The organism is Nocardiopsis sp. NPDC055879 (assembly GCF_053615935.1).
On the sequence record NZ_JBSHCT010000003.1, the window covers coordinates 188,349 to 244,213 of the forward strand.

Annotated in this window: 52 protein-coding genes, 2 tRNA genes and 3 pseudogenes (1 of these 57 only partly in view); 32 read left to right on the forward strand and 25 right to left on the reverse strand. The window is 68.3% G+C overall.

Going from position 1 to position 55,865, the window contains the following annotated elements:
• The 16 genes from uvrB to der all read left to right on the forward strand — a co-directional run.
• Positions 1-1,838, forward strand: partial view of an excinuclease ABC subunit UvrB gene (gene uvrB, locus ACWGKS_RS04850; protein WP_452456860.1) — the 3' portion only. Its footprint begins 256 nt before the window's first position; 1,838 of the gene's 2,094 nt are visible here — the last part of the coding sequence; its start codon lies beyond the left edge, outside the window; its stop codon occupies positions 1,836-1,838.
• 152 nt (positions 1,839-1,990) lie between these two features.
• A complete protein-coding gene (locus ACWGKS_RS04855; protein ID WP_452456926.1) occupies positions 1,991-2,431 on the forward strand; it encodes a DUF3060 domain-containing protein in 441 nt (146 codons plus the stop codon).
• Positions 2,432-2,731: 300 nt separating this feature from the next.
• Entirely contained in the window at positions 2,732-3,727 is a 996-nt protein-coding gene (locus ACWGKS_RS04860; RefSeq protein WP_452456861.1) for a GNAT family N-acetyltransferase, read from the forward strand.
• Between the two features lie 102 nt (positions 3,728-3,829).
• The gene (locus tag ACWGKS_RS04865) at positions 3,830-4,753 is read left to right on the forward strand and encodes a hydroxymethylglutaryl-CoA lyase (RefSeq protein ID WP_452456862.1); all 924 of its coding nucleotides are present in this window, start codon (positions 3,830-3,832) and stop codon (positions 4,751-4,753) included.
• Between the two features lie 271 nt (positions 4,754-5,024).
• On the forward strand, positions 5,025-6,665 hold the full coding sequence (locus tag ACWGKS_RS04870; RefSeq protein WP_358513647.1) for a CTP synthase: 1,641 nt from the start codon (positions 5,025-5,027) through the stop codon (positions 6,663-6,665).
• 35 nt (positions 6,666-6,700) lie between these two features.
• Positions 6,701-7,360 (forward strand): NUDIX hydrolase, encoded by a 660-nt coding sequence (locus ACWGKS_RS04875; RefSeq protein WP_358513649.1) that lies wholly within the window; start codon positions 6,701-6,703, stop codon positions 7,358-7,360.
• A 3-nt stretch (positions 7,361-7,363) separates the two neighbouring features.
• Entirely contained in the window at positions 7,364-8,344 is a 981-nt protein-coding gene (locus ACWGKS_RS04880) for a site-specific tyrosine recombinase XerD (RefSeq protein ID WP_358513651.1), read from the forward strand.
• A gap of 304 nt (positions 8,345-8,648) precedes the next feature.
• Positions 8,649-9,608, forward strand: coding sequence for a ParA family protein (locus ACWGKS_RS04885; RefSeq protein WP_067603062.1), 960 nt, complete (start codon positions 8,649-8,651; stop codon positions 9,606-9,608).
• Positions 9,605-10,039, forward strand: coding sequence for a hypothetical protein (locus ACWGKS_RS04890; protein ID WP_358513653.1), 435 nt, complete (start codon positions 9,605-9,607; stop codon positions 10,037-10,039). The genes ACWGKS_RS04885 and ACWGKS_RS04890 overlap by 4 nt, the downstream gene beginning before the upstream one ends.
• Positions 10,040-10,154: 115 nt before the next feature.
• On the forward strand, positions 10,155-10,961 hold the full coding sequence (locus ACWGKS_RS04895) for a segregation and condensation protein A (RefSeq protein WP_358513655.1): 807 nt from the start codon (positions 10,155-10,157) through the stop codon (positions 10,959-10,961).
• Between the two features lie 2 nt (positions 10,962-10,963).
• The gene (gene scpB / locus ACWGKS_RS04900; RefSeq protein ID WP_452456864.1) at positions 10,964-11,548 is read left to right on the forward strand and encodes an SMC-Scp complex subunit ScpB; all 585 of its coding nucleotides are present in this window, start codon (positions 10,964-10,966) and stop codon (positions 11,546-11,548) included.
• Positions 11,535-12,800, forward strand: a complete 1,266-nt coding sequence (locus ACWGKS_RS04905; RefSeq protein ID WP_452521751.1) for a pseudouridine synthase — start codon at positions 11,535-11,537, stop codon at positions 12,798-12,800. Before scpB ends, ACWGKS_RS04905 begins: the two co-directional genes overlap by 14 nt.
• 100 nt (positions 12,801-12,900) lie before the next feature.
• Complete coding sequence (aroH, locus tag ACWGKS_RS04910; RefSeq protein WP_067603118.1) at positions 12,901-13,263, forward strand: chorismate mutase; 363 nt, start codon at positions 12,901-12,903, stop codon at positions 13,261-13,263.
• Positions 13,264-13,319: 56 nt separating this feature from the next.
• Positions 13,320-14,429: a prephenate dehydrogenase gene (locus ACWGKS_RS04915; protein WP_358513661.1), complete on the forward strand. Its 1,110-nt coding sequence runs from the start codon at positions 13,320-13,322 to the stop codon at positions 14,427-14,429.
• Between the two features lie 86 nt (positions 14,430-14,515).
• Positions 14,516-15,205 carry a (d)CMP kinase gene (gene cmk / locus ACWGKS_RS04920; RefSeq protein ID WP_358513663.1) on the forward strand — a complete coding sequence of 230 codons (690 nt, stop codon included), beginning with the start codon at positions 14,516-14,518 and terminating at the stop codon, positions 15,203-15,205.
• 109 nt (positions 15,206-15,314) lie between these two features.
• The gene (der, locus tag ACWGKS_RS04925) at positions 15,315-16,748 is read left to right on the forward strand and encodes a ribosome biogenesis GTPase Der (RefSeq protein WP_358513665.1); all 1,434 of its coding nucleotides are present in this window, start codon (positions 15,315-15,317) and stop codon (positions 16,746-16,748) included.
• Positions 16,749-16,818: 70 nt separating this feature from the next.
• Here the strand turns inward: der and ACWGKS_RS04930 are convergent, their stop codons facing one another.
• A complete protein-coding gene (locus ACWGKS_RS04930; protein ID WP_358513667.1) occupies positions 16,819-18,249 on the reverse strand; it encodes an MFS transporter in 1,431 nt (476 codons plus the stop codon).
• Positions 18,250-18,348: 99 nt separating this feature from the next.
• Here ACWGKS_RS04930 and ACWGKS_RS04935 point away from each other — a divergent pair, with 99 nt between their 5' ends.
• Positions 18,349-18,837, forward strand: coding sequence for a DUF523 domain-containing protein (locus ACWGKS_RS04935; RefSeq protein ID WP_452521755.1), 489 nt, complete (start codon positions 18,349-18,351; stop codon positions 18,835-18,837).
• 4 nt (positions 18,838-18,841) lie between these two features.
• On the opposite strand, the gene ACWGKS_RS04940 is transcribed toward ACWGKS_RS04935, so the two are convergent.
• Positions 18,842-19,390, reverse strand: coding sequence for a dihydrofolate reductase family protein (locus tag ACWGKS_RS04940; RefSeq protein WP_452456867.1), 549 nt, complete (start codon positions 19,388-19,390; stop codon positions 18,842-18,844).
• Complete coding sequence (locus tag ACWGKS_RS04945) at positions 19,387-20,313, reverse strand: helix-turn-helix domain-containing protein (protein ID WP_452521757.1); 927 nt, start codon at positions 20,311-20,313, stop codon at positions 19,387-19,389. The genes ACWGKS_RS04940 and ACWGKS_RS04945 overlap by 4 nt, the downstream gene beginning before the upstream one ends.
• A 144-nt stretch (positions 20,314-20,457) precedes the next feature.
• Between ACWGKS_RS04945 and ACWGKS_RS04950 the strand changes: the two genes are divergently transcribed.
• Positions 20,458-20,531 (forward strand) — tRNA-Pro (locus ACWGKS_RS04950).
• Between the two features lie 100 nt (positions 20,532-20,631).
• Here ACWGKS_RS04950 and ACWGKS_RS04955 read toward each other — a convergent pair.
• From ACWGKS_RS04955 to ACWGKS_RS05000, 10 genes and pseudogenes are all read right to left on the reverse strand, one after another.
• Positions 20,632-20,922 carry a tyrosine-type recombinase/integrase gene (locus ACWGKS_RS04955; RefSeq protein WP_358513706.1) on the reverse strand — a complete coding sequence of 97 codons (291 nt, stop codon included), beginning with the start codon at positions 20,920-20,922 and terminating at the stop codon, positions 20,632-20,634.
• Positions 20,923-20,962: 40 nt separating this feature from the next.
• Entirely contained in the window at positions 20,963-21,199 is a 237-nt protein-coding gene (locus ACWGKS_RS04960; protein WP_358513708.1) for a LuxR C-terminal-related transcriptional regulator, read from the reverse strand.
• A gap of 936 nt (positions 21,200-22,135) precedes the next feature.
• On the reverse strand, positions 22,136-22,396 hold the full coding sequence (locus ACWGKS_RS04965; protein WP_452521759.1) for a hypothetical protein: 261 nt from the start codon (positions 22,394-22,396) through the stop codon (positions 22,136-22,138).
• Positions 22,393-22,742: pseudogene (locus ACWGKS_RS04970) on the reverse strand (transposase). Before ACWGKS_RS04970 ends, ACWGKS_RS04965 begins: the two are co-directional and overlap by 4 nt.
• Before the next feature lie 132 nt (positions 22,743-22,874).
• Positions 22,875-23,918 (reverse strand): LLM class flavin-dependent oxidoreductase, encoded by a 1,044-nt coding sequence (locus ACWGKS_RS04975; protein WP_358513675.1) that lies wholly within the window; start codon positions 23,916-23,918, stop codon positions 22,875-22,877.
• The gene (locus ACWGKS_RS04980; RefSeq protein WP_358513677.1) at positions 23,915-24,145 is read right to left on the reverse strand and encodes a tautomerase family protein; all 231 of its coding nucleotides are present in this window, start codon (positions 24,143-24,145) and stop codon (positions 23,915-23,917) included. Before ACWGKS_RS04980 ends, ACWGKS_RS04975 begins: the two co-directional genes overlap by 4 nt.
• Position 24,146: 1 nt before the next feature.
• Positions 24,147-25,634: an aldehyde dehydrogenase gene (locus tag ACWGKS_RS04985; protein ID WP_358513679.1), complete on the reverse strand. Its 1,488-nt coding sequence runs from the start codon at positions 25,632-25,634 to the stop codon at positions 24,147-24,149.
• Positions 25,627-26,358, reverse strand: coding sequence for an alpha/beta fold hydrolase (locus tag ACWGKS_RS04990; protein ID WP_358513681.1), 732 nt, complete (start codon positions 26,356-26,358; stop codon positions 25,627-25,629). The genes ACWGKS_RS04985 and ACWGKS_RS04990 overlap by 8 nt, the downstream gene beginning before the upstream one ends.
• Positions 26,359-26,364: 6 nt before the next feature.
• Positions 26,365-26,916 carry an amino acid synthesis family protein gene (locus ACWGKS_RS04995; RefSeq protein ID WP_358513683.1) on the reverse strand — a complete coding sequence of 184 codons (552 nt, stop codon included), beginning with the start codon at positions 26,914-26,916 and terminating at the stop codon, positions 26,365-26,367.
• On the reverse strand, positions 26,913-27,536 hold the full coding sequence (locus ACWGKS_RS05000) for an amino acid synthesis family protein (protein ID WP_358513685.1): 624 nt from the start codon (positions 27,534-27,536) through the stop codon (positions 26,913-26,915). The genes ACWGKS_RS04995 and ACWGKS_RS05000 overlap by 4 nt, the downstream gene beginning before the upstream one ends.
• A 299-nt stretch (positions 27,537-27,835) precedes the next feature.
• On the opposite strand from ACWGKS_RS05000, the gene ACWGKS_RS05005 reads away from it, so the two are divergent.
• Genes ACWGKS_RS05005 through ACWGKS_RS05025 form a run of 5 tightly spaced genes read left to right on the forward strand, consistent with a single transcriptional unit; the run spans position 27,836 to position 32,284 of the window.
• Positions 27,836-29,419, forward strand: coding sequence for a BCCT family transporter (locus tag ACWGKS_RS05005; protein ID WP_358513687.1), 1,584 nt, complete (start codon positions 27,836-27,838; stop codon positions 29,417-29,419).
• Complete coding sequence (locus ACWGKS_RS05010; RefSeq protein WP_358513689.1) at positions 29,406-29,831, forward strand: ester cyclase; 426 nt, start codon at positions 29,406-29,408, stop codon at positions 29,829-29,831. Before ACWGKS_RS05005 ends, ACWGKS_RS05010 begins: the two co-directional genes overlap by 14 nt.
• Before the next feature lie 27 nt (positions 29,832-29,858).
• On the forward strand, positions 29,859-30,362 hold the full coding sequence (locus ACWGKS_RS05015) for a flavin reductase family protein (protein WP_358513690.1): 504 nt from the start codon (positions 29,859-29,861) through the stop codon (positions 30,360-30,362).
• A gap of 39 nt (positions 30,363-30,401) precedes the next feature.
• Positions 30,402-31,133, forward strand: coding sequence for a GntR family transcriptional regulator (locus tag ACWGKS_RS05020; RefSeq protein ID WP_358513692.1), 732 nt, complete (start codon positions 30,402-30,404; stop codon positions 31,131-31,133).
• Between the two features lie 59 nt (positions 31,134-31,192).
• A complete protein-coding gene (locus ACWGKS_RS05025) occupies positions 31,193-32,284 on the forward strand; it encodes an NAD(P)-binding domain-containing protein (protein WP_358513694.1) in 1,092 nt (363 codons plus the stop codon).
• On the opposite strand, the gene ACWGKS_RS05030 is transcribed toward ACWGKS_RS05025, so the two are convergent.
• Positions 32,262-33,644, reverse strand: coding sequence for an NAD-dependent succinate-semialdehyde dehydrogenase (locus ACWGKS_RS05030; protein ID WP_358513696.1), 1,383 nt, complete (start codon positions 33,642-33,644; stop codon positions 32,262-32,264). The two genes, ACWGKS_RS05025 and ACWGKS_RS05030, sit on opposite strands and share 23 nt — an antisense overlap.
• Positions 33,645-33,790: 146 nt before the next feature.
• Between ACWGKS_RS05030 and ACWGKS_RS05035 the strand changes: the two genes are divergently transcribed.
• Both ACWGKS_RS05035 and ACWGKS_RS05040 read left to right on the forward strand, forming a co-directional pair.
• Entirely contained in the window at positions 33,791-34,198 is a 408-nt protein-coding gene (locus ACWGKS_RS05035; RefSeq protein WP_358513698.1) for a RidA family protein, read from the forward strand.
• 98 nt (positions 34,199-34,296) lie between these two features.
• The gene (locus ACWGKS_RS05040) at positions 34,297-35,325 is read left to right on the forward strand and encodes a glutathione S-transferase family protein (RefSeq protein WP_358513700.1); all 1,029 of its coding nucleotides are present in this window, start codon (positions 34,297-34,299) and stop codon (positions 35,323-35,325) included.
• Between the two features lie 233 nt (positions 35,326-35,558).
• Here the strand turns inward: ACWGKS_RS05040 and ACWGKS_RS05045 are convergent.
• Positions 35,559-35,828: pseudogene (locus ACWGKS_RS05045) on the reverse strand (TIGR03767 family metallophosphoesterase); the annotation flags it as partial.
• 93 nt (positions 35,829-35,921) lie between these two features.
• Between ACWGKS_RS05045 and tnpA the strand changes: the two are divergent.
• Positions 35,922-36,281: pseudogene (tnpA, locus tag ACWGKS_RS05050) on the forward strand (IS200/IS605 family transposase).
• Positions 36,282-36,297: 16 nt separating this feature from the next.
• Complete coding sequence (locus ACWGKS_RS05055; protein WP_452521765.1) at positions 36,298-37,587, forward strand: RNA-guided endonuclease InsQ/TnpB family protein; 1,290 nt, start codon at positions 36,298-36,300, stop codon at positions 37,585-37,587.
• Here the strand turns inward: ACWGKS_RS05055 and ACWGKS_RS05060 are convergent.
• Positions 37,526-37,885: a hypothetical protein gene (locus ACWGKS_RS05060; protein WP_358514263.1), complete on the reverse strand. Its 360-nt coding sequence runs from the start codon at positions 37,883-37,885 to the stop codon at positions 37,526-37,528. The genes ACWGKS_RS05055 and ACWGKS_RS05060 overlap by 62 nt on opposite strands.
• A 496-nt stretch (positions 37,886-38,381) precedes the next feature.
• Between ACWGKS_RS05060 and ACWGKS_RS05065 the strand changes: the two genes are divergently transcribed.
• Together ACWGKS_RS05065 and ACWGKS_RS05070 are read left to right on the forward strand one after the other, a co-directional pair.
• Positions 38,382-40,019: an outer membrane protein assembly factor BamB family protein gene (locus ACWGKS_RS05065; RefSeq protein ID WP_358514261.1), complete on the forward strand. Its 1,638-nt coding sequence runs from the start codon at positions 38,382-38,384 to the stop codon at positions 40,017-40,019.
• Between the two features lie 97 nt (positions 40,020-40,116).
• A tRNA-Pro gene (locus ACWGKS_RS05070) sits at positions 40,117-40,190 on the forward strand.
• An 86-nt stretch (positions 40,191-40,276) separates the two neighbouring features.
• Here the strand turns inward: ACWGKS_RS05070 and ACWGKS_RS05075 are convergent.
• From ACWGKS_RS05075 to ACWGKS_RS05085, 3 genes are all read right to left on the reverse strand, one after another.
• Positions 40,277-40,486: a ferredoxin gene (locus ACWGKS_RS05075; RefSeq protein ID WP_358514259.1), complete on the reverse strand. Its 210-nt coding sequence runs from the start codon at positions 40,484-40,486 to the stop codon at positions 40,277-40,279.
• A 36-nt stretch (positions 40,487-40,522) separates the two neighbouring features.
• Positions 40,523-41,728, reverse strand: a complete 1,206-nt coding sequence (locus ACWGKS_RS05080) for a cytochrome P450 (RefSeq protein ID WP_452456876.1) — start codon at positions 41,726-41,728, stop codon at positions 40,523-40,525.
• 160 nt (positions 41,729-41,888) lie between these two features.
• Complete coding sequence (locus ACWGKS_RS05085) at positions 41,889-42,854, reverse strand: ketopantoate reductase family protein (protein WP_452521769.1); 966 nt, start codon at positions 42,852-42,854, stop codon at positions 41,889-41,891.
• A gap of 89 nt (positions 42,855-42,943) precedes the next feature.
• On the opposite strand from ACWGKS_RS05085, the gene ACWGKS_RS05090 reads away from it, so the two are divergent.
• Positions 42,944-43,513 carry a TetR/AcrR family transcriptional regulator gene (locus ACWGKS_RS05090; RefSeq protein ID WP_358514256.1) on the forward strand — a complete coding sequence of 190 codons (570 nt, stop codon included), beginning with the start codon at positions 42,944-42,946 and terminating at the stop codon, positions 43,511-43,513.
• Between the two features lie 386 nt (positions 43,514-43,899).
• Here the strand turns inward: ACWGKS_RS05090 and ACWGKS_RS05095 are convergent, their stop codons facing one another.
• The 4 genes from ACWGKS_RS05095 to ACWGKS_RS05110 form a co-directional block, all read right to left on the reverse strand.
• Complete coding sequence (locus ACWGKS_RS05095; RefSeq protein WP_358514255.1) at positions 43,900-44,376, reverse strand: (2Fe-2S)-binding protein; 477 nt, start codon at positions 44,374-44,376, stop codon at positions 43,900-43,902.
• A gap of 17 nt (positions 44,377-44,393) precedes the next feature.
• Positions 44,394-46,703, reverse strand: coding sequence for a molybdopterin cofactor-binding domain-containing protein (locus ACWGKS_RS05100; protein ID WP_452521772.1), 2,310 nt, complete (start codon positions 46,701-46,703; stop codon positions 44,394-44,396).
• Positions 46,704-46,788: 85 nt separating this feature from the next.
• Positions 46,789-48,021, reverse strand: coding sequence for an oxygenase MpaB family protein (locus ACWGKS_RS05105; protein ID WP_358514253.1), 1,233 nt, complete (start codon positions 48,019-48,021; stop codon positions 46,789-46,791).
• 83 nt (positions 48,022-48,104) lie between these two features.
• Complete coding sequence (locus ACWGKS_RS05110; RefSeq protein WP_358514252.1) at positions 48,105-49,325, reverse strand: oxygenase MpaB family protein; 1,221 nt, start codon at positions 49,323-49,325, stop codon at positions 48,105-48,107.
• Between the two features lie 267 nt (positions 49,326-49,592).
• Between ACWGKS_RS05110 and ACWGKS_RS05115 the strand changes: the two genes are divergently transcribed.
• Positions 49,593-50,291: a TetR/AcrR family transcriptional regulator gene (locus tag ACWGKS_RS05115; RefSeq protein ID WP_452521775.1), complete on the forward strand. Its 699-nt coding sequence runs from the start codon at positions 49,593-49,595 to the stop codon at positions 50,289-50,291.
• On the opposite strand, the gene ACWGKS_RS05120 is transcribed toward ACWGKS_RS05115, so the two are convergent.
• Entirely contained in the window at positions 50,282-52,444 is a 2,163-nt protein-coding gene (locus tag ACWGKS_RS05120) for a 3-hydroxyacyl-CoA dehydrogenase NAD-binding domain-containing protein (RefSeq protein ID WP_452521777.1), read from the reverse strand. The genes ACWGKS_RS05115 and ACWGKS_RS05120 overlap by 10 nt on opposite strands.
• A 42-nt stretch (positions 52,445-52,486) precedes the next feature.
• A complete protein-coding gene (locus ACWGKS_RS05125) occupies positions 52,487-53,698 on the reverse strand; it encodes an acetyl-CoA C-acetyltransferase (protein WP_358514247.1) in 1,212 nt (403 codons plus the stop codon).
• A 245-nt stretch (positions 53,699-53,943) separates the two neighbouring features.
• On the opposite strand from ACWGKS_RS05125, the gene ACWGKS_RS05130 reads away from it, so the two are divergent.
• On the forward strand, positions 53,944-55,773 hold the full coding sequence (locus ACWGKS_RS05130) for an AMP-dependent synthetase/ligase (RefSeq protein WP_452521779.1): 1,830 nt from the start codon (positions 53,944-53,946) through the stop codon (positions 55,771-55,773).
• Positions 55,774-55,865: the final 92 nt, after the last annotated feature.

The following is a 55,865-nucleotide window of genomic DNA, read 5'->3' on the forward strand; positions in this document are numbered from 1 at the left end:
TGCGGCAGATGATGCCCAATAACGCGATCGAGTACTTCGTCTCGTACTACGACTACTACCAACCCGAGGCCTACGTCCCCCAGAGCGACACCTACATCGAGAAGGACTCGTCGATCAACGACGAGGTGGAGCGTCTGCGGCATTCGGCGACCAACTCGCTGCTCACCCGGCGCGACACCATCGTGGTGGCGTCGGTGTCGTGCATCTACGGTCTGGGCACGCCACAGGAGTACGTGGACCGGATGGCCCGGTTGGCCGTGGGCATGGAGGTCGACCGGGACGACCTGTTGCGCCGGTTGGTGGAGATGCAGTACTCGCGCAACGACACCGCCTTCACCCGTGGCACGTTCCGGGTGCGCGGGGACACCATCGAGATCATCCCGGTCTACGAGGAGCTGGCGATCCGCATCGAGATGTTCGGTGACGAGGTCGAACGGCTGATGACGCTGCACCCGCTCACCGGGGAGGTGCTGGGGGAGAGCGAGGAGATGTTCATCTTCCCCGCGTCGCACTACGTGGCCGGTGAGGAGCGCACCGAGCGCGCCATCGCCACGATCGAGGCGGAGCTGGGGGAACGGCTCACCGAACTGGAGGGGCAGGGCAAGCTGCTGGAGGCGCAGCGGCTGCGGATGCGCACCACCCACGACCTGGAGATGATGCGTCAGCTGGGCACCTGCTCGGGGATCGAGAACTACTCGCGGCACTTCGACGACCGTGCTCCGGGCAGCGCCCCCAACACGTTGCTGGACTACTTCCCCGAGGACTTCCTGCTGGTCCTGGACGAGTCGCACGTGACGGTTCCGCAGATCGGCGCGATGTACGAGGGGGACGCGGCGCGCAAGCGCACCCTGGTGGACCACGGGTTCCGGTTGCCCTCGGCGATGGACAACCGGCCGTTGAAGTGGGAGGAGTTCACCGAGCGGATCGACCAGTCGGTGTACCTGTCGGCGACGCCGGGCAAGTACGAGCTCCGCCAGGGCGGCGGCGAGGTGGTAGAGCAGGTGATCCGCCCGACCGGTCTGGTGGACCCCGAGGTGTTGGTCAAGGAGACCGAGGGTCAGATCGACGACCTGGTGCACGAGATCCGGGAGAGGGCCGAGCGCTCCGAGCGGGTGTTGGTGACCACCTTGACCAAGAAGATGGCCGAGGACCTCACCGACTACTTCGCGGAGATGGGTATTCGGGTCCGGTACCTGCACAGCGAGGTGGATACGCTGCGGCGCGTGGAGCTGCTGCGCGAGCTGCGGGTGGGTGAGTTCGACGTGCTGGTCGGCATCAACCTGCTGCGTGAGGGCCTGGACCTGCCCGAGGTGTCGCTGGTGGCGATCCTGGACGCGGACAAGGAGGGTTTCCTGCGTTCGGAGACCTCGCTGATCCAGACCATCGGTCGTGCGGCCCGTAACGTGGCCGGTCAGGTGCACATGTACGCCGACCACGTGACCGACTCCATGCGCGCCGCCATCGAGGAGACCAATCGGCGCCGGGACAAGCAGTTGGCCTACAACGCCGAGCACGGCATCGACCCGACCCCGTTGCGCAAGCAGATCGCCGACATCCTCGACACCCTCAACCGCGAGGACGTGGACACCGAGGAGCTCATGGCGACCGGCTATCGGCAGGGGGGCAAGTCCGTGAAGGCCCCGGTGCCGGCGTTGGGTGAGAAGGCGGACGTGGCCAACATGCCGCGGGCCGAGCTGGCCGGTCTCATCGAGCAGCTCGGTGAGCAGATGCACCAGGCCGCCACGGATCTTCACTTCGAGTTGGCGGCGAGGTTGCGCGACGAGATCGGTGAGTTGAAGCGTGAGCTTCGTGGCATGGACGCCGCCGGGGTGAAGTGACAACCTCGGGTGCCCCGATGATCCCGATCGGAATGTATCGAATCGGAAACGATCACAGAACGCTTAGGTCGCGTAGTTACCTTCGCGTGACATAGTCTTGGGTTTTATCCAAGAGGTATGTCGTGATTGCCGTTTTCTGGTGGGAGAGTTCCATGCTCGGTCGGGTGCTCAAAGGTATGGGGGGCGCGGTCCTGCTCGGCTCCTTGCTGGCCGGGTGCGACATGGGCAGGGCGGCCCCCGAGGAGAGCGCCCCCTCACCCGAGGCCGGGCAGGGGCAGGAGACCACGAGCGAGCCCGAGGGCAACGTCATCGACGACGAGGTGATCCTCGTGGTCGACGACGGGACCGACGTGCGCGAGGACTGCGAGGAACGGGAGGTCGTGGTCTCCGCGGACCGCGCCACCGTCGTCCTCGCCGGCGACTGCGGGGTGGTGCGCGCCACCGGCCGGGGGTCGGTCGTCGATGTCGGCAGCGCCGAGAAGATCGTCCTGGTGGGCGTGGACAACGAGATCACCTTCGCCGAGGGTGATCCCGAGGTGATCAACCAGGGGCGCAACACCACCGTCAACGCGGCGGGCGACGACGAGGGCTGACCTTCGGCGGGATCGCCCGTCACGCGGGCGACTTCGTGTCTATCGATACACCGACCCGCCACCCGAGAGTGATCCGAGATCCGTTACCGTAGAGCCCGTCCTTCCGCGCGGTACGGGAGATGATGCCGGACCACCGCCCGATTCTCCGATTCCGTGTGCCGGTACCGCGATGAGGCGGTACGGTCGTTCTGGTCCCTCAGACACCGTTATGTCCGCGCCGTGGTGTGAGGGCGACCGCGGCTCGGTCCGCGCCAGAACCGAGGGTGTTCACTTGGGAAGAACCCGCTATGGGAGGGGTGGATGAGCGGTTATGTCGCACGGGTGCGACATGATGAGTCGCCCGGGGGCGACGTCGGACTCGACCCGTTGGTGCGTTCGGCCGCCCAACGCTGGGCGGAGGCCGACCCCCTGCTACCCGAACCCGTGGGTTTCGCCCCCGATTCCTACCCGCTCCTGACCGTCAGCGACGAGGACGGCCTCCCCGTCGCCGCGGGCAGCATGCACTACACCTGGTACCAACCCGGCGAGGTCGGCCGGATCTGGGGCGTGCCCGACCAGCACTGGCTCACCCCCATCGTCGGTGGCCCCGAACCGGCCCGTGCCCTGGACTCACTGCTCACCAGCTGGCGCGACCAACTGGAGGACCTGCCCTCCGGCACCGGTTCGGAGTCGGCGGCCCTGGTCAGCTGGCCCGCCCGTGACGTCACCGGGATCATCCCGCTGCAACGCCACGGCCTACAGCCCTACACCGTGCTCGCGGCGCGCCAACGCCGACGCGGGGTGCCGCCATCGCTGCCCCCACGCGACGTGGCCATCCGGCTCGCCGACATCAGTGACCTGACCCAGGTGGTCGGCCTGCTGATGGAGGAGCACCGCTACGAACAGCACTTCGGCGGGGTCTTCCTGCAGCCCGACACCGCCGAGCAGACCCGCAAGGTGGCCGCCCGGGCGCTGAACCGATCCCGTTCGTGGATCTGGTTGGCCGAACGCCGCGGCCGTGCCGTGGGCCTGTTGTGGGTCTCCCCGCCCGAACGCTCCCGATGGGCCAAGTCCCTGGTGCGGGCCCGCCCGATCGCCCACATCGGCTACGGGGTGGTGACCGCCGCCGAGCGCGGTCACGGGATCGGCACCGCCCTGGTCAGCCAGGCCCACCAGGCGCTGGACAGCCACGGAGTGGGTGTGTCGGTGCTCAACTACGCCGCGATGAACCCGCTGTCGGGGCCGTTCTGGCACCGCATGGGCTACCGGCCGGTGTGGACCACGTGGGAGGTCCGTCCCGCCCTCGCCCTGCGCTGACCAGAGGCGAGGGTCGCACTCCGACCCCCGGTGATGGGGGTCACCCTCGCCCTCCCCTAACCTGGGGGCGCGAGACGCGACGGAGCGTGAGAGGTGGACCTGATGACCACGAACGACCGTGGGGCCGAGGGCGGCGAGCACGTGGAGATCGTCGAGGTGGGACCGCGTGACGGCCTGCAGAACGAGTCCACCGTGCTGTCGGTCGAGGATCGGATCGAACTGATCGACCGGGCGGTCGCCGCCGGGGTGCGGCGGATCGAGGCCGTCAGCTTCGTCAACCCCAAGCGGGTACCGCAGATGGCCGGGGCCGAGGAGATCATGGCCGGGGTCCGGCGGGATCCGGGGGTCTCCTTCATCGGACTGGCGCTCAACCGCCGCGGCCTGGACCGGGCCCTGGCCGCCGGGGTGTCGGAGGTCAACGTCGCGGTGCCGGCCACCGACGGGTTCAGCGTCCGCAACCAGGGGAGCACGGTCGAGGAGATGCTCGACGCCTTGGTCGACATGGACAAGGCCCTCCAGGGCACCGGTGTGCCGTTGAGCGTCACCGTCTCCACCGCCTTCGGCTGTCCCTTCGACGGCGAGGTCGCCCCCGAACGGGTCGCCCGGGTGGTGCGCCGGATCGCCGAGACGAGCGCGGTGGAGATCGCATTGGCCGACACCATCGGCGTGGGTGTGCCCTCCCAGGTCCGTGAACTGCTGCGGCTGACCGCCGAGGCCGCGCCCGGGCGGACCCTGCGCTGTCACTTCCACAACACCCGTAACACCGGCTACGCCAACGCGTTGGCCGCCGTGGAGGAGGGCGTGCGGGTACTCGACTCCAGCCTCGGCGGGTTCGGCGGGTGCCCCTTCGCCCCCGCCGCCACCGGGAACATCGGCACCGAGGACCTGCTCTACCTGCTGCACCGCAGCGGCCTGCGCACCGGTGTGAGTTTGTCGGAGGCCGCGGCCCTGGGCGACTGGATGGGGGAGCGGCTCGCCAAGTCCCCGCCCGCCTACCTGGGTCGCGCCGGGAACTTCCCCGCCTGAGCGGTGTTGCCTTCGCCACCACACCAACGGTGATGACACGCGAAAACGCCGACGTGGTGGTCATTGTGAGTGGGCTTTCGGGTGGTGGCGGGGAACAGAACGAGGGTGGGAACAGTTGGCCCGGTGTGGGCGAACGGGGGGCCTGTTATCCTGGTGCCCCGTGGAGTCCGACGTGCTGAAACGGCATGGCCGCCGCTCGGACCCGGACCGCCGCACGGTCGCTCGGCTCTTGCGAGCCCGCCGTAGCCACTCACACCACGGGAGCAACACTTTGGCATCCGCCGCGAGTACCAAGCACCTTTTCGTTACTGGCGGCGTCGCCTCCAGTCTTGGCAAGGGCCTCACCGCCTCCAGCCTGGGTCGACTCCTGAAGTCGCGAGGTCTGCGGGTCACCATGCAGAAGCTGGACCCCTACCTCAACGTCGACCCCGGCACGATGAACCCCTTCCAGCACGGCGAGGTCTTCGTCACCGACGACGGTGCCGAGACCGACCTGGACGTGGGCCACTACGAGCGTTTCCTGGACGTGGAGCTGTCCGCGTCCGCCAACGTCACCACCGGTCAGATCTACTCCAGCGTCATCGCCAAGGAGCGACAGGGCGCCTACCTCGGTGACACCGTGCAGGTCATCCCGCACATCACCAACGAGATCAAGTCGCGCATCTACGCGATGGACCACCCCGACGTCGACATCGTCATCACCGAGATCGGCGGCACGGTCGGCGACATCGAGTCGCAGCCCTTCCTGGAGTCGGTCCGCCAGATCCGCCACGAGATCGGCCGGGAGAACTGCTTCTTCCTGCACGTGTCCCTCATCCCGTTCCTCGGCCCCGCCGGCGAGATGAAGACCAAGCCGACCCAGCACTCGGTCGCGGCCCTGCGCAGCATCGGAATCCAGCCCGACGCCATCGTGTGCCGCTCGGACCGGCCCATCACCCAGAGCCTCAAGTCCAAGATCAGCCTCATGTGCGACGTGGACGAGGCCGGCGTGGTCTCCACCCCCGACGCGCCCTCCATCTACGACATCCCCAAGGTGCTGCACCGCGAGGGCCTGGACGCCTACGTCGTCCGCCGCCTGGGCATGCCCTTCCGGGACGTGGACTGGACCGAGTGGGACGAGCTGCTGCGTCGCGTGCACCAGCCCGACCACGAGGTCACCATCGCCATGGTCGGCAAGTACATCGACCTGCCCGACGCCTACCTGTCGGTCAGCGAGGCGCTGCGCGCCGGTGGTTTCGCCACGGACACCCGGGTGAACCTTCGCTGGGTCGCCAGCGACAACTGCGCCAGCCCCTCGGGTGCGGCCGCCGAGCTCGACGGCGCCGACGGCATCCTCATCCCCGGTGGGTTCGGCGTTCGCGGCATCGAGGGCAAGCTCGGCGCCATCCGCTACGCCCGTGAGAACGGGATCCCGCTGCTGGGCATCTGCCTGGGTCTGCAGGGCATGGTCATCGAGTACGCCCGCAACGTGCTCGGCCTGGAGGGCGCCAACAGCCTGGAGTTCGACGACAAGGCCGTCGACCCGGTCATCGCCACCATGGCGGACCAGGAGGACGTGGTCGCCGGCGACCGCGACATGGGCGGCACGATGCGGCTCGGCCTGTACCCGGCCGACCTGGGTGAGGGCACCCTGGTCCGTGACCTGTACGACGGTCGGGCGCAGGTCTCCGAGCGTCACCGCCACCGGTTCGAGGTCAACAACGCCTACCGCGAGAAGCTGGAGGAGGCGGGCCTGGTGTTCTCCGGACTCTCCCCTGATGGCAAGCTGGTGGAGTACGTGGAGCTGCCCCGGGACGTCCACCCGTTCTTCATCGCGACGCAGGCGCACCCGGAGCTGCGGTCCCGCCCGACCAACGCCAACCCGCTCTTCAGCGGGCTGATCTCCGCCGCGCTGGAGCACAAGGAGTCCTAGGCGACGGTCGGCGGGGCCCGAGTGAGAGGGGCCGAATGACCGACCGGGTCGCAGAAGAGACGACGGGGGCGTACGCGAGGGTCGCGGACGCCCCCGAGTCGTGGCCGGTGGAACGCTCCGAGGAGCGGTTCCGCGGGGCCAAGTGCGCGATGCGCACGGACTGGGTGGAGATGCCCGGCGCCAACGGCGAGGGACGTACCGTGGCGGCCCGTGACTACATGGACCACCCGGGCGCGGCGGCGATCCTGGCCCTGGACGAGCGTGGTCGGGTGCTGTTGCAGCGCCAGTACCGGCACGCCGTCGGACACACCCTGTGGGAGCTGCCCGCCGGTGTGCTGGACGTCGAGGGGGAGGGCCCGTTGGCCACCGCCCGCCGGGAGTTGGTGGAGGAGGCGGGGCTGCGCGCCGCCACCTGGCACAAGCTGCCCGACTTCTTCCCCAGCACCGGGTTCTCCAACGAACGCATCCACCTCTTCCTCGCCCGGGACCTGTCCGAGGTGCCCGAGGAGGAGATCGACTTCGTACGCGAACACGAGGAGACCGATCTGGCCGCCGAATGGTTGCCGCTGGAGGAGGCGGTGCGCGCCGTGCTCCGCGGCCGACTGCACAACGGCGCGACGGTCATCGGGATCCTGGCGGCGCACGCCGCGGCGGCCGACGGATTCGCGTCGCTGCCCGTGGCCGGCGACCACTGAGCCGTGGAGGGGGAACCGGAGCGTGGGCCGCTGGAACGGGCCCGCGCCGCCTTCCTGGACCATCTGAGCGCCGAGCGGGCGCTGTCCGTCAACACCCTGTCCGCGTACCGGCGTGACCTGGGCCGGTACGTGGAGTACCTGAACGCCCTCGGTGTGACGGAACCGGGCGGGGTGACCACGGGACGGGTGGGCTCCTTCCTCACGGCACTGCGCGAGGGCGACGAGGATCACGCCCCTCTGGGGCCGGCCTCGGTCGGTCGCACGTTGGCCGCGGTGCGCGGGCTGCACCGGTTCGCGGTGCGCGAGGGGTGGGCGACCACCGACCCGGCCGCGGAGGTGGCACCGCCCGCCTCGCCCATGCGTCTGCCCAAGGCGATCCCCTTGGACGCGGTCGAGCGGTTGTTGGCCGCGGCCGGCCCCGAGGACGCCCCCGCCTCCGACGCGCGAGCCGACCTGTTGGCCCTGCGCGATCGGGCCCTGTTGGAGTTGCTCTACGGCACCGGTGCGCGGATCTCGGAGGCGGTGGGGCTCGACGTGGACGACGTGGCCGAGGCGGTGAGGGAGAGCTCACAGGTCGGTCTGGTGCGGTTCCGCGGCAAGGGCGGACGCGAACGTCTGGTGCCGCTCGGCTCGCACGCCCGCCGTGCCCTGGGCGGGTACCTGACCAGGGCACGGCCGACACTGGCCGCTTCCGGCCGCGGTGGGCCGGCGCTGTTCGTCAACGCGCGCGGGGGCCGGTTGACCCGGCAGGGCGGGTGGGCGTTGTTGTCGGCGGTGGCCGAGAGGGCCGGGGTCGAGGGGATCTCCCCGCATACCCTGCGCCATTCCTTCGCCACGCACCTGCTCGACGGGGGTGCCGACATCCGGGTGGTGCAGGAGTTGCTGGGGCACAGTTCGGTCACCACCACCCAGGTGTACACGCTCGTGACCGTGGAACGGTTGCGGGAGGTGTACGCCACCAGTCACCCCAGGGCACGAAGGTGATCGCCGGCGGCGATGGGGGGTCCTGGCAGGTGGGGCCGGAAGGCTTGTCGTTCGGGGCCGGAACAGGGTGTCTGGTGTGTACCCTTCTCCTACGAGAAGGAAGGATACGTGCGGCCAGGCCCCCTCGGTACGCACGGCGACGAATACTCATCTGATCATGTTGAAGTGCGCCGTGTCGCCGTTCTAGAGTCGCCGCACGAAGGTACGTTGCTGTCGACATATTGAGTTTCCGACGGCGGCCAGTCGTGGGAGACGTCAAGAGTCCCATCGGGCCGTGGCCGGTCCGTAGGGGAGGTCAAGGGTTGTGAACTGGTCGGAGTACGACGAGGCGGCGAACACCGCACCCGTCGGCGGGGGGGACCTCGCCGACCCGGTGAACAACCCGTGGGGGACGACACGCAACACGGGGGCGGATCTGCACACCAAGAGACCGGTGCGCACATATCCAGAGCCAGAGCCGTTGGACGAACACGGCCCGGCACGGATTGTAGCACTGTGTAATCAGAAGGGTGGGGTCGGTAAGACCACCACCACCATCAACCTCGGTGCCGCCATCGCCGAGTACGGCAGGCGGGTGCTGCTGGTCGACTTCGACCCGCAGGGCGCCCTGTCGGTGGGGTTGGGCCGCCTGGACCCGCGTGAGCTGGACCTGACCGTCTACAACCTGCTCATGCAGCGGGATGTGTCGGTAGAGGACGTCCTGCTCAAGACGGACATCGACGGCCTGGACCTCATTCCGAGCAACATCGACCTCTCGGCCGCCGAGGTGCAGCTGGTCGGCGAGGTGGCCCGCGAGCAGATGTTGGGGCGCGCGCTGCGTCCGGTCATCAACGACTACGACGTCATCCTGATCGACTGTCAGCCGTCGCTGGGCCTGCTCACCGTCAACGCGCTGACCGCCGCCGACGGTGTCATCGTGCCGTTGGAGTGCGAGTTCTTCGCGCTGCGCGGTGTGGCGCTGCTGATGGACACCATCCAGAAGGTCCAGGAACGACTCAACGAGGAACTGGTCATCGACGGTTTCCTCGGGACCATGTACGACCCGCGCACCCTGCACGCACGCGAGGTGCTGTCCACGATCGTGGACGGGTTCGGCGACAAGGTCTACGGCACGGTGATCAACCGCACCGTGCGCTTCCCGGACGCCACCGTGGCGGGCGAACCCATCACCAGGTTCGACTCGTCCTCGGCCGGGGCCAACGCCTACCGGGCTCTGGCCAAGGAGGTGCTGGCGAGGTGGCCTCTCAGCGGTCACGGCGCGTGACGCTACCCGGGGCGGACGAGTTGTTCTTCCGCCCCTCCGGTCCCGAACCGGAAGAGCCGGAGACCGACCACCGACACCAGGTACCGGAACAGACACGACAGGACTCGGCCGAGGGCTCGTCGAAGCGGACCACGCACAAGGCCAACGGATCCGATGACGCCGGCAGGTCCAAGAGGACCGGGCGCGGCTCCAAGAGCGCCCGCCGGGCGCCCAAACCCAGCGGGCGCCAGCGTCACGACGAGAAGATCACCGTCTACGTCTCCGGAGCCGAACTGCTGGCCCTGGAACAGACCAGGCTGTCACTGCGGGCCGAACACGGACTGTCGGCCGACCGCGGCCGCCTCGTCCGTGAGGCGGTGGCGGTGCTGCTCGCCGACTTCGAGGAGCACGGATCGAGCAGCATGTTGGTCCGTCGGCTGAGCGAGGACTGACACGAGGGGCCCGGGGCGATCGCTGGGGGAGCGGTCGACCCGGGCCCGTTCTCGTCACCGGAGGGTCCCGGGTGGTGCCACCCTTGTTCCATGTGCGAAAGGACGTGGACCCGCCATGGTGACTGAGGACGTCGACGAGGTCGACGAGAACACCTTCCAGGTCCACCTGGACAACTTCGAGGGGCCCTTCGACCTGCTCCTCGGGCTTATCTCGAAACACAAGCTCGACATCACCGAGGTGGCGCTGTCCCAGGTCACCGACGAGTTCATCGCGCACATCCGTGCCCACGGGGACGAATGGGACCTGGACCAGGCCAGCAACTTCCTGCTGGTCGCGGCCACCCTGCTGGACCTGAAGGCGGCCCGGCTGCTGCCGCGCGGCGACGTGGAGGACGAGGCCGACCTGGCGCTGCTGGAGGCCCGCGACCTGCTGTTCGCCCGGCTGCTGCAGTACCGCGCCTACAAGGAGGTCGCCTCCTACATGCGCGAGCGGCTGGCCTCCCAGGGACGCCGTTACGCCCGCGCGGTGCCGTTGGAGGAACGGTTCGCCGGCATGCGACCGGACGTGCTGTTCAAACTCGGTCCCGAGGAGTTCGCCGCCCTTGCCGGGTTGGTCTTCACCCCCAAGGAACCGCCGAGCGTCCCCGTCACCCACATCCACCAGACCAAGACCTCGGTCAAGGAACAGGGCGAGTTGATGGTCGCGGAACTGCGCGAGCACGGACGACTCACGTTCGCGGAGCTGACGGTCGCCTGCACCGGTACGTTCGAGATCGTCGCGCGTTTCCTGGCGTTGCTGGAGCTGTACCGGGCCTCCAACGTGGGCTTCGACCAGCCCGAACCCTTGGGCGAGCTTCTTGTCACCTGGACCGGTGGCGAAGGCGAGGTCGAGGTGGCCGGCGACTATGACGAGGGGGAGTGACCATGACCATGGAACACGCGGTCGATCGGGCGGAAGCGCCGCCCACGCTGCGCCGTGACCTGGAAGCCGTCCTGATGGTCATCGACCAGCCCGTGTCCGAGTTCGACCTGGCGCGAGCCCTGGACGTCCCCCTCGACGTGGTCACCCGCACCCTGGAGGACCTGTCCCGGGAATACACCGAGCAGGGCCGTGGTTTCGACCTACGGGCGGTGGCCGAGGGGTGGCGTGTGTACACGCGACCCGAGTGCGCCGACATCGTCGAGCACTTCCTCAGGGAAGGGCAGGAAGTGCGGCTGACCCAGGCCGCACTAGAGACGATGGCGGTGGTCGCCTACCGCCAACCGGTCTCCCGTGGCAGGGTCTCCGCTGTACGCGGGGTCAACTGCGACGGAGTCATGCGTACCCTCGTACTGAGGGGGCTGATCGAAGAGGCCGGTCACGACCCCGAGTCCGGTGCGATGCTGTATCGGACCACTTCCTATTTCCTGGAACGGTTGGGCCTGCGCGGCCTCGACGAGCTGCCTGATCTGGCGCCGTTCCTCCCCGACGACATCGAAGGTCTTGACGACACCGGTGAGCACAACTGACAACGAACGTCCCCGCGGTGAGCGGCGCGACGGATACGCCCCGCGCGGTGAGCGCGGCGACAATGACGACCGCGGTGGCCGAGGCCACCGCCCCCAGCGACAAGACGACCGCCGAGGTGGCGGACGTTTCCAGCGCGATGACCGGCGTGATGATCGTCGTGGTGGCGGGCGCTTCGAGCGCGATGACCGTCCGCGGCGTGACGACCGTGACCGTGACCGCGGTGGTTTCCGCGGTCGCGACGACCGACGTGACGATCGACGGGATGACCGTCGCGACAATCGACGTGACGACCGTGGTGGTCGTTCCTTCGAGCGTCGGGACGACCGACGTGGTGGCGGTGGCCGTGACAACCGACGCGACGAGCGTCCGCGCCGCGACAACCGCGGCCCGGCCCCGGTCGCCGGTGGCAAGAGCGAGAACGAGCTGTCCAAGGCGGCACGCGAGCGCCTCAACGCGCTGCGCGCCGACTACGACCCGCGCGACGACGACCATCACGGCGACGACCGTGACGGCTACACCGACGTGCCCGGTGGCATCCGCCTGCAGAAGGCACTCGCCGCGGCCGGTGTCGCCAGCCGTCGCGCCAGCGAGGAGATGATCGCCGCCGGTCGCGTCAGCGTCGACGGGGAGATCGTCCGCAGGTTCGGCGCGCGCGTGGACCCGGAGGTCTCCGAGATCCGCGTCGACGGCATGCGTGTGGTCACCGCTCCGGACAAGCTCTACTTCGCGCTGAACAAGCCCCGCGGCGTGGTCAGCACCATGTGGGACCCGCAGGGGCGCCCGACCCTGGCCGACTACGCCGGTCAGACCTCCGAGCGCATCTTCCACGTCGGTCGCCTGGACACCGAGACCGAGGGTCTGATCCTGCTGACCAACGACGGTGAGCTCGCCAACCGGCTCACGCACCCGCGCTACAAGGTCATCAAGACCTATGTGGCCAAGGTGTCCGGCCCGGTGCCGCACCGGGTGGTGCGCGAGTTGGAGAAGGGCGTGGAGTTGGAGGACGGGCCCGTGAAGGTCCACTCCTTCCGCGTGGTCGACAACGACGACCAGCAGGCCATGGTGGAGATCCGGCTGCACGAGGGACGCAAGCACATCGTGCGTCGTCTCATGGAGGCCGTGGGCCACCCGGTCGCGGACCTGGCCCGCACCCAGGTCGGTCCGATCGACCTGAACAACCTCAAGCTGGGCACGATGCGCTCGCTCAGCCAGCGTGAGGTCGGCGAACTGTACAAGCAGGCGGCGCTGTAACCGAGCGCTGTCGATACAGTTGACGGCGGCCACCCCGAACCGGGGTGGCCGCCGTCGCGTTTTTCGGGCGGCGCGGAAACGAGGACGAGGCGGGAAGAACGTGGCGGTACGGGCCATCCGTGGAGCGGTACAGGTCGACGCGGACGAACGTGAGCAGGTGCTGGAGGCCACGGCCGAGTTGGTCTCGGAGGTGATGCGGCGCAACGGGCTCACCACCGACGACGTGATCAGCGTGGTGTTCACCGCCACCCCCGATCTGACCAGTGAGTTCCCGGCGTTGGCGGCGCGCAAGGTCGGGTTCTCCGACGTTCCGCTCATGTGCGCCACGGAGATCTCCGTGCCGCACGCCCTGCCCCGGGTGGTGCGGCTCATGGCGCACGTGGAGACCGACCGTCCCCGCTCGGAGGTCCAGCACGTGTACCTGCGCGGCGCCCAGGCGTTGCGTCTGGACATCGCCCAGTAGGTACGAGGCCCTACCCTGGGGGTTCGGGGAAGAAGTCGAGGTCGGGGGACAGGCGAGTGAGCAGCGGCACGGCCGGGGATCGGCGAATCGACCTGCGTCGGGTGACGGTGATCGGCACCGGTCTGATCGGCACGTCGATCGCGTTGGCCCTGCGCGGGCGTGGTGTCGACGTCACGTTGTCCGACCCCGACGCGGCGTCGCTCCGGTTGGCCCGTGACCTGGGCGCAGGACGACCCCTGGACGAGGCGACCGAGACCGCCCCGGCGGATCTGGCGGTGATCGCCGCACCTCCGGCCGTCATTCCGTCGGTGCTGCGCGAGGCCCAGAACCGCGGCCTGGCCCAGGTGTACACCGACGTGGCCAGCGTGAAGGCGAGCGTGCTGCGCGAGGCCGAACGCGCGGGCTGTGACATGGCCACGTTCGTGCCCGGGCATCCCATGGGAGGTCGGGAGAAGCAGGGCCCAGGCGCGGCCCGCGCCGACCTGTTCCTGGGCCGATCCTGGGCGCTGTGCCCCACCGGGAAGGCCGACCCGGGGTCGGTGGCGGCCGTGACCGAACTGGCCCGGCTCTGCGGCGCGGACCCGCTGGTGCTGGACGGTGACGCGCACGACCGGGCGGTGGCACTGGTCTCGCACGTTCCGCACGTGGCCTCCTCCTCGGTGGCCGCGCGGTTGCTGGACGGGGACGCGACCGCGTTGGCGCTCGCCGGTCAGGGGGTGCGAGACGTCACCCGTATCGCCGGCGGCGACCCGCGCATGTGGGAGGAGATCCTCACCCACAACGCCGCCCCGGTGGCGCGGGTGCTGAGCGAGGTGGCCGCGGACCTGGCCGCCGCCGCGGAGGCGTTGGCGGACCATACGGCGGAACCGGTCCGGGACCTGCTGGAGCGCGGCCGTGCCGGGCACGGCCGCATCCCCGGCAAGCACGGTTCGGTCCGTCGTCCGGAGTACACCGTGATCCCCGTGGTGATCCCCGACGAACCCGGCTCGTTGGGCCGCCTGTTCGCGGCCGCCGCCACCGCCGGGGTCAACATCGAGGACGTGCGCATCGAGCACAGTCCGGGACTACCGCTGGGCGTGGCCGAGTTGTACGTGCTGCCGGAAGCGGTGGACGTCCTCGCCGAGGCGCTTTCGGCCGACGGATGGTCGGTCCACCCGGGGGTGTGAGACCGCTCCGTTCCATGGTCCGAGGGCGGGTCGCGCGAAGGTAGTCTTGGGCGTCGGCGAAGAGTGGACCGAGGGAGTCAGCAGTAGTGAGCGCGCAGCACACCGGAATCGTCATCGCCATCGACGGTCCCTCCGGGTCGGGCAAGTCGAGCACGGCCAGGGGCGTGGCCCGGGTGCGTGAGCTGCGCTACCTCGACACCGGGGCCATGTACCGGGCCCTGACCTGGTGGATGTTGCACCACGGGGTGGACGTGAACGACGCCGCCGCGGTGGCCGCCAACGTCGAGCGTCCCATGATCTCCATGGGCACCGACCCGGACGCGCCCACCGTTACGGTCGACGGCCGTGACGTGGCCACCGACATCCGTGGCAAGGACGTCACCACCAACGTCAGCGCGGTCTCGGCGGTGCCCGAGGCGCGTGCGCTGCTGGTGCGCACCCAGCGCGAGATCATCGAGGCCGCCAGGGCGGAGTCCGCCGGCATCGTGGTCGAGGGCCGGGACATCACCACGGTGGTGGCCCCCGACGCTCCGGTGAAGCTGTTCATCACCGCCAGCGCCGAGGCCCGCGCGCAGCGGCGCAGCAAGGAGGTCCGGACCGGCGACGTCGCCGCCACCCAGGCCGACCTGGCCCGCCGCGACAAGCTCGACTCCAGTCGCGCCCACTCGCCGCTGACCCAGACCGCCGACGCCACCGAGCTCGACACCACCGGCCTGACGCTGGAGGAGGTCGTGGCCCTGGTGGTCGAACTGGCCGACGAGGCCAAGGTCGGATAGCACCACCGGCGAACGCCGGCATCACCACGGGGGTCTCCCCGTGGAATCTCAGCATCCTCGCGGCACGCATCCTGGGCGCGCGAGGACCTCGAACCGGGAGTAGTGGGTAATGAGCGAGTTCGACGTGTCCGATGTGGGATACGAGACCGAGGAAACCGAGTCGGCCCTGCCCGTGGTGGCGGTGGTCGGTCGCCCCAACGTCGGTAAGTCCAGCCTGGTGAACCGGATCATCGGCCGCCGTGAGGCCGTGGTCGAGGACGTTCCAGGTGTGACCCGTGACCGGGTCGCCTACGACGCCGAGTGGCAGAACCACCGGTTCACCCTGGTGGACACCGGTGGTTGGGAGACCAGCGTCAGCGGGCTGGCCGCGATGGTCGCCCGTCAGGCCGAGTACGCGGCGCAGACCGCCGACGTGATCCTGTTCGTGGTGGACGCCACGGTCGGCATCACCGACGCCGACGAGGCCGTCACCCGCGTGCTGCGGGCCACCAAGAGTCCCGTGGTCCTGGCCGCGAACAAGGTCGACGGTGGTCAGCAGGAGTCCGACGCCCTCAACCTGTGGAACCTGGGGGTGGGGGAGCCCTTCCCGATCAGTGCACTGCACGGTCGCGGAACCGGTGACATGCTCGACGCCGTGGTGGAGGCCTTCCCCGAGGCCCCCCGGGGCGAGGACGAGGGCGATGGCGAGGGCGGTCCGTCCCGGGTGGCCCTGGTGGGTCGGCCCAACGTCGGCAAGTCCAGCCTGCTCAACCGGCTGGCCGGTGAGGACCGCGTGGTCGTGGACTCCGTGGCGGGTACCACCCGTGACGCGGTCGACGAGCTCATCGAGTTGGGCGGCCAGACCTGGAAGTTCATCGACACCGCCGGTATCCGTCGCAAGTTCCGCGCGCTGCAGGGCGCGGACTACTACGCGACGATGCGCACCGGTAGCGCCCTGGAGCGGGCCGAGGTGGCGGTGGTGCTGATCGACGTCAGCGAGCCGCTGGCCGAGCAGGACATCCGCGTGGTCGAGCAGGTCGTCGAGGCCGGCCGTGGTCTGGTCCTGGCCTTCAACAAGTGGGACATCCTGGACGAGGAGCGCCGGACCTACCTGGAGAAGGAGATCGACCGGCAGTTGGCGCGGGTGTCGTGGGCGCCCCGGGTGAACATCTCCGCCGCCACCGGCCGCCACATGGAGCGGTTGGTTCCCGCGATCGAGACCAGCCTGACGGGCTGGAACCAGCGCATCTCCACCGGTCAGCTCAACAACTGGCTCAAGGACCTGGTGGCGGCCACCCCGCCGCCGGCGCGCGGTGGCAGGCAGCCCAAGATCCTGTTCGGGACCCAGGCCGGATCGCGTCCGCCGCACTTCATCCTGTTCACGACCGGGTTCCTGGAGGACAACTACCGCCGGTTCATCGAGCGGCGTCTGCGCGAGGACTTCGGTTTCCAGGGCACCCCGGTGCACATCAGCATGCGCATCCGGGAGAAGAAGGGCGGGGCCCCGGGCCGCGCCTCCAAGGGCAGCGTGCGCCCCGACCGCAAGTCCGGCGGTCGCCGCTAGGGTTTCGCGTATGAGTGCGGAGGGCTCCCCGATCACGGGGAGCCCTCTTCGTGTGTCAGGGACGGGACGCCTAGGGCAGGCGGCGTACGTTGCCGGGGCGGGGCCTCGGCGCGGGTTCCACGTTCTGGCGCGGACGCGGCACCGGGATGGCCGGCGCGCCCGGCAACGGTCGCCCGGCGCTCTCCCGCATCCGCCACACCACCAGGACGCCCACCACCCCGGCGGCCATGAGCAACCACGCCGGGGCGTAGAGGTTGCCGGTGGCCTGGATCAGCGACTCCGAGAGCAGCGGGGTGGTGCCACCGAACAACGCCACCGAGACGTTGAAGCTGACGGCCAACGCGCCATAGCGGACCTTGGTGGGGAAGAACGCCGGCAGGGTGCCGGGCGCCGCACCGGAGAAGTGCACCAGGGTGATCGCCAGGACCACCACGCCCAGGGCGACCGCCCACAGCTCACCGCGCTGCATCAGCCAGAAGGCCGGCAAGGACAGCACGATCGAGAGCAGGCTGCCGGTGAACAACACCGGTCTGCGGCCCACCCGATCGCTGAGACGCCCGACCAGGGCGACCGTGGCGAGGATGAACACCATGCCGCCCAGGGTGATCGCCAGCGCCGCGGAGGCCCCGTAGTCGAGTTCGGTCTCCAGGTAGGTGGGCAGGTAGGCCGTCACCATGTAGTTGTTGACGTTGAAGACCAGGATCAGGCCCATGCACAGCAGCATGGCGCGCCACTGGTCGACGAAGGTCTCCCGGAGTTGGCCCTTGCGACGTTCACCGGTGGAGTCCTTGGCGAAGCCCTCCGAGGAGCCCTCGAAGATCGGGGTGTCCTCCAGTTTGAGACGCAGGTAGAGGCCGATGCCACCCAGCGGAAGCGCCAACAGGAATGGGATACGCCACCCCCACTCCACCATGGTTTCGCTGCCCAGGGCCATCGTCATCAGCGTGACGATGGAGGCGCCGGCCACGTAGCCGCTGATCGTGCCGAACTCCAGCCAGGAGGCCAGGAACCCGCGACGCTTGTCGGGCGAGTATTCGGCGATGAAGGTGGTCGCGCCACCGTACTCGCCGCCGGTGGAGAAGCCCTGTGACATGCGCGCGACCAGAAGCAGGATCGGGGCGGCGACGCCGATCGTCTCCGCCGAGGGGATGAGCCCGATCGCGAACGTGCTCACCGCCATGAGCAGCATGGTGAAGGCGAGTACCTGCTTACGGCCGATCCTGTCACCGAGTGGACCGAAGAACAGACCACCGAGGGGGCGGACGAGGAACGCCGCGGCGAAGGTGGTGAATGTCGCGATCAGTTGGACGCCACCCGACTGGGACGGGTAGAACACCAGCCCGATCGTGGTGGCCAGGTAGCTGTAGACACCGAAGTCGTACCATTCGGTCGCGTTGCCGATGGCCGCGGCGGTGACGGCCTTGCGGGTGGTGCGGTGGTCGGTCTCCAATACCCGGGTGTCCTTGGGGCCCGCACCGCTCTCGGGTGGTGTCTCGCTCACGTCTTCCCCTCCCAGTGATCACGTGAAGGATCCAGGTAAGCACTGTGGGTGACGAAAGCGTGGGATGTGGTCGTGTCGGCGTCCGGGTAGCGTGGCCGTATGCGCAAAGTGCTGGTGAGCGCCTGTCTGATGGGGCGCAAGGTCCGCTTCGACGGGCGGGCCAAACCGGTGGACGACGCCACCGTCGAAGGCTGGCGCGCCGAGGGGCGTCTGGTCGTGCACTGCCCCGAGATCGCCGGTGGTCTGCCCGTGCCCCGGCCACCGGCCGAGATCGAGCCGGGTGCCGACGCCGCCGACGTTCTCGCGGGTCGCGCCCGCATCCTCACCCCCGACGGCGTGGACGTGACCGATCACTTCGTCTCCGGCGCCCGCGCGGCGCTGGCCACCGCGCGGGCGCAGGGTGTGGTCGTGGCCCTGCTCAAGCAGTCCAGCCCCTCCTGCGGTTCCCACCAGGTGTTCGATGGCACCTTCTCCGGGCGCAAGGTCCCGGGGGAGGGGGTCACCGCGCACCTGCTGCGCGAACACGGGATTCCCGTCCTGGACGAGGACCAGGTGGCCCGGGCCGCGGAACTGCTGGCAGAGTCGTAGACGGTCAGTCCTTGACGACCTCGTAGTTCAGACAGGCGAACGCGCCCGCGAGCCGGACCGACAGCGGCCGCAGCCGCACCCGGCCGTCCAGCAGGGGAGCGCCGCCGCCCAGGCTGATCGGGGCGATCGACACCCGAACCTCGTCGAGGAGGCCCAGCCGGGCCAGTTCGGCGGCGACGCGTCCACCGCCGACCACCCAGATGTCCTTGCCGTCGGCGGTCTCGACCATGTCCTTGTGCAGGGCGCGCAGTTCGTCGTCGGTGTCGGCGCTCAGGAACCGCAGGTCGCCCTCGACCCGGGGCAGGTCGCGGTGGGTCAGCACCCAGGTGGGTGTCTTGTAGGGCCAGGGCTTGTCCCCCTGCTCCTGGAGGATCCACTCGTAGGTGGTCGCCCCGGTGAGGATCGCGCCCGCGCCGTTGATGAACTCGGCGGTGGAGTCGATCGCCTCACCCTCTTGAGCACCCTCCACCGCGAACAGCCACTCCAGGGAGTTGTCCTGGTCGGCGATGAACCCGTCCAGGCTGGTGGCGGTCTCGTAGACGGTCCTGGTCATGTCGTTCCTCCGTAGTGGTCCTGTAGCCATTCGATGGGGTCGCCGTGGCCCACCTCCATGCCCGCCTTGCGCAGCATGTGCCGTACGAGTTGCCTGCGGTGCGCGGCGAAGGTGAGCATGTGCACCACCACGCTGCCCATGACGAAGCTCTCCGGTGGGTCGCACAGTGCGTCGATCAGCCGGTCGCCCCAGGCGCCCCGGCGTCCGATGTCACCGACGGTGGCGATCCACCGCGCCCCCGCCTCGCGGTGCCGTTCCCGCAGCGAAGCCGGATCGTCCTCCCCGTGCTCGGGGAAGTCGCCCCCTTCGATGGAGGCCAGCCACACCTCCTTGGACCACACCAGACGGTCCAGGCTGTGCGCGATCGACTCCTCGGGACCGTCCCAGCTCAGGACGGTTCGCCCGGGGGAGCGCACCTTCTGGTACTCCTCCTGGGACAGTTCGGCGGCCAGGTCGATGAGCAGGGCCGTGTCGTCGACGTCGTGGTGCACCTGGAAGGCGGTGAGGTCCATGTCGGGTCGTCCCTTCGGGTTCTCCTCCACCCACAGATGGAACGGCGGATGGAAGTGGACCCCGTTGGGCGCGGCCAGCCACCGGCCGCTGCCGGCCGTGGTGGCGCTGGGCGGGTGGCCGAACGCGCGTGCGAACGCGCGGGTGAACCCCTCGACGGACTCGTATCCGGCGGCGAAGGCGGCGTCGGTGACACCGCTGCCCTGCCCGATCTGCCAGGCGGCCCGTTCCAACAGCACCCGACGGCGCAGCGCCACGGGTGGTTCGCCGGTGTCCCGGGCGAAGGTGCGGCTGAAGTGGAAGGGTGAGGCGTGCGCCTGCCCGGCCATGTCGCTCAGGCGGGTGTTGTCCTCGGCCAGGACGGCGTCGAGCAGTTCACGCAGCCGGTCGCGTCCGGTGGTGGGGTCGGTCATGGGACCAGTATCTTCGTTCGACCCCTGGAGCCGCTTGACCGATCTTGCGCAGGCGGGGTGGAGGGAACCATGGCGCGAACGGCTCGGGGGATGCGATAGAGTCGTCTCCGTTGGCCACACCGGAGACGGTGTCGGTCCGACGGACGGGACGTAGCGCAGTTTGGTAGCGCACTTGACTGGGGGTCAAGGGGTCGTGGGTTCAAATCCCGCCGTCCCGACAGAGAAGTAGCAGTTCATAGAGGGGTCCACCATCTGGTGGGCCTCTTTCTGCGTCTCAGGTGGGGTAAAAGTGGGGTAGAACCGGGGTCGGTGGGGGTATCAGCCCACGTCGTTGAGGATGTCGTCCATCGCCCGAGCCGCTGACCGACGTACCGGCCGCAGCTGGTGGCGGTAGACGCGTTCGGTGGTGTCGGTGCCGTTGTGACCGACCAGTAGTGAGATCTCCTCGATGCTCACCTCGTGGTCCGACAGCAGCGACACGAACGTGTGGCGCAGCTCGCGCGGTCCAGTCCTTGTCGTTGAGTCCTGCCTTCTGATGATCCTTCTCAGGTCCCGTAGGACTTCGACACTTCCCCGCCTCCATTGAGTAACGGGAGGGAATTTCGGTATAAACTAAGGCATCTATCGTATCCGGTATGAAATGCGCCAGCTATATTAGTTTGTGGCGTGCCGCCCACACGACCGCTTCGATAGGAGTGTTCACTTTGAGGACGTCGCAGATGTTCCGAATCCTACGACGTAGCGCTCTGGCGGATAAATTCAGATTTCGCGCAGCCTGCTCCGTAGTGGCTCCGGTTGCGATTTCAGCAAGAAGCTCAATCTCCTCGTGGCTGAGCTGAAATGATGAAGGGGTAGGGGTGGTATCTACCTTTCCCCTCTCTGCCAGGTATGTAACAGCTTCGATTGGCGTGTCTGCTTGAAGTAGATCGCAAATTGCTCTGATTTTTCGCCTGAGTAACCTCGGGCTAAGGTTGAGATTCCGAGCTGCAATGTCAGTGGTTACGCCTCGTGCGATTTCTTGCATAACACTAAGATCTTCCTCGGTCAGGAGATCTTCAGGATTCGCCCTGGCGGCATTGGCGCTACCCCCTTTGAGTACAGGACTTCTTCCTATCGCAGACCACAGTTGGTGCGTGAAAGAACTCCGATCACTCGTCTTCATCAGGCCTCCTCAGCTTCTTGATATTCTCATCATGTCGATGTGCGGTTTGTGATGCACTATGTGCTTGATGGGCCGATCGTTGCAATTGTTCAATTATGTACGGAGAGGCGATTCCGATTGCCAGGGCTCCAAACGGCCCTGAGATCTGATCTGTTAAGCCTGAGGCTACCGCTAGACCACTTCCAATAAATAACCTTATTAGCACGGAGGTGCACCAAGGGGCGAAGTCTGGCTCGACGGGGGAAAGCCAAGGCCAGCGCCTGTATTTTCTGATTCCTTGATTGAGTTGTAGCCCTTCTACGGCTCCTGAGCCGAAGAGACCCCACAAGGCGTAGGCAGCTATAGTCATACCCAAGACACTGCCAGGCTGATCAGTCGAGCGGTAGGGTTTGTTGGTTGAGGATGTGCACCACGATCCTTCGATTGGTTGCGGATACTGCTGCTCCGTGGTGTGGGGTGGTGGGGTCCCGCGAGCTGGTACTCCAGTTGTAGGTCCGGTTTGTCATGATTCCTGGAGGGTCTATCTGCTGTCGTGGCGCTGGCGGGCGCTGGCCTGGTGGAAGCGTCTGAACAGCTACCGGCCCAGCGCATGCTTGCTATCAGAAGCCACTACGAACAAGGCGTTGAGCAAGTGCGCGATCCCGTTGAAGGTCAACGCGATCAGCCCTTCCCAGCGGGATTCTGTCGAGCTTCGATGGCCACGTACGCCGTGAGGAAGGCGTAGGCGAGCATCGCGAACAGGATCCGCCGATGCCAAGAGCACCAGATGCGCATCTGGTGCTCGTCCAACCCGGCCAGGCCCTTGCCCTGCTGAAAGTTTTCCTCGACCGCCCACCGCCCACCGCCCACCGGCGCCCGGTGACGGCGACGGCGACCAGACGCTTGATCGGCACCACTTGTGGTGCTTAGAGGTCGTCTCATTCGGTGAGTTTGCGGAAGCAGGTCAACGTGCGGGCGACGCCGGTGAACGCGAGGAAGTGCTCGCCTTTGCGTTCGTAGCGGCGGTGGAGTCGGCGGCCGTGGTGCGTTCGACCCGCCGGCGGTGCCGTCCCAGCAGATGGGAGGATTCCGCGCCCTTGCGGACCAGGCGATGGACTGGGAGTTGAGCCCAAGTACAGCCGGTCGTGACGACGAAGATGATCGCGGCCAACACCTCACGGTCACCGTGTCTGCGCCGCCCACCTTGAGGCCGGGTGGGCACCTCGGGCACCACCCGCTGGAACAACTCCCATAATCCGTCCGGCACCAACCGCTCAACCATCGACACAGGGTCAGGTTGCCGAGAACCCAAATGAGATGAGCTCTTGGTGCGGCTTCGCCGGGATCGGGCGGAGACGCCGGGTGGCCCCAGAACGCCGCTGGAGGCCACCCGTGCCCGATCGTCGGGGTCATGACGCGACTACCGGAAGTAGGGCACGACCTCCTTGACGAAGCGTTCGAGGGAGGCGCGCTTCTCCTCGTGCGGGAGGCTGTTGTCGATCCAGAAGCTGTACTCGTCGATGCCCAGCTCCTCGTACCGGCGCAGCCGTTCGACGACCTCGTCCGGTGTGCCGATCACGGCGGTCCGGCGTAGCGACTCGGGCTCGAACTCCGGGCGCTCCGCGAACTTCGAGACCGGGCTCGGTTCCAGGAAGCCGCCCTTGGGAGCCTCCTTGTTCCTGAACCAGGCGTCGAAGGTGCGGTAGTAGCGCTGGATCGCCTCGGCCGCGGGGCGCCAACCGTCGGGGTCCTCGGGGCTGTGCACGTGGGTGTGCCGCAGCACCATGAGCTCGGGCCGTGGCACCTCGGGGTGGTTGTGGACGGCGGTTCGGAACTTGTCCACCAGGTTCTCCACCTCCTCGATGCCCTTCATGAGCGGAGTGACCATCACGTTGCACCCGTTGGCGACGGCGAAGTCGTGGGAGTTGGGGTCGCGTGCGGCGACCCACATGGGTGGAGTCGGCTGCTGCACCGGCTTGGGCACACTGGTGGAGGTGGGGAACCGCCAGATGTCCCCGTCGTGGGCGTAGTCGCCCTGCCAGAGGGCACGGACCGCCGGGACCAGTTCCCGCAGGTGTTGTCCGCCGTCCGCCGCGGCCAGGCCGTCCGCGAGCCGGTCGAACTCGAACTGGTGGGCACCCCGTGCCAGCCCGATCTCGGCCCTTCCGCCACTGATCACGTCGAGCAGCGCGGCCTCGCCCGCGGCCCGGACCGGGTGCCAGAAGGGCGCGATGATGGTGCCCGCGCCGAGCCGGATTGTCGAGGTGCGTGCCGCCAGGTAGGCGAGCTGGGGGATCGGGCTGGGGGAGCCCACGAACTCCATGGAGTGGTGTTCGCCGATCCACACGGTCCCGAATCCGCCCGCCTCGGCCATCTGTGCGAGTTCGGTGAGGTTCTCGAACTGCTGGGAGGGGCTCACGCTCTCGTCCCAGCGTTCCATGTGCAAGAAGAGGGAAAATCTCACTGTTGCTCCTGGTCTTCGGGGGCGGGGTAGGGCCCGCCGGAATCCATTTCCTCGATCGTCCTGTCGCCGGTGGACCAGTGAGTGCGCGGCACCTCGTGGACGACGACCCGTATGTACTCCGGTCTGGTGTTCGTGGTGCGCAGGACGGCGGTGTGCACGTCGTGCATCAGGTCCCGGATCTGGCTCGGAGAGCGGCCTTCCGCCAGGGTGATGTCGACCTGTGGCATCTCAGCTCCTCAGGACGAAGGGGTCGGCGACGGGGTCCTCGCCGGTGTTGATCCAAACGCTCTTGAGCCGCGTGTACTCCTTCATGGTCTCGGTGCCGTGTTCGACCCCTACGCCACTGCTCTTGAAGCCCTGGCGCGGTGACATCGGAGACATCGCCCGGTAGGTGTTGACCCACACGGTCCCCGCCTCCAGCCGGTCGGCCATGCGGTGGGCCCGCGCCAGGTTCGAGGTCCACACACCGGCCGCGAGTCCGTACTCGGTGTCGTTCGCCAGGCGCAGGACCTCCTCCTCGGTGTCGAACGGCATGACGGCGAGGACCGGGCCGAAGATCTCCTCCCTGACCACGCGCATGTCGTTGTCCACGTCGACCAGGATCGTGGGCTCGTAGAAGTAGCCGCCGAGGCCGCCGTCCGAGGGGCGGCCACCGGTGAGGACGCGGGCGCCCTCGGCGCGACCCAGGTCGACGTATCCCGCGACCTTGTTCCTCTGTTCCTCGAACGCCAGGGGCCCGATCTCGGTGTCCTCGTCCAGTGGGTCGCCCATCCGGATACGGCCGGCCCGCTCGGATACCCGGTCGAGGAGCTCGTCGTAGACCGACCGGTGGGCGAACACCCGGCTGCCGGCGATACAGGTCTGCCCCGCGGCCGCGAAGATCCCGGCGACGACCCCCATGGCCGCGTTCGCGATGTTCGCGTCGTCGAACACGATGTTGGGTGACTTGCCGCCGAGTTCGAGCGTCGATCCCACGAACCGGCCGGCCGTGGCCGAGGCGATGTGCGACCCGGTGGTGGTGCTGCCGGTGAAGGAGATCTTGGCGAGGTCCTGGTGGTCGACCAGGGCCTGGCCGGCCTCGGCACCCGAGCCGGTGACCACGTTCACCGTGCCCGGCGGGAAGCCGGCCTCCACCACCAGTTCCGCGAGCCTGACGACGGACGCCGAGGTGTACTCGGAGGGCTTGACCACGACGGTGTTCCCGGCGCACAGGGCCGGCGCCAGTTTGCTGCTGGTCAGGGTCAGGGGGGAGTTCCAGGGCGTGATCGCTCCGACCACGCCCAGCGGCTCCCTGGCGGTGTAGTTGAGCACCCGGCGGTCCGACGTGGGGATGACCTCGCCGTGGACCTTGTCCGCCAGTCCCGCGTAGTAGTGGAAGTACTCGGGCAGGGCGGTCAGTTGGCCGCGCATCTCGCGCAAGAGCTTGCCGTTGTCCAGGGTCTCCATACGAGCGAGCTCTTCGGCGTTCTCCGCGATCAGGTCGCCCAGACGGCGCAGGAGACGCCCGCGCCCGGTCTGGCTGAGGTCGCGCCAGCGGGGGTCTTCGAAGGCACGACGAGCGGAGGCCACCGCGTGTTCGACATCGGCGGTACCGCCTCGGGCCGCCTGGTACAGCGGTTCGAGGGTGGCCGGGTTCGTGCTCTCGAAGTATTCACCGGTGGCCGGTTCGACCCGCTCGCCGCCGATGAGGTGGTTCAGTTTCCTGAGGTCAGACATGGGCGTGGTCTCCGATGAAGGCGGTGAGGCACTCGACCAGTGCCTCGGGCCGTTGGACGGGGAGCATGTGCCGTGTCCTCGGCACGATGACGGCACGGCAGTCCGGGATCGCGGCCGCCAGCCGGTGGGTCATCTCCGGGGTGGACCCGGGGTCGTCCTCGCCGGTGATCGCCAGGGAGGGCACGGATATCCGGCGCAGATCCGGGCCCAGCTCCGCGTCGGCGGTCGCGAACACGCGATAACCGTTGCGGAAGGACTCCGGGTCGTTGGCGAGCAGGGTCGCCTCGGTACGGTGCACCCACTCGGTCTCGACGTCGGTGCCCGCGTACCACCGGCGCAGCGAGGCCGCGACCGATTCCCCGAAGTCGGCGCGCGCCGCGTCGAGGCGCGCGAGCACGCCATCACGCTCTTTCGGAGTGCGACGACACACCGAGCTGACCGAGGTCGAGGTGGCGACCAGTTCCGGCCGGTGCACCGCCAGGTACTGGCCGATGAGGGCACCGAGGGAGAAACCGACCACGTGGGATCCGGCGGGAATCGCCGAGGCCACGTCATCGGCCAGGTCCGCGAGGGTGATGCCCGCGGGAGCGGGCGGGCCGCTTCCGTGCCCGAGTAGATCGGGTGTCACGACGGTGAAGCGGTCGGCCGTCAGTTCGGTGACGGGCTCCCACATGGTGTGGTCGAGCCCGACACCGTGCAGCAGCACGAGGGTCGGTTTGCTCATGGCCGCCTACCGTTCGGTGGAAAGGTCGGCCAGACGCTGCTGTGGGCGCCCTCCAGAGGCCGCGGCGAGGGCGATGACGATCTCGTGCGGGTGGGGGGCGTCGGCGATCCGCACCTCGACGGTCTGGTGGTGGGAGCGGATCGTCGCGTCGGTGATGTGCTTCAGCGGGATGTCGAACACCGTGCCGACCGCGCCTCGCTTTTCGACGGCGGGCAGCAACGTCGTGGCGTTGGCCGCCTTGCGGAAGTGGTCACCGAACTTCAGCGTGTGGATGAGGGCCGAGCCGTGCTCGACCTCGCCGTCCAGTCCGACGATGGCGGCCTTGCCGTAGGCCTGGGCCGGAGCCTCCAGCGCCTGGAGGACCTCCGGCGCGAGGAGCGCCCCCAGGTCCGAGGCGGTGGCGTCGATGCCCGGACCGAGGTCCTGGACGAACCCCTGGCCGGCCCAGGGGTTGTCGATGACGGCGGCCACGACCGCGATGCGGGCGGCGGGGTCGACCGCACGACCGCCCTCGGCGCGGACCTCTTCGACGTAGGTGACGATCTTACGGATGTTCATGACCGGGCTTCCTCCAGGTTCTCCATGGTCACGGCGCGATCGGTGGAGCGATCGCCGATGCGAGGGTGTGGCCGGGGGCCGGTCGACGCGGCGGCGATGACGACGATCTCGTCGGACCGTGGAGCGTCGGCGATACGTGCGTTGATGGTCTGGTAGTGACTTCGCGTCGCGGCGTGGGTCTTGTGCCACAGCGGAACGACCAGGTCCTCACCGGCTTCGGCGCGGGCGTCGGCGAAGCAGATGATGGACTCGCCGTGCAGGAGCTCACGCACGAGGTTGCCGAAGAACGGCGTGTGGATGAGCGCCCCCGCGTGCTCGATCTCGCCGGAGGCGCCGACGATCGCGGCCTTGCCGAAGGCCTCGATCCGGTCCGCCCCGCCCAGGGCGGCGGTGAGCCGATCCGTGAGGAGTTCGGCCAGTACAGGCGCGACGCGTCCCTGCTCTTGCGAGAGGTCGGTGTCCGGTGCCGTGCCGATCCATGGGTTGCGGACCACCGCGGCGACACTGGCGCGGTGTGCGGGACGAACCGGTCTCGCCCCCGCCTCGGTGACGACGACATCGCGATAGGTCACCAGTTTGCGGAGAGCGATCCGCTCGGGGTGGGTGGCGATCTCTTGCATGGCACAGACACTAGAACTCACATGTATGCAAGGTCAAGAGCGGATCCGGATCGATTGGCGAGATCCCCTGGAGGTCGGGTGTCGGGGCTCCAAAACCATTGACCATCTGGAGTTATGAAGCTCCTTCCGGTGGTCGTCGATGCAAATATCGACCAGGTTCTTGACATTCGCCCTGTGACGTGGATTACGATCCCTGGCATGCCAGAGCAATGTCGGCGATCAACAACACGAGGAGTTTCATGTCCGATCCACGTCAAGTGGGTTCAGATACGGACCGCACGACAGAGTCGGAAGACCTCGTGGCCCTGAACACCGACGACTCCGGCCGGGCCAAGGCGCCGTCGGACCGCCGCGACGGCGTCAGGCGGCTGGGCTCGGTCTTTTGGACCTCGATCGCCATCGCCACGGTCTTCGTGGCCTGGGCGGTGCTGTTCACCGAGAACCTCAACAGGGTCACGGAGACCTCCCTGAACTGGGTCACCGCGACGTTCGGGTGGAGCTACCTGGTCGTCACCCTCGGGATCCTGGTCTTCCTGGTCTTCCTGGCGTTCAGCCCGGTGGGTCGCACCAGGCTGGGCAAGGACACCGACCGACCGGAGTTCTCCAACCTGACCTGGTTCGCGATGCTCCTCGGTGCCGTGATGGGCATCGGTCTCGTCTCGTACGGCGTCGCGGAGCCCATCTCGCATCTGGCGACGCCACCACATGGCCTGGCCGAACCGAACACCCCCGAGGCAGCGGTGCGCGCCCTGCAGTATTCCTACTTCGACTGGGGGCTGCACGCCTGGGCGGTCTTCGCCGTCTTCGGTCTCGCGATCGCCTATTCGACGTACCGCAAGGGGCGTCGTCCCCTGGTGAGCCAGCTCTTCACGCCGTTCCTGGGCGACAGGGTCCACGGACCGATCGGTAAGGCGATCGACGTGCTCTCCGTCTTCGCGACGCTCTTCGGCACGGCGACGTCACTGGGTCTGGGGGCGCTCCAGATCAACAACGGGATGGGACGCCTGTTCGGGATCCCCGTCGACTCGGTCTCCCAGGTCCTCGTCATCGCGGCCGTCACCGCCATCTTCACCATGTCGGCCGTCACCGGGATCAACAAGGGCATCAAGCTGCTGAGCTTCGTCAGCGGTTCCATGGCGATCGCGCTGTTCCTGTTCGTGCTGGCGGTGGGCCCCACCGTCTTCCTCGCCAATCTCTACATCGAGTCGATCGGGACGTGGGCGGGCGACTTCCTGCGAATGAGCCTGCAGGGCGCCGCGTTCGGCGATCTGGAGTGGATGCAGGGATGGACCTACTTCATGCTGGCCTGGTGGGTCTCCTGGGGTGCGTTCGTCGGCATCTTCCTCGCCCGCATCTCCCGTGGCCGCACGATCCGCGGCTTCATCGCGGGCGTCCTCACCGTCCCGAGCCTGGCCTTCTTCACCTGGTTCGCGGTGTTCGGTGGTACGGCCATCCACATCGACCTGTTCCAGGGCGGAGACATCGCGGAGCAGACCGCGGCCGACTTCGGCAACGCGTTCTTTGCCACGCTCGAACACCTGCCGCTGTCCACCCTCACCTCGGCGATCGCCGTCCTGCTCGCGGTGATCTTCTTCGTGACGAGCGCCGACTCCAACACTTATGTGTTGGGAACGCTGACCTCGGGTGGAGCACTCGACCCGAGTCGTCCCGTCCTCGTCCTGTGGGGCGTGCTCACCGGAGTCACCTCGATCGCGCTCATGATCGCGGGGGGTCTGGACGCCCTCCAGAACACCGTCATCGTCACCTCGTTGCCCTTCCTCGTGATCATCGCCGGTCTCACGCTGGCCCTGGGGAAGGACATCGCGGCGGACCACCGTGTCGAATCGACCGACGACAAGGAGAAGAAGCATGTCGCACCCTGAGTCCCGCCGAACGCTCATCGAACGGGTCTGGTCCAAGGCCTGGAACCAAGGCGACGTCGACGCGCTCGACGGTCTCCACGGCGGTGACTACCTCCGCCGCAGCGGCGAGTCGCAGCCCTTGGACCTGGACGCGTTCAAGGCGTCGATCATCACCACCCGGTCCGCGTTCCCCGATCTGACCACCACCCTCGACGAGGTCGTCATCGAGGGCGACCGGGCCGCGATCCGCTGGCACAGCACCGGCACCCACCAGGGCGCCCTCATGGGGGTCCCCGCCACGAACCGTCGGGTTCGGGTCAGCGGTGCCACCTTCGCCCGATTCGAGGGCGACCGGATCACCGAAGAGGTCGTGACCTGGGATCCTCGGGCGCTGCTCTCCGCGCTCGGGATCATCAGCGTCGGACAGGACTGACCCGCCACCATGTCAAGGAGCACCTTCATGCACACGATTCCCGCCGAGCCCGACTCCCACCTGATGAAGCAGGTCAACCGACAGTTCGTCACCGGCGTCACGGTCGTGACGGCGATGGACGGCGACGTCCCGAAGGGGCTGGCGGTCAACGCCTTCTCCAGCATCTCGTTGGATCCGGCCGTGGTCATGGTGTGCGTCCAGCACACATCCTCCACGCACGACTGCCTGTTCAGGACCGAGCACCTGGCCATCAACATCCTGTCGACCGACCAGCCGGACGTCGTCGCCCGCTTCGCGGGTAAGTCGGATGACAAGTTCAAGGGCCTGGACTGGACCCCGGGGCCCTTCGGGAGCCCGTTGATCGCCCGCAGCAGCGCACGGATGGAGGTGGAGATCCGGGAGAGGCTCCGAGCCAGTACCCACACCGTCTTCGTCTGCCGCGTGGTCCACGCGGACGTCACCGACAACGCCCCCATGGTCTACGGTGCGGGTCGCTTCTTCGACGGTGGAGCGCTCTCCCCTCTGGGATAATCGGCCATGGGATCCCGACACGGAGAAGGAGGTGCCCACGTGGCGCGAGGCATGCGCGGATCGACCCCCACATCCATCCAGGCCACGGTCATCGAGGAGATGCGGGGGCGCATCATCAGCGGTGTGTTCGAGCCCGGCACCCCCCTCTCGGAGCTCGCCCTGGCCGAGGAGTACGGGGTCAGCCGTACTCCGGTCAGGGAAGCGCTCAAGCAGTTGCAAACCGAGGGCCTGGTCGAGATCAGGCCCCGGGTCGGCACCTTCGTCACCGCTCCCTCCCGACGGGAGATCATGGAGCTCTTCGAGATGAAGGAACTGCTGGAGGGCGCCGCCGCCCGACTCCTGGCACAAAGAGGGCGGGTACCGGAGATAGACCGGCTGGAGCGCAACCTCCGAGAGTCCGACGAGGCGGTCGCACAGGACGACCAGGGACGGTACGCGGAACTGGTGCACGAGTTCCACGACCTGCTCGTCCAAGGCGCCGACAACCACAAGTTGGAGGCTCACTACCGGACACTGATGAACCAGCTCGCCTACACGCGCCTGGTGAAGACGTCCCTGAGTCAGCCCGGGAGGCCGCTCCAGTCCGACCGCGAACACCGCCACGTGCTGGAACTCGTGGTCGCCAAGGACGGGGACGGCGCCGAACGCGTGATGCGCGAGCACGTTCGACAAAGCCGTCGCGCCCTCCTGGCCGGCCTCCCGGCGGGGTCGTCGGAGAAGGGCCGCTCCCCGGGGCCGGGTGTCGCGCCCCCTTGTGATGGTGCCGCGTAGGGAAGAGGTCCATCCGGTGGCGTTGTTGCGACAGGGGAGGAGAGACGACGGGAGCAACGATGACGGACAAGGCGGAGTTGCCGGAGACGACCGACGCGGTCGTCATCGGTGCCGGGCAGGCCGGGCTCTCGGTGGCCTGGCACCTGCGTCGACTCGGGCTGAGGCCCGGGGTCGACTTCGTGGTTTTGGACCGGGGGCCGCAGACCGGTGGAGCCTGGCAGTTCCGCTGGGAGGCGCTGCGTCTGGACGACGCCCACAAGATCGACGACCTGCCCGGCATGCGGGAACTGGAGCTCAGTTTCGACACCGCCGACCCCGAACGCCCCGCCCGGGACGTGGTCCGTGACTACTACCGCCGCTATGAGGACTCCTTCGATCTGCGGGTGGTGCGCCCGGTCCAGGTGCGAGGGGTGCACGACCACGACGAGGGGTTCCGGGTCGTGACCGACCGAGGGGAGGTCCTCTCGCGGACCGTGGTCAACGCCGGCGGCACCTGGGGTCGACCGTTCCGGCCCTACTTCGCGGGTGCGGCGGACTTCCGGGGCATCCAGCTCTCCACCCCCGACTACCGGGCCGCCGAGAACTTCGCGGGGATGCGGGTCCTGGTGGTGGGCGGTGGTACCTCCGCGGTGGGGTTCCTGCGCGAACTGGAGGGCGTGGCCGCGAGCACCACATGGGCCACGCGCAGACCCGTCACCTTCGTCGACGACCCGGAGGGGCCGATCAACGCGGTGCGCGCGGCGGACGAGGCCGCGAGGGCCGGTCGTCGCCTGCCCAGCATCGTCGGTGGCACCGGGCTGCCCGCGACCCCCGCCAACCTGGCGGGCCGGGACCGTGGGCTGTTGGTGGACCGGCCCATGTTCACCGCGATCGAACCCGAGGGGGTGCGCTGGCCGGACGGCACGTTCGAGCCGGTGGACGCCATCATCTGGGCCACCGGGTTCCGGGCCGAACTCACCCACCTGGCCCCATTGCGCCTTCGCGAACCAGGCGGAGGGATGTGGGTGGAGGATGGCCGCGCGGTCCGTCGACCGGGTCTGTTCATGGCCGGGTACGGGCCGCAGGCCAGCACCATCGGCGCGAACCGGGCCGGGCGGGCCGTCGCGCGTCAGGTGGTGGCCGCGCTCCCTAGCCGGTCGGCATCACGTTGATCAGTTTCTTGTTGACGAACTCCTGGATGCCGGCGGAGGAGAGTTCCTGGCCGTAACCGGACCTCTTGGTACCACCGAACGGAAGCTCCGGCCGGGTCCAGGCCGGGTGGTTCACGAACACCATCCCGGTCTCGATCCGCCTGGCGACGTCCACACCGTGGGCGATGTCCTCGGTGAACACCGACCCTCCCAACCCGAAGCTGGAGTCGTTGGCGACCCGCACCGCCTCCTCCTCGTCCATGGCCCGGAAGAAGAGGGCGACGGGACCGAAGAACTCCTTGTCGTAGACCGGGTTGTCCCTGGTGACTCCGGTGAGGATCCTGGGCTGGACGAACGCGCCCTCCTCCGGAACGGGATCGCCGGGCGTAATCATCAGGGCGCCGTGGTCGACGGCCTCGTCGACCAGGGCGTCGAGGTCGTCGGCGGCGCTCTGCGAGGACAACGGCGGCAGGGTCGTGTCGGGGTCGAACGGGTCGCCCGCCCTGAGCTCGGCGAGTCCTTCGCCGAACCGCCGCAGGAACTCGTCCGCCACCTCCTCGACCACGATGATCCGCTTGGCGGCGACGCAGCTCTGACCGGCGTTGTTGAGCCGGCCCCAGAGCGCCCGCTCCACGCTCAGGTCGAGGTCGGCGTCGGCGAGCACGATCAGGGCGTCACTGCCGCCGAGCTCCAGGGTGCTCTTCTTCAACTCCTCGCCCGCGTGCGCGGCCACACTGGCACCCGCGCCCTCGCTTCCGGTGAGCGCGACCCCGCGGATCCGGGGATCCTGGATCGCGCGGCTCACCTGGTCCTTGCTCGCGTAGACGTTGGTGTAGGCGCCCTCCGGCGCGCCGGCCTCGCGGAACAGCCGCTCGAAGGCCGCGGCGGACTGCGGCACGATCGACGCGTGCTTGACCATCACCACGTTCCCGGCCATGAGGTTGGGGCCGGCGAATCGGGCCAGTTGGTAGTAGGGGAAGTTCCATGGCTGGACGCCGAACAGCACCCCGATCGGGTCGCTGACCACGATGGCCTCTCCCGCCTCGGGGTGGTCGGTGGACACCGGCTCGGGGGCCAGGAACTCCTCGGCGTTGTCCGCGTAGTAGTCCAGGATCGAGGCGGCCAGGTCGACCTCGCCCAGGCTCTCGCCGTACAGCTTGCCCATCTCCAGGGTGAGGAGACGGGCGAACTCGTCGGGTCGTTCGCGCAGGATGCTCGCGGCGCGGGCGACGACCTCCTTGCGCTCGTCGAAGGACTTGGCGCGCCAGGATTCGAAGGTCCGCTGGGCGGTGTGGACGGCCCGGTCCAGTTCCTCGTCCTCGATCCCCGGGAACGTCGCCAGGGTCTCGTTCGTGTAGGGGTTCGTGGTCGCGTAAGCCATGAGGTTCCCTCCATCCGTCTCATGGACCCCCTGCTCGGTCGACGCCGGTAACGAAACGTTCCCCACGTAAAAAACCGTTGGGGCGTTCGCCGGTGCGACGCTAACGTGCCCGGTGACCGAACGCTTCCGCACCGAAGGGGACCCCGATGAACAGCGTCGTGACCCTCATCCGTTCCGCCACCCTGTCCGACGTCGCGGAGTACGCCTACGCCGCCACGGTCCCGTCCGGGACACGACTGGTCTTCACCGCCGGCGCGTGCCCGCTGAACGCCGACGGCACCACCGCCGCCGTGGGCGACTACGCAGGGCAGGCCGCGGTGTGCGTGGCCAACCTGAAGACCGCCCTCGCGGACGCCGGCGCCGCACTGACCGACGTGGTCAGTACCCGGGTGCTGGTCGCCTCCACGTCCCAGGAGGATCTGGTGACGGCCTGGGAGGTGGTACGGGACGCCTTCGGCGAGCACGACGTCCCCAGCACCCTGCTGGGCGTCACGGTCCTGGGCTACGACGACCAGCTCGTGGAGATCGAGTCCGTGGCCGCCCTACGAGAGTAAGAGCACTGGAATCCCGCCTGTGGACAACCGGGTTCCCGACGTGGGTTCGGCCTAGGATCGGGGAGACAGAGGTTCCCAGAACACGGAGGGTGTGCGCCATGCGGGCCAATCGGCTGCCGACCGAGGAGATCAAGCGCGAGACCGCGGCCTTCGCCGACCGGATCACCTCCGACGGACGCTTCGGTCGCACCGCCGAACCGGGACGCTATCGGCTGGTGATCAACCGGGCCTGCCCCTGGGCGCACCGCGTCGTGATGACCCGCCGCCTCATGGGGCTGGAACAGGTGGTCTCCCTGGCCGTCACCGACCCCGTGCAGGAGATCATCGAGGGCGACCCGCACTGGGTGTTCACCGAACGCACCGGCAACCCCGACGACAAGGACCCCGTGCTCGGCATCCACGCCCTGCGCGAGGCCTACCTGGCCCGGGACCCCGACTACGACGGCGGTGTGAGCGTACCCGGACTCGTGGACGTCGCCTCCGGCCACCTGGTCTCCAACGACTACGACCAGATCAGCGTGGACATGGCCACCGAGTGGGACGGTCTGGCCCGCGCCGGCGCGCCGCGACTGTACCCCGAGGAGCTGCGCGAGGAGATCGACGCCGTCAGCGCCGAGGTCTATCGCGACCTCAACAACGGTGTCTACCGTTCCGGGTTCGCCCCCGACCAGGAGCGCTACGAGCGGGCCGTTCGCGGAGTCTTCGACCGCCTGGACGCCCTGGAGGAGCGCCTGACAGAACGCCGTTACCTGGTCGGCGAGCACATCACCCTGGCCGACCTGCGCCTGTGGGCCACCCTGGTGCGCTTCGACGCCGCCTACCACGGCCACTTCAAGTGCAACCGGCGCAAGCTCATCGAGTACCCGGCGCTGTGGGCCTACGCCCGCGACCTGTTCCAGACCCCGGGCTTCGGCGACACCACCAACCTGGAGCACATCCGGGTCCACTACTACGCGGTGCACACCGCCATCAACCCCACCGGGATCGTGGCCGTCGGCCCGGACCCACGGGGTTGGCTCACCCCACACCACCGGGAGGAGCTGGGCGGTCGCCCGTTCGGGGACGGAACGCCGCCGGGACCCGTGGTGGAGGGTGAGCACGTCCCACCCCTGGAGGAGCAGGGCTGAGGGGCCCTGCGAGCGGGGATTCGGGAGGAAAGATGGAGGTCGGGGCCGAGAGGTAGGGGCAGGCTTGTGGGCGGGGCGCCCAAATCCCCGACCTCAAGCGCCCCGCCAACACCACCCACCCCCGGGCGGCACGAAACCGGCGAAACCAACGGCTCCTCCGAATCGATGGGATCACGCCCAAGAGCCACAGCTTCGGCCCGGATGTCCCGAGCCGGTGCTCGTGCCCCCTTCCGTCAGCGGGCGGGGTGGTGGGCCGCTACCAGGAGTTCGACGTTGCGGTCGGCCGGGGAACCCAGCTTGGCGGGCTCGGCGTAGAGGTCGTTGACGGACAGTTCCCGGTAGAGGGAGGCCAGCCCGACGGGGGAGAAGTCTCCGTGGTCGACCTGGTAGGGACTGTCGGCCTCCACGAGGGTGGTGAACAGCGACATGGTCCCGTCGGCGTTGTCGACGAGTTCGACGCAGCGGGCCAGCTGCGGGTGGTCGATGTGGGAGGCGGTGTTGATCGGAATTTTTCGGGTGGCGCAGATCCCGGGCTTCAGCCCTGGGGAGAGCCGTCTTTCCGCGAACGGGATCATTGAACAGCCCTTTGCCATACGATGAGTTACGCGTCCGTCACCTTGCGCTCGAACCGTGACATCACTTCCAGTGTGCCTTTCACGTGCTCTGGTGCCCCGAGTACCGGCGCCGCGTCCTCGGCGGTCGCATCGAGGAACGGCTGAAGGAGATCGCGCGCGAGGGCATGGCCGACAAAGGTGAAGATGGAGGTCATGCCCGACCACGTGCGTCTACTCGTGGAGGTCGGCCCCCGGCTCGGAGTGCACCGGCTCGTCAAGACCATCAAGGGTCGCTCCTCCCGTCTGCCGATGCTGTGCACCAACGGCTACTTCGTGGCCACCGTCGGAGGCGCCCCGCTGGAAGCGATCGAGCGGTACGTGCACAACCAGAAGAGCCGCTGAGAGGGGGTGTTCCACGATGTTGTCGGGTCGTCGTTACCGGCTTGCTCTGACCGATGCGCAGGAGGCGATGTGCACCGAGTTCGGTGACATCTGCCGGGCGGTGTGGAACACCGCCCTGGACCAGCGCCGCCAGTACGTCGACCGCTACACCCGGGGCCGACAGGGTCCTTTCTGTGGGTACCACCTTCAGGCCGGGCAGTTGGCCGAGGCCAAGACGGAAGAGGCCTGGCTGAAGGCGGCCCCCTCGCATGTGCTCCAGCAGACGTTGCAGGACCTGGACCGGGCATGCCACCAGAAGGGCACCTTCAACGTGCGGTGGCGGGCCAAGTACCGGTGGAGCCCGTCGTTCCGCTTCCCCGCCGGGAACCTCATCGTGGTGGAGAAGCTGAACCGCAAGTGGTCGCGGGCCAAGTTGCCCAAGCTCGGGTGGGTGCGGCTGCGCTCCTCCCGCCCCATCGGGGGCACGATCCGCTCGGCGACCGTATCCCGCAAGGGCGGGCACTGGTTCATATCGTTTCTCGTCGAAGACGGGCTGTTCACCCCCGAGCACCATGCGGGAACCCCGGTGGGGGTGGACCGGGGTGTGGCTGTGGCGGCCACGTTGTCCACGGGCGAGTTCTACGACCGCCCGTTCGCCACTGTGGGGGAGAAGACCCGGTACCTACGCCTTCAGCGCAAACTGTCCCGGCGTAGGAAGAGGTCGACCAACCGGGCCAAGATGGTGAAGGCCATGGGGCGGATCACCACCCGTGCGGTGGAACGGCGCACCGACTTCTGCGGCCGGCTCGCCCGCACACTGACCATCCGGCACAACGTGGTGGTGTTGGAGGAGTTGCGCACCACCAACATGACCGCCTCCGCCAAGGGAACCATCGAGACCCCCGGCAAGCAGGTGCGTCAAAAGTCCGGACTGAACCGGGCCATCCTGGACAAGGGGTGGCACCGGCTCGAACTCGCGCTGCGCAACGCCGCACGCAAGACCGGCACGCGGATCGTGCTGGTCGACCCCGCTTACACCTCGCAGACGTGTCATCGGTGCAAGGTGGTGGACGCCCACTCGCGCAAGAGCCAAGCCGAGTTCGTGTGCACCTCCTGCGCACACACCGACCACGCCGATGTGAACGCGGCCAAGAACATCCTTTACGCCGCAGGGCATGCGGTGTCAGCCTGCGGAGACCTCGGGGGTTACCCGGTCTGTGAAGCAGGAACCAGCGCCCCCGCGAGGGACAGCGCGCCGACCGGCGTTATCGCTGGTGGGAATCCCCCGGCTTTAGCCGTGGGGAGGAAGTCAAGTGCAGGTCGGTGAACTGGACGAAGGCGGCCAGCGGGGTGCGCCGGTCGTCGCGGTCGCTCTGGGCGGCCACGAGGTCCTCGCGGACCTCGATGGGCCAACCGGGCCCGGAGGTCAGCAGCTTGTAGCCGTCACCGACAGCGGTACCGACCTCGGCGAGGGTGGCCCCCTCCGGGGCCACGACCCGGTCCAGGGGCTGGCGCATGAGGCTTTCGTGGGCGGAGGCCGAGGTGGGGTAGGCGCCCAGAGCGAGGGCGCCGCCGACCCCGGCGGAGGTGGTCAGGAGGAATCCACGCCTGTTGAGGGAGGGCATGCGTGCGGGTCCTTTCGGGGGTACGGGGGCGCACTCATTGAAGAACACCCGGTGCGCTGGGGCAATGGGTGGTGGGCGCCCCCGATCGCCCCGGAGAAGAGAGGGCCGGGGCCGGATGGGTAGGATCACCGGTTCGGCTCGTACCGAACCCCGTTCGGTGACGGTCGGTGATGGGACGATGTCCACCCGCGCGTCGCCCTCCTGCCCGGTCCCGTTCGCCGGACCCCGCCGAGCCCGTCATGAACATGAAAGCGTTTCACGTCTGGCCGGAACCGGCCGGCGCCGGTGGGAGGCCAGACCAGGGAGGCTGCTAGCTTTTCGTGGCGGAATGTGGCCTTCGTCGTAGGGAGTGGGGTTCCGGGCCCACCGAAACACGTGGCCGAAGGACTCTCCCCGAGTGGTCCCTTCCTCGACCCGGCCCTGGCCCCCTCCTGCCTCGCCGCCGACGGCCACGCCCACTCATCGGCGCACGACCCTCGATGAACGGAACGGAACAGTGACTCAAGAGAAGAACCCCGGGGTGTTGCGCAACGCCCTGACCTGGTGCGGGGCTGGGTCGGTGGCCGGCGCCCTGCTGTGGCTCGTCATCGTGGCCGTGGTCTACGGCGGGGAGGCCTTCGGCGGAGGTTCCTGGTGGATGCTCTCAGTGCTGGTCGGGGTCCTCGCCCTCTTCCTCGTCGTGGACCGGCGGGAGGATTCCGAGAAGCGCTACCCGTTCCGGATGGTCCCCCTGGCCGTGGTCGGGCTACTGGTGGCCTGGCCGACCTTCCCCCGGGACTCCTTCGAAGCCACCACACGCGACGCGGGGACCTTCTCGCCCTCTCCCCCCGAGGTGCACCTGTGGGTGGCCGCCTGCGCGGTCGGCCTGGGCTGCTCGCTCCTGCTCCTCGGACTGAGTCGGCCCGAACCCCGGCCCTGGCTCCACGCCCTGCCCGCCGCCGGAGCGGGCTCGCTGGCCGTGGCCCTTACCGGGACACTGGTCGGTACCGTTCTTCTGCCCTGGGTCCCCCGACAGGTGGCCGGCGACCTCCCCGACCCCTCCCAGGTCCCGGCGAACGTCGCCCGGGTGGGCTGGGAGTGGCGGCCGCCCATGGGCGCCGAGGTCACCGAGGTGCTCCCGGGCGGCCACGGGCCCCTCGTCCTGCTCCGCGACGGCGCCGTGGCCCTGGACGGGACCGATGGTGAGGAACTGTGGTCCTACCGGCGCCCCTACGATCCGGTCCGCGACGTGTGGGTCGACGAGGGCCATGTGCACGTACGGCACCAGGTCGGCACCGACGACGGCGGTGAGGGCCTCCTCCAGACGGTGGCGCTCGACGCGGAGACCGGAGAAATCGCCGAAGAGGACTCCGACGCCGTCGTCCCCCCTGGTGGTGGGGTGCGAGAGCACGGCCGCGAACTGGTGGCCGAGTCCCTGGACCTGCCCCAGGAGTGCGTGGTCTCGCAGCACATGGTTCATGATCGGCTGCTGGTCGGTGTTTTCGGCTGCCCTGAAGACCCGGGCACCGACACGGTCGTGGCCGTCGACCCGAGATCGAGGACCGAAGTCTGGCGCACCGAGTGGGACGCGTCCGCCGAAGGTAATGGCCCCAGACCCACCAAGACCCCCACCACGTGGGCGGGGAGCCCGATCGTGGTGGACGATGGGCCGCAGGGACGCACCGTCGTCCTGGACCCGGCGACCGGGAACGAACTCGTCACCCTCCCGGATGGGACCGAAGCCGACGACTTCCAGGGCGTGGTCCACGCGGATCCACGGGGAAGCGTCGTCGCCTTCGACACCGACCGATTGGAGTACACCTTCCACCGTGCCGACGCTTCGGGCGAGATCACCGACACCGCCGTGCTGACGGAGACCCACCTGAGCGTCCACATCGGTTCCGACAAGATCGTCGTCCTCGACGACGCACTGGTGATCACCAGGACCCACGGCCTGCACGCCGACGACATCGAAGTCGTCGTCCAAGCGGTCCCGTTCGGAGAGACGACCACCTGGGGCGAGGGGAACGTGCTCCAGGACGATCGTCAGATCGGCACGGTATCGAGCGAACCGATCCTCATGCCGACACCCGGCGCGGTGGTCCTCCTGAGCGAGGACGAACGATCACAGGTCCTCGAAGGATTGGTTCCCTGAACCGGACCGGCCGCCCAGCGGGGATCCCGGTCCGAACACCTCTCCCGATACGGTATGGTTTTCCCTGTTGGCAACGCCGCAGGCGCTGGTCAACGGACGGGACGTAGCGCAGTTTGGTAGCGCACTTGACTGGGGGTCAAGGGGTCGTGGGTTCAAATCCCGCCGTCCCGACGCAGTAGGAGAGGGGTCCACCGCGAGGTGGGCCCCTCTCTGTTTCTCCGACGGGGTGTCGGCCCACGTCGTATCGGACCGTAAGGTCAGCCTCGGTTGGGCGACGCTTCCAGTGAGAGGGCCTGGCCAGGACACAGGTGCACCGCTTCGCGGGCCTTCTCGATCAGCTCACTCCTCGGTGTCTCGTCCAGCACGATGACCGTGGCGTCGTCCTCGCTCTGGTCGAACAGCTCGGGCTCAGTGAGCACGCACTGTCCGGCGCCGACGCACCTGTCGGTGTCCGCGATGATCTTCATGGTCCTCATCTCCTGAGGTGGTGGGTGGGGCGGCCTCTACCAGGTGACCGGGAGCTGGTAGAGGCCGAAGATGTTCGCGTCGTCCTTGAACGGCAGTTCGTCGACGTCTCTCGCCAACCGCAGCGTGGGGACACGGCGGAACAGTGTGTCGAACACGATTTGGAGTTCCATTCGGGCCAGGTTCTGTCCCAGGCACTGGTGGGGTCCGAACCCGAACGCGACGTGTTGGCGCGCGTGCCGTTCGATGTCGAGCTCGTCCGGGTTCTCGAACGCCCTCGGGTCACGGTTGGCCGCATAGGAGAGTGCCAGCACGCCTTCCCCGGCTTTGATGAGCTGCCCGCCGATCTCGATGTCCTCGATGCACAGCCGGGCTGTCGCCGCGTCGATGATCGTGAAGTACCGAAGCATCTCGTCGACCGCGTTGAGCGTTTTGCCTGGATCGGTCCTGATCTTCGCGAGCTGCTCCGGGTTGCGCAGGAACGCCACGGTCGACAACGAGATCATGTTCGCCGTCGTGTCGTGGCCGGCCACGAGTAGCAGGAGGCCCATGCCGGTCAATGCCGACCGCCGGTAGGTGCCGTCCGCGCGCAGCTTGACGATCTGGCGCCCGAGTAGATCGTCCGGCGGGTTCAGTTCCTTCTCCGCGACGAGGTCGGCCATGTAGCCCTGGATGGCCCCCATGGCCGCACCCCGTTCCTCGGGCGGCGTCGACTGCTTGATCACCTTCACCGTGAGGCCCTGGAAGAACTCATGGTCGGCGTAGGGCACCCCCAGCATCTCGCAGATCACCAGGGACGGGACCGGCAGCGATAGCGATTTCACCAGGTCACCGGGGTGCGGGCCGGCCAGCAGCGCGTCGATCTGCCCGTCGACGATCTGCTGGATCCGCGGCCGCAGCGCTTCCAACCGGCGCACCGTGAACTCGCCGAGCACGGCCTTGCGCGCCGGCCCGTGCTCGGGCGCGTCCATTTCGAGCAGCATGCGCTCCGCGTCCGGCCGCCGGGACACCGCCTCGCCCTCGACCAGTGCTGGGAAATCCGGATGCTGCCGATGGGCGCTGAACCGTCGGTCGTTCAACACGTTTCGCACGTCTTCGTGGCGGCTGACCACCCAGGCCCACCCCCCGTCGGGCAGGCGAACCCGTGAGACCGGTTCTTCTTCGCGGATCTCCTGGTACGCCGGCGGCGGCGCGAACGGGCACGTACGGGCCATGGGGAACTCGTGCTTCTCGGTGGTGGTCATGACTTCTTCCTTCCACGACGTCACGGACAGGCGATAGGGATTGGACTGCCAAAGCCATGTGTGAACGGCAGCCGACCGACTGGTGCGATCGGATTCGGCTCTGGGATGTGGCGGGCCGAGGAGCCGCAACGGACCACCGGGACCGACAACATCGGCGGATTCAGACTCGACCCGTCCCCTCATGGGCGAAGTGCGGTTCCGCCGCTGCCAGCCGTGGTACTGGGACGTCCAGCCGCCGTGCCTCGGCCAGGACGTCCCTGCAGACCGCACGCGGCTCCTCGGCGTCGGGGTCGGAGTGCGCCGCGAGACTCACGCGCGCGAGCGCGAAATGAGCGGTCAGCCAGGCGAGCGCGGGGGCCGTCAGCCAGGTGGGTGCCCGGAACAGCAGCACACCGCCCCAGTGTTGGCGCAGGTCAACGCCACGCGCCTGGAGGAGCGGCAGCAGCTCCCGGCCGGCCAGTAACCCTTCGCGCAGGTCGTCCGTTGCCCCGACCAACTTGGACAGGGAACCCAGCCGCAAGCCCTGCGAGAAGAGGCCGGCATCCGACACGAAATGGACCCACAGCCAGCCGCGGAAGTCGGACCGCTCCTTGATCCGGAGCCCGGCCTGGCGAAACGCCTGGCGAACGGCCCGCTCTCGGTCGGTCGGGGGCGGGCCGAGGGTGCCGAAGACCACCGACGGCAGCAGCGCCCCACGGAGCACGCCGTCCGCGCTGAAACCGCCACCGGCCTGGGGGAAGCCCCAGGCGATCCGGTCGGCGGGGAGGTCGCCGATCGCGGCCGCCGGCTCGGTCCAGATGTTGCCGAGGATCAGCACCGTGGCCCGGCCCACACGCGGGGCCAGGAAGGCCGTCGCCTCCGCGATGTGGTGGTGCGGCACGCTGAGCACGATCAGGTCGAAGTCGTGGTCCGGCTCCAGCGCCTCGCGGTAGCGCACCGGCCACTTCTCGACGACGCGCTGCCCCCACATCCGGCGCCGCGTATCGATCAGGTCGAGGTCCACAGCGTCTCCGTACGTCGCCGCGCGGCCCGGCCGGACGTAGAACTCGACGTCATGCCCGGCTTGTTCGAGGGCCCAGCCGTAGATGGTGGCGATCACGCCTCGGCCGAACATCAGGATCTTCATGGCACACCTCGTGGGGTATCATTTATGTGGAGACAATCTCCACTTTGAAGATATGGAGACGATCTCCAGTTGTCAACGGGAGGCAATGCATGACCGCAGGCAAGCCGCTGCGCGCCGACGCCCAGCGCAACCGCGACGCCCTGCTCGCCACGGCTCGGGAGGTCTTCGACGCGGGCGACTTCTTCGACTTGCGCTTCGACGACTTCGCCCGTCTGGCCGGGGTGGGCACCGGCACGCTGTACCGCCATTTCCCCACCAGGGAGGCGCTGGCCGAGGCGGTCTACCACAAGGAGGTCGCCACACTGTGCGCCCGTGCTCGCGAACTACAGGGCGAGCTGCCGGCGGCGGAAGCGCTGGCGACCTTCCTGCGTGCCATGGTCGACCACATAGGTGCCCACGAGGGCCTGGCCCGGACGCTGGCCACGCTCATGGCCAGCCGCTCGGGTGCGCTCGCCGAAGGCGGTAAGGCGTTGGAACAGGCGGTCGCGGACCTGGTGACCGCAGCCGTCGCGGACGGCGGCATCCGTGACGACCTGGGCCCCGGCGCCATCATGATGGCACTGCACGGCATCGGCGCGGCCCACGATCGCCCCGACTGGCGGGCCGAGGCCGACGATGTCATCACCCTCGTGCTGGACGGGCTGCGCCGCCCGCTATGACAAGGCGCGACGCGAGGTCTGACGAACCGCTGGACTCGGGGCCGTCACGCTGATGCGCGGTGGTCGGGCGCCCTTGGGGAACGTTCGTGTCTTCCCGCGCCCGCCGGCGATTCCGGAGCGGTTCACGTCGGTAAGGAGGCGGGCGGTGCCCACCTGGGAGCGATCGCGCTGGGGAGGGTGGACCCGCCCGCCGGGTGCTACTACGCGGCTGTTCGACGCGATGCGCTCACTTGGCCGGAGCCCTCGGAACCCGCTCGCGACGACAGGGTGAGGGACGCCCTGTGGCGGGACAACGCCTCACTGGTCGACCTCCAGCCGTGACAGTCGGGCGATGTGCCGCCGTGGCCGGACTTGAACGGGTTCGCCGAGGGGGCCGCATGGCCCTTTCACATGCGTTCGGCGCCGTTCCGGATGGCCTCCCGGATACGCGGGTAGGTGCCGCAGCGGCAGATGTTGCGGATGCCGTCCAGGTCCTCGTCGGTGATCTGACGGCCCTCGTCGGAGGCCCGCCGGACCAGGGCGACGGCCGTCATGATCTGGCCCGGTTGGCAGTAGCCGCACTGGGACACGTCCTGCTCCAGCCAGGCCTCCTGCATCGGGTGCAGGTCTTGACCGACGGTGTCGGGCAGACCCTCGATGGTCGTGATCTCGTCGGACTCCTCCAGGGCCGAGACAGGGACGGCGCACGGGGTGATCGCCCTGCCGTTGAAGTGGCTGGTGCAGGCCTGGCAGACGCTGATGCCGCACCCGTACTTGGGGCCGGTGACACCGAGGACGTCGCGCAGTACCCACAGGAGTCGTACGTCGTCGGCGACGTCAACGGTGACCTGTTCACCGTTGAGGCGGAAGGTGTGCTCGGGCATGGGGGGTTCTCCTCGGTTCAGACCGCGTCGTCCAGGCCGTCGGTGGGGGATTCGGGGATCGGGGGCACGGTCGGGATGGGGTCGAAGGACAGTTCCCCGTGGTTGATGGGGAAGGTGGTGGGCATCGTGCCGGTGGCCCGACCGTACGCGCAGGCCACGGCCGCGTTGGCCGGGGCGACGGCCAGTTCGCCCGCGCCGCCGGGCTCCCCGTTCGCCGGCATCACGATGACCTCCATCTCCGGAGGCGTGTTCCACTGGCGGGTGTAGAAGTAGTTGTCCCAGCTCGCTTCGAGGAAGTGGCCGTCTTCCAGGTGCAGGCTGGAGGACAGGGCGAGCGCGATGCCGTCCATGATCCCGCCCTGCATCTGTGCCTCCAGGCCGCGCGGGTTGACCGCCAGACCCACGTCCACGGCGCAGACCGCCTTGGTCACGCGCGGGCCCGCCACACCGTTGCGGATGGGGCGCTCGATGGTCTCGGGTCGGCAGTCGATCTCGACCAGTACCGCGCACACGGACTTGTACTCGTGCATGAACGCGATGCCCTGCGCGGTGTTCTCGGGCATCTCCCGGCCCCACTCGCCGACCTCTGCGACCTTGTCCAGGACCGCGCGGGAACGTTCGTCGTCCAGGAAGTCGCGCCGCAACTCGTAGGGGTCGCGGTCCCACTCCCGGGCGAGCCGGTCGACCATCAGTTCACGGGCGGTCAGGACGTTCGGGGAGTAGACGTTGCGCATGCTCCCGGTGTTGAAGCTCCGGTTGGTCTCGTTGAGCAGGCGGGTGCTGAGCCCGAAGTCGTAGGACGTCGCCTGGGAGAGCTGGAAGAACACCTGGGAGAACGTGCCGTCCAGCCCCGGGACCTGCGCCGCCATGGCGGTCACCACGTCGCCGAACCCGTGGCTCAGGTCGGTGGCGACGCTGGTGTGCCGCTGGTCGTAGCGCAGCACGTGGTTGCGGGTGTGGGAGATGCGTACGCGCGAGATCGCCATCGGCTGGGTGCGCCCCTGGCGGGTGTCGTCGGCCCGGTGCCACATGAGCTTGACCGGCTTGCCGAACGCCTTCGAGGCCTCCGCCGCCTCCAGCGCGGCGTCGAAGAACAGCTTGCGCCCGAACGAACCACCGCTCTCGGTGATGTGCACGGTCACCGCGCTCTGTCGCAGGCCGAGCAGCTTGGCGATCTCGCCCTGGGCGACGATCGGCGACTTCAGCCCCGCCCAGATCTCCGCTCTGTCGGAACGCACGTCGGCGATCGCGCAGTTCGGCTCCAGGGCGCTGTTGTTGCGGAAGTGGAAGGTGAACTTCTCCTCCATCCGGGAGACGCCCGGCAGCGGCAACGGCATGCGCGGCTCGGCCCCCTCCAGTTCCCGGAGCACGTCCGCGTCGGACAACCCGTCGGCGCTGCCCGAGGCCCAGGAGACCTCCAGGGTCCGAACGGCGTCCATGCACTGGCCGAAGGTCTCGGCCCGTACCGCCACACCCGTGGAGATGCTCGCGACGTCGGTGACGCCCGGCATCTCCAGTACGGCGTCGGCGTTGGAGACCGAGGCGGGCGTGCCGTTGATGGTCGGTGCCCGGCACACCATGGTCGGTAGGGCGTTCTCCACGGCGAGGTCCATGGCGAACTTCTTGCGCCCGGTGACGGCGTCGAGCGCGTCGACGCGGTTCTGGGGTGTGCCGACGACGTTGAACGCCTGCGCCGACTTGAGTTCGACGTCCACCTCCTCGTCGGTCTCGCTCGCGGCCTTGGCCGCCAGGGTCCCGATGTCGGCGCTGTGTCCGGCCTCGTCGGAGATCACGCCGTCTCGCAGGGTCAGTGCGTCCACGTCGGAGCCGAACTCGTCGGCGGCGGCCTCCATGAGCCGCAGTCGTGCGGCGGCGGCCGCGATCCGGATGGGGGTGTAGGTCGAGATCGTGGTGTTCGAGGCGCCGGTGAGCTGGTTGAAGAGCAGTTCCGGTCGGGCGTCGGCCAGGGTGACCCGTACCCGGTCCAGCGGTAGGTCCATCTCCTCGGCGATCAGCATCGCCGTCGACGTGGTGATGCCCTGACCGACCTCCGCGCGTGGCAGGGCGAACGAGACCGTGCCGTCGTCGTGGACCTCGACCGTGATCAGCAGCGAGGTCGGCTTGGCCGCCAGCGTCATCACGTCGTTGAGGTCGACGATGTCCGTCAGGTCGGCGGCCTGTGCCTCCTCGGCCCCGGCCGCCTCCGGTAGGACGAGCTCCGCGGCGGTGACCAACGTGGCGCCCGCCAGCACGTATCCGAGAAAGCGGCGTCTACCGACGACGTGCGCGCCGGGACGGGGCGCGAGGGGTTGTCCGGATTGACTCATCGAATCGATCTCGCCATTCCTTCGTTGCTTCGCCGCGACACGGGTCCACGGCGCGGAGGTACCGTGCCGCGGACCCGGCGAGGGGTCAGTAGTCGGGGTTGTTGGTGGTGGGGATCTCGATGCTGATCGGCTGGAGCTCGGAGAGGAAGAGCAACATCGCTCGGCGCAGGAACTCGTCGAAGGTCCAGTAGAGGGTGCTGGTGCCGGGGAAGCGGTCGAGCACGCCCTCGCGAACGGCGACGAACGGGTCCCAGAACGTGTCCAGCGCCCGGTCCCAGATCGGTTCCTTGGGGATCTCCAACCACTCGGCGATCTCGTCACCGAGCATGAATCGGGTGAAGGCGCCCAGGATCGGTCGGCTGACGATGCCGGCGTCGACGTTCTTGGCCAGGTCGAGGAGGATGTCGGCCAGATCGATGCCCTCGCGGGTCGGGGCCAGGATCGGGTCGAGCACCTGTTCGGCCTGCGAGTTCGCGGCGTCCCATGAAGCGGGGATGTACTCGTCGTCGACCCCGAGCATGGCGGCGCTGACCTGCCAGGAGTGCAGGAAGGCATCGGACTCGTCGTCCGGGATGGGGATCTCCCAGTCCGTCAGCATGCGCATCACGGTGGTCGGCAGGCTGTGCCAGGTGACCATGATGTCCGCCTGGCTGATGGGGATCTCCTCGTCGGCGACCTCCTTCCAGAAGGAGGACTGCGGGAGCAGGTGTCGCACCGCGGCGTGGACCAGTCGGGTCTTGACCGCGGTCACGATCATCTCGCCGTCGGGCCGGTAGGCGTTGGTGGCGCCGATGTCGTAGCCGAGCTTGGCGGTCTTGGAGATTCGGGCCTTCATGTCCGAACCCCCCTTGGAGTAGTAGACCGCCAGGGCCTCGCGCGGGATGACGGTGGACATCATGCCGCTGGCCAGCCCGTACAGGGTGCCGAGGTAAAGGCCGCGCTTCTCGTTGAACTCGACCGCCAGTTCCAGCTTGTCGGTGTCGGCCCAGGAGGGCATCTGCCGGGCCTCTTCCATGAAGTTCTTCAACTCCGCGGGGAGCCCGGAGGGCAGGTCCTGGTCGTTGCGGGTCCACTGCCGCAGCAGTTCGTTGACCTCGGGGACCACTCCGTCATCGAGGAGGCCGGCGACGATCGGGTCGCCCTTGGGGTCCCAGACGTTCAGGGGGTCGATGCCGGTGCCGGAACCGGCGATGGACTGGTCCGCCGACCAGGTCCAGTTGGTCATGGCGCGTGCGTAGGCGGGGGACATCATGCCCATGGCCCCGAACGCTCCGAGGGTTCCGCCGGCCAGAATCGTTCGTCTGTTGAGGTCCTTCATGTCCGTGACTCCTTCACCGGGCCGGTCGGTACACCGTTGCCCGAAGAGCGGGGGGTGAGTGGGGGGTTCTGCCCGTTTCGAGATCAGTAGTCGGGGTTGTTGTGCGTGGGGATCTCGATCTTGGTCTCCTCACCGTCGGTGAGGGAGAGCAGCGTGTACTGGCGGATGAACTCTTCGATGGTCCAGGCGATCTGGGGCACGAGCGGGCGCGGAATGAGGCCCTCGCGGAACCTGACGAAGGTCGGCCAAGCTCTGACGACCAGGTCGTCCCACGGGCGTTCGCGCGGGATCTCGATGGAGTCGGCGACCTCGTCACCGATGAGGAAGCGGGCCAGGGAGTTGACCAGGGGGCGGGAGGCGCTGCCGATGCGGTCGGACAGTTGGGCCAGGAGGGTGTCGGCGAGGTAGGTGCCCTCCTCGGTGGGTCCCATGTTCCGCGCCATGATCTCGTCCGACTGCGCGTAGGCGGCCTCCCAGGTGGCGGGGATGTACTCCTCGGAGATCCCGAGCAGGGCCGCGGTCACCTGCCACACGTGCAGGTAGGCCTCGGCCTGGTCGTCGGTGATCGTCACCTCCCACTCCTGCATGTTGCGCATGGCGAAGGTCGGCAGCGTGTGCCAGGTGACGAGCATGTCCTCCTGGTTGATCGGGAGGTCCTCGTCCGCGGAGTCCCGCCAGTGCGGGGACTGGGGGAGCAGGTGCCGCACCCCCGCGTGCACCAGCCGGGTCTTGACGCACTCGACCACGCAGGTCCCCTCGGGGCGGTAGGCGTCCAGTGAACCGACCGCGAAACCGAAGAGGCTCGTCTTGGCCACCCGGTCCTTCATGTCCGCGCCACCGGCGGAGTAGTAGACCGAGCGCGCCTCGGCGGGGATGGCACAGGCGAGCATGCCACCACCGGGACCGTTGTTCAGGTTGAGGTAGAGCCCGTGGGTGCGGTTGAACTCGGCGGCGACCTCCAGCTTCTCCTGATCGGCCCAGGAGGGCATCCGACGGGCCTCTTCCATGAAGTCCCGCAGGTCGGAGGGCAGACCCTCGGGCAGTGCCTGTTCGTTGGTGTTCCAGTTCCACAGGGCGTCGTTGACCTCGGGGATGGCTCCCCGCTCGAACAGTGACTTCAGGAGGGGATCGGCCACCGGGTCCCAGACCTGGTGCGGGTCGAGTCCGGCGCCCGAACCGGCCACCGAGTCGGTGGGAGACCAGTTCCAGCCGGCCATCGCGCGTGCCTGGGCCGGGGCCGCGGCCACCAAGGCACCGAAGGCACCGGCGGCGATGAGGGCTCGGCGCCTGTTGATGTGCGCCATGGTTGGGATCCTCTCTCGAAACACAGGACCAGGATGATACTGTGATACGTAGTTTGATTCTGCGTATCATCAGCGAAACACAACTTAACGTGAAGCGCCAGACCCTTAACATGATCCGTTCATCGAACCGCTAAGCGGACCGGTTCTCGGCAGTGGCTTTCATCAGCCCGAACAGTGTCCGGGCCAGGGTGGAAAAGTTCGTCCTGGATCCGGGCTCGATGAACACGAGAGGAAGGTGAATCCATGGAGCCTGTATTATCTGTGACCATGGCGCCCTCAGAACCGGAATCCCTCCTGGAACGCGCGTACGCGGACGCGGTCGGTCGGGTCGATGACCAGGACGAGATCACCACACGCGTGCTCGACGCGGCCTACGAGCAGTTCTGTCGAATGGGCATCAGACGTTCCACGATGGAGGACGTGGGCACCCTGGCCGGGGTCTCCAGGATCACGGTCTATCGCCGTTTCGCCACGAAGGACGCGTTGATCGAGAACGTGGTGCGGCGTGAGTTCCGTCGTTACTTCGACCGGTTCCTCGTCGACATAAAGCAGGCGAACACGGTATGCGAACGGGTGGTGTACGGCTTCGCGAGTTCGTTGCGGACCATTCGCGCGCATCCGTTGATAGGGGTTCTGCTCAACGACGAACCGGACGTGGTCGCGCCCTCCATGATCAACGACGGTGGACGCACGCTGGCGACGGTGTGCACGTTCGTCGCCGGACAGCTGCGCCTCGAACAACAGGCGGGCAACATCGAACCCGACGTGGAGGTCGAACGCGTCGCGGAACTGATGGTCCGTGTCTCCGCGTCCTTCCTCATCATCCCCAGCCACATGGTCGACCTGGACGACGACGCGGAACTGCGGGCGATAGCCGAACAGTTCCTGGTGCCCATGCTGCGGCCTCCGGAGCGGACCGGGGGACCGGGTCCCCGGCCCGCTCCACCGACGAGCACTCACTCGTAGCGCTCTCCCAGCTCGGCCTTGGCCACCAGGGACGCCGGTGGTTCGAACCGTTCGCCGTAGGCGGCGGCGAGCTCCTTGGCCCGGGTGACGAACCCCGAAAGGCCCCCCGGGTAGCCGTTCACGTACTGCAGGGTGCCCCCGGTCCAGGCCGGGAATCCGATGCCCAGGATGGAACCGACGTTGGCGTCGGGCACCGACCGCAGTACCCCTTCGTCCAGGCAGCGGATCGTGTCGAGGGACTCGGCGAAGAGCATCCGCTCCTTCATGTCCTCGAACGGAATGGTCCGCCCTTGGACGGTGAAGTGCTCAAGTAGACCCGGCCAGAGTCCGACGCGTCGATCGTCCTCGTAGTCGTAGAAACCGGCCCCCGTCGAGCGTCCACCCCGGGAGAACTCGTCGATCATCCGGTCGATGACCACTTCCGAACCGTGCGCGTTCCACTCGCCGCCCTCGGCCAGGACCGCGGCCTTGGTCTCCTCGCGGATCCCGCGGGGCAGGGTCAGGGTCAGCTCGTCCATGAGTCGCAGCGGCGGCGCGGGGTAGCCGGCCTGGTGGCCCGCCTGTTCGATGGAGGCCGGGTGCAGCCCCTCACCGAGCATCGCGACGGCCTCGTCGACGAACCTGCCGATCACCCGGCTGGTGTAGAAGCCCCGACCGTCGTTGACCACGATGGGGGTCTTGCCGATGAGCCGGGCGACGTCGACCGCCTTGGCGAGGGTGGCGTCGGAGGTGTGTTCCCCGACGATGATCTCCAACAGCGGCATCTTGTCCACCGGGGAGAAGAAGTGCAGGCCGACGAAGTCCTCCGGGCGCTCGACCCCCTTGGCCAGATCGGTGATCGGCAGGGTGGAGGTGTTGGAGCCCAACAGAGCGTTCGGGGCGACGGACTCGACCTCGGCGAAGACCTTCTGTTTCAGGTCGGGGTCCTCGAAGACCGCCTCGATCACCAGGTCGCAGTCGCTCAGCTCCGTCGCGTCGGTGGTCGGCGAGATCCGGGCGAGCAACTCGTCGGCCCTCACCCGGGTCATCCGCCCCTTGGCGACGGCCTTGGCGACCAGCTTCTCGGAGTACCGCTTGCCCCGCTCGGCCGCCGCCCACTCGACGTCCTTCAGCACCACCCGCAGGCCGGCCCGCGCGCACGAGTAGGCGATACCGGCGCCCATCATGCCCGCGCCCAGCACGGCCACCGTCTCCGGGACGAACCTCTCGTACCCCTCGGGGCGGTTGCCGCCGCTCTCGATGTGCTGCGTGTCGTAGAAGAAGGCCTGCATCATGTTCGCGGAGACCTGACCGGTCATCAGCTCCACGAGGTAGCTCGTCTCGACCTTCTGGCCCGAGTCGAAGTCCAACCGCGCGCTCTCGACCGCGGCGGCGAGGATGTTGCGGGGCGCCGGCATGTTCGCGCCCTTGAGTCGTTTGCGCAGGTTGGCGGGGAAGGCCGGAAGCATCGGCCGGAGCCCGGGGTGGTCGGGGGAGCCACCGGGCATGCGGTGGTTCGGCAGGTCCCACGGCTGGGCGGCGTCGGGGTTGGCCAGCACCCACTCCCGGGCCTTGGCCAGCAGCTCCTGCGGGGTGTCGGCCAGATCGTGCACCAGGCCCTTGGCCAGCGCCTTGGCCGGGCGGTACCACTGTCCCTGGAGCAGGACGTCCGTCAGCGCCCTCTCCAGACCCAGGAGCCGGACCGTCCGGCTGACGCCCCCGATGCCGGGTAGTAGCCCGAGGGTCACCTCCGGCAGGCCGATGCGTGTGCTCGCGACGTCCAGCGCGATCCGGTGGTGGCAGGCGAGCGCGACCTCCAATCCGCCGCCCAGGGCCGTGCCGTTGATGGCCGCGGCCACCGGTCGGCCCAGCGTCTCCAACCGACGCAACTGGTTCTTCATCGTGGAGCACAGCTCGGTGAGGGCCGCGGCGTCCTCCGGCCGGGCCCTGCTCATGAAGCCGACGTCACCGCCGGCGAAGAAGCTCTTCTTGGCGGAGGCGAGCACGACACCGGTGATGCCCTCCCGCTCGGCCTCCAGACGCTCCAGGGTGGCCTCCATCGAGTCCACGTAGGTCTGGTTCATGACGTTGATCGGCTGGTCCGGGTCGTTCATCGTCAGTACGACGACGCCGTCGGCCCCCTGGTCCCAGGCGAACATGTTCGTGTGGGGCATCGGTGCGCTGTTTCCTTTCGACATCGTGTTCGGGGGAGGGGGTCAAACGCGTTCGATGACCGAGGCGATCCCCATGCCACCGCCCACGCACAGGCTCACCACGGCGCGTCGGGCGTCGCGACGCTCCAGTTCGTCCACGACGGTGCCGACGAGCATCGCCCCGGTCGCGCCGAGCGGGTGACCCATGGCGATCGCGCCGCCGTTGACGTTGACCTTCTCCCAGGGAAGATCGAGGTCCTTGACGTACTTCAGGACGACCGAGGCGAAGGCCTCGTTGATCTCGAACAGGTCGATGTCGTCCACCGTCGACCCGGCCAGGGCGAGGGCCTTGCGAGTGGCCGGCGCCGGGCCGGTGAGCATGATCGTCGGGTCGGCGCCGCTGACCACGCCGCTCACGATCCGGGCGCGGGGGCGGAGCCCGAGGTCCTCGCCCACCTGTTCGGAGCCGATCAGGGTCAGCGCCGCGCCGTCCACGATCCCCGAGGAGTTACCCGGGGTGTGCACGTGGTCGATGCTTTCGACCCAGTGGTACTTCTGCAGTGCCACGTCGTCGAAGCCGCCCATGTCGCCGATGCCCGCGAAGGCGGGCGTCAACGCGCCGAGGGTCTCCAACGTCGTGTCGGCGCGCATGTGCTCGTCCTGGCCCAGCAGCGGGACCCCGTTGCGGTCCCGGACCGGGATCACCGACTTGGCGAAGTGGCCGCCGGTCCAGGCCTGGGCGGCCCGTTCCTGCGAACGCACCGCGTAGGCGTCGACGTCGTCCCGGGAGAAGCCCTCGATGGTGGCGATCAGGTCGGCGCCGATGCCCTGGGGGACGAAGTACGTGTCGTAGTTGGTCTCGGGATCGTCGCTCATGGGACCGCCGTCGCTGCCCATGGGCACCCGCGACATGGATTCCACGCCGCCGGCGATCACCAGCTGTTCCCAGCCGGAACGGACCTTCTGCGCGGCCGTGTTCACCGCTTCGAGGCCGGAGGCGCAGAACCGGTTGAGCTGGACCCCGGCGACGTGGTCGGGCAGACCGGCCTTCAAGGCGGCGGTCTTGGCGATGTCCATTCCTTGGTCGCCCACGGGCGAGACCACGCCGAGGACGACGTCGTCGATCCGCTCGGGGTCCAGTTCGGGGTGGCGTGCTCGTAGTTCGTCGAGCAGTCCGGTGACCAGGGACAGGGGTTTGACCTGGTGGAGGGAGCCCTTCTTGCCCCGGCCCCGGGGCGTCCGGATCGCGTCGTAGATGTATGCCTCGGTCGTCACGTGAGTGGCGTCCTTTCCTCCGAGGGCGGACCTCGGCCCGTGTGTTCGGCTCCACCCATGATCGTCCTTGTTGTCCCGATGTCAATAGGTGCTAAGGCTGAGATTGCACCGTTCTTACGCGCCAAAGGTAGATATGGGCGATCCGACGGATGGATCTCAAAGAACTATTGACATGTGGGCAATAACGATACAGCGTGGTGTCGGTCACAACATGTCCTGGCGGCTCACGACGAAGGGAACGATCCGTGACGACCGCGAACGAGGTGCGGCAAGCCGTTGAGGGACAGACGATCCCCCGATTGCTGCGCCGTAACGCCCAGAGCTTTCCCGACCGTCCCGCCCTCACCGGCGGCCTCGACCCCGACTCCCCGGTGTGGACCTGGTCGCGTCTGCGCGACGAGGTCGCGACCCTCGCGAGGGGGCTCACCAAGCTCGGTCTGCTCCCCGCGGACCGCGTGCTGATCTCGATGTCCAAACGGCCCGAGCACTGGGTCACCGACCTGGCCGCGATCCACCTCGGCGCCCTCGCCTGTAGTACCTACGACACCCTCAGCACCGAGCAGATCCGCTACATCGCGCACCACAGCGCCGCCACCATGGTGGTCCTGGAGGGGGCCGAACAGATGCGGCGCTGGGAGCCGATCCTCGACGAGCTTCCGCACCTGCGCTCGATCATCGTCCTCGACAAGGACCTGATCCGCCCCGACGACGCGCGCTTCGTCGGCTACGACGCCCTGCGCGGCGACGACCTGCTCAGCGCGGACAGCCCCGAGTTCGAGGAGATGACCGACGCGGTCGACACCGACGACCCGTTGGCACTCGTCTACACCTCGGGCACCACCGGCGACCCCAAGGGCGTCGTCCTGTCCCACCGCAACGCCGTCCACGAGTCCCTGATGCAGGACCACCTCGTCAAGGTGCCCGACCACCCCCGCTCGGTGGCCTACCTGCCGTTGGCGCACATCGCCGAACGCGTGCTCGGTATCTACATGCCGATCTGCAACGCCGGGCACGTCACCATCTGCGCGGACCAGGCCGACTTCCTACGGGCGTTGCGGACGGTCCGCCCGAACGGCTTCTTCGGCGTGCCCCGCGTGTGGGAGAAGCTGGCCATGGGTCTCAAGGCCAAGCTCGCCCAACTCCCGCCGGAGGCCGCCGCGGCGGTGCGACAGGCCGGCGAGGGCGCGGTTCAGGTCTTCCGGCTCCGGTCCGAGGGCCGGGAGGTGCCCGCGGAGCTCACCGAGCGGGTGCGAGGGCTCGACGACCAGGTGTTGAAACCGATCCGGGCCGCCATCGGCCTCGACGAGTGTCACCGGGCCTTCAGTGGCGCCGCGCCCATCCCCACACCGGTCCTGGAGTTCCTCGCGAGCCTCGGTCTTTCCGTGTACGAGGTGTGGGGCCTGAGCGAGACCACCGGGGCCGCGACCGTGAGCACACCCGAGGCCTTCGAACTGGGCGCGGTCGGCAGGCCGGGCCCGGGGGTGGAGGTGACCGTCGCCGAGGACGGCGAACTCCTCGTGCGCGGGCCCGTGGTCTTCCCCGGATACCTGGACGGTGACGGGAACATCGTGTCCGACACCGACGAGGACGGCTGGTTGGCCACCGGTGACATCGGTGTGGTCAACGAGAGGGGCATCGTCGCCGTCACCGACCGCAAGAAGGAGATCATCATCACCTCGGGGGGCAAGAACATCGCCCCCACCAAGATCGAGTCCTCCCTGCGCTCGCACCCCCTCATCGCGCAGGCGGTGGCGATCGGGGACACCCGTCCCTACGTCACCGCGCTCATCGTCCTCGACGAGGAGGGTGCGCCGGCCTGGGCCGCCGCCCAGGGGATCGAGTTCGCGGACCTGGACGAACTGGCGGGCCACCCCGAGGTGGCCAAGGCGCTCGACGAGACGGTCGCACAGGCCAACTCGGTGCTCGCCCAGGTCGAACAGGTCAAGAAGTACAAGGTCCTGGGTGGACCGTGGACCGCCGAGTCCGGTGAGCTGACCCCCAAGCTGAGCCTGAAGCGCAGGGTCGTCTCGGAGCGCTACGCCGACGTGATCGACGAGCTCTATCGGACCACCTGAACGGGTGCGGCCGACCGTCCCCCTTCCGCGCCAGGGGGACTCCTCCCGTCGGTCGCACCTCCCTGAAAAAGAGGGGGCCGGGTGACCGATCG

What these genes read in the sequence shown, in the direction of transcription:
- ACWGKS_RS04895 (WP_358513655.1), top strand. Translation starts at nt 10,155, where the DNA reads ATGGTGACTGAGGACGTCGACGAGGTCGACGAGAACACCTTCCAGGTC.
- ACWGKS_RS04940 (WP_452456867.1), bottom strand. Translation starts at nt 19,390, where the DNA reads ATGACCAGGACCGTCTACGAGACCGCCACCAGCCTGGACGGGTTCATC.
- ACWGKS_RS05115 (WP_452521775.1), top strand. Translation starts at nt 49,593, where the DNA reads ATGGCGCCCTCAGAACCGGAATCCCTCCTGGAACGCGCGTACGCGGAC.
- ACWGKS_RS05105 (WP_358514253.1), bottom strand. Translation starts at nt 48,021, where the DNA reads ATGAAGGACCTCAACAGACGAACGATTCTGGCCGGCGGAACCCTCGGA.
- ACWGKS_RS05080 (WP_452456876.1), bottom strand. Translation starts at nt 41,728, where the DNA reads ATGACCACCACCGAGAAGCACGAGTTCCCCATGGCCCGTACGTGCCCG.
- ACWGKS_RS05120 (WP_452521777.1), bottom strand. Translation starts at nt 52,444, where the DNA reads ATGCCCCACACGAACATGTTCGCCTGGGACCAGGGGGCCGACGGCGTC.
- ACWGKS_RS05060 (WP_358514263.1), bottom strand. Translation starts at nt 37,885, where the DNA reads ATGCCCTCCCTCAACAGGCGTGGATTCCTCCTGACCACCTCCGCCGGG.
- ACWGKS_RS05035 (WP_358513698.1), top strand. Translation starts at nt 33,791, where the DNA reads ATGAACAGCGTCGTGACCCTCATCCGTTCCGCCACCCTGTCCGACGTC.
- ACWGKS_RS04980 (WP_358513677.1), bottom strand. Translation starts at nt 24,145, where the DNA reads ATGCCACAGGTCGACATCACCCTGGCGGAAGGCCGCTCTCCGAGCCAG.
- ACWGKS_RS05095 (WP_358514255.1), bottom strand. Translation starts at nt 44,376, where the DNA reads ATGCCCGAGCACACCTTCCGCCTCAACGGTGAACAGGTCACCGTTGAC.
- ACWGKS_RS05100 (WP_452521772.1), bottom strand. Translation starts at nt 46,703, where the DNA reads ATGAGTCAATCCGGACAACCCCTCGCGCCCCGTCCCGGCGCGCACGTC.
- ACWGKS_RS05000 (WP_358513685.1), bottom strand. Translation starts at nt 27,536, where the DNA reads ATGCAAGAGATCGCCACCCACCCCGAGCGGATCGCTCTCCGCAAACTG.
- ACWGKS_RS04965 (WP_452521759.1), bottom strand. Translation starts at nt 22,396, where the DNA reads ATGAGACGACCTCTAAGCACCACAAGTGGTGCCGATCAAGCGTCTGGT.
- ACWGKS_RS05025 (WP_358513694.1), top strand. Translation starts at nt 31,193, where the DNA reads ATGACGGACAAGGCGGAGTTGCCGGAGACGACCGACGCGGTCGTCATC.
- scpB (WP_452456864.1), top strand. Translation starts at nt 10,964, where the DNA reads ATGACCATGGAACACGCGGTCGATCGGGCGGAAGCGCCGCCCACGCTG.
- ACWGKS_RS04855 (WP_452456926.1), top strand. Translation starts at nt 1,991, where the DNA reads ATGCTCGGTCGGGTGCTCAAAGGTATGGGGGGCGCGGTCCTGCTCGGC.
- ACWGKS_RS05110 (WP_358514252.1), bottom strand. Translation starts at nt 49,325, where the DNA reads ATGGCGCACATCAACAGGCGCCGAGCCCTCATCGCCGCCGGTGCCTTC.
- ACWGKS_RS05075 (WP_358514259.1), bottom strand. Translation starts at nt 40,486, where the DNA reads ATGAAGATCATCGCGGACACCGACAGGTGCGTCGGCGCCGGACAGTGC.
- ACWGKS_RS05040 (WP_358513700.1), top strand. Translation starts at nt 34,297, where the DNA reads ATGCGGGCCAATCGGCTGCCGACCGAGGAGATCAAGCGCGAGACCGCG.
- ACWGKS_RS05010 (WP_358513689.1), top strand. Translation starts at nt 29,406, where the DNA reads ATGTCGCACCCTGAGTCCCGCCGAACGCTCATCGAACGGGTCTGGTCC.
- ACWGKS_RS04990 (WP_358513681.1), bottom strand. Translation starts at nt 26,358, where the DNA reads ATGAGCAAACCGACCCTCGTGCTGCTGCACGGTGTCGGGCTCGACCAC.
- ACWGKS_RS05030 (WP_358513696.1), bottom strand. Translation starts at nt 33,644, where the DNA reads ATGGCTTACGCGACCACGAACCCCTACACGAACGAGACCCTGGCGACG.
- ACWGKS_RS04995 (WP_358513683.1), bottom strand. Translation starts at nt 26,916, where the DNA reads ATGAACATCCGTAAGATCGTCACCTACGTCGAAGAGGTCCGCGCCGAG.
- ACWGKS_RS04860 (WP_452456861.1), top strand. Translation starts at nt 2,732, where the DNA reads ATGAGCGGTTATGTCGCACGGGTGCGACATGATGAGTCGCCCGGGGGC.
- ACWGKS_RS05015 (WP_358513690.1), top strand. Translation starts at nt 29,859, where the DNA reads ATGCACACGATTCCCGCCGAGCCCGACTCCCACCTGATGAAGCAGGTC.
- ACWGKS_RS04945 (WP_452521757.1), bottom strand. Translation starts at nt 20,313, where the DNA reads ATGACCGACCCCACCACCGGACGCGACCGGCTGCGTGAACTGCTCGAC.
- ACWGKS_RS05085 (WP_452521769.1), bottom strand. Translation starts at nt 42,854, where the DNA reads ATGAAGATCCTGATGTTCGGCCGAGGCGTGATCGCCACCATCTACGGC.
- ACWGKS_RS04865 (WP_452456862.1), top strand. Translation starts at nt 3,830, where the DNA reads ATGACCACGAACGACCGTGGGGCCGAGGGCGGCGAGCACGTGGAGATC.
- der (WP_358513665.1), top strand. Translation starts at nt 15,315, where the DNA reads ATGAGCGAGTTCGACGTGTCCGATGTGGGATACGAGACCGAGGAAACC.
- ACWGKS_RS05055 (WP_452521765.1), top strand. Translation starts at nt 36,298, where the DNA reads ATGTTGTCGGGTCGTCGTTACCGGCTTGCTCTGACCGATGCGCAGGAG.
- ACWGKS_RS04935 (WP_452521755.1), top strand. Translation starts at nt 18,349, where the DNA reads ATGCGCAAAGTGCTGGTGAGCGCCTGTCTGATGGGGCGCAAGGTCCGC.
- ACWGKS_RS05090 (WP_358514256.1), top strand. Translation starts at nt 42,944, where the DNA reads ATGACCGCAGGCAAGCCGCTGCGCGCCGACGCCCAGCGCAACCGCGAC.
- ACWGKS_RS04875 (WP_358513649.1), top strand. Translation starts at nt 6,701, where the DNA reads ATGACCGACCGGGTCGCAGAAGAGACGACGGGGGCGTACGCGAGGGTC.
- ACWGKS_RS04985 (WP_358513679.1), bottom strand. Translation starts at nt 25,634, where the DNA reads ATGTCTGACCTCAGGAAACTGAACCACCTCATCGGCGGCGAGCGGGTC.